General features: G+C 38.7%; 55 protein-coding genes (1 of these 55 running past the window's edge). 51 read left to right on the top strand and 4 right to left on the bottom strand.

Going from position 1 to position 57,671, the window contains the following annotated elements; translation table 11 throughout:
- The 3 genes from ilvA (at position 1) to R2R35_RS00015 (ending at position 3,923) form a co-directional block, all read left to right on the top strand.
- Positions 1-1,221, top strand: a complete 1,221-nt coding sequence (gene ilvA / locus R2R35_RS00005; RefSeq protein WP_317732457.1) for a threonine ammonia-lyase — start codon at positions 1-3, stop codon at positions 1,219-1,221.
- 1,059 nt (positions 1,222-2,280) lie between these two features.
- Positions 2,281-3,327, top strand: a complete 1,047-nt coding sequence (recA, locus tag R2R35_RS00010) for a recombinase RecA (protein ID WP_317732458.1) — start codon at positions 2,281-2,283, stop codon at positions 3,325-3,327.
- A 2-nt stretch (positions 3,328-3,329) separates the two neighbouring features.
- The gene (locus tag R2R35_RS00015) at positions 3,330-3,923 is read left to right on the top strand and encodes a regulatory protein RecX (protein ID WP_317732459.1); all 594 of its coding nucleotides are present in this window, start codon (positions 3,330-3,332) and stop codon (positions 3,921-3,923) included.
- 266 nt (positions 3,924-4,189) lie between these two features.
- Here R2R35_RS00015 and R2R35_RS00020 read toward each other — a convergent pair whose 3' ends face one another.
- A complete protein-coding gene (locus R2R35_RS00020) occupies positions 4,190-5,371 on the bottom strand; it encodes an ISL3 family transposase (protein ID WP_317730199.1) in 1,182 nt (393 codons plus the stop codon).
- 506 nt (positions 5,372-5,877) lie between these two features.
- On the opposite strand from R2R35_RS00020, the gene R2R35_RS00025 reads away from it, so the two are divergent.
- The 24 genes from R2R35_RS00025 to pgeF all read left to right on the top strand — a co-directional run bounded on the left by R2R35_RS00025 (position 5,878) and on the right by pgeF (position 27,453).
- Positions 5,878-6,846, top strand: a complete 969-nt coding sequence (locus tag R2R35_RS00025; protein WP_317732460.1) for a glycoside hydrolase family 113 — start codon at positions 5,878-5,880, stop codon at positions 6,844-6,846.
- 560 nt (positions 6,847-7,406) lie between these two features.
- Positions 7,407-8,750, top strand: coding sequence for an MFS transporter (locus R2R35_RS00030; protein WP_317732461.1), 1,344 nt, complete (start codon positions 7,407-7,409; stop codon positions 8,748-8,750).
- A gap of 16 nt (positions 8,751-8,766) precedes the next feature.
- Positions 8,767-9,756 carry a phosphotransferase family protein gene (locus R2R35_RS00035; RefSeq protein ID WP_317732462.1) on the top strand — a complete coding sequence of 330 codons (990 nt, stop codon included), beginning with the start codon at positions 8,767-8,769 and terminating at the stop codon, positions 9,754-9,756.
- 51 nt (positions 9,757-9,807) lie between these two features.
- Positions 9,808-11,526, top strand: a complete 1,719-nt coding sequence (locus tag R2R35_RS00040) for a sensor domain-containing diguanylate cyclase/phosphohydrolase (RefSeq protein ID WP_317732463.1) — start codon at positions 9,808-9,810, stop codon at positions 11,524-11,526.
- Positions 11,527-11,741: 215 nt separating this feature from the next.
- On the top strand, positions 11,742-13,172 hold the full coding sequence (locus tag R2R35_RS00045) for an acyl-CoA carboxylase subunit beta (protein ID WP_317732464.1): 1,431 nt from the start codon (positions 11,742-11,744) through the stop codon (positions 13,170-13,172).
- 143 nt (positions 13,173-13,315) lie between these two features.
- Complete coding sequence (locus R2R35_RS00050; RefSeq protein WP_317732465.1) at positions 13,316-13,705, top strand: OadG family protein; 390 nt, start codon at positions 13,316-13,318, stop codon at positions 13,703-13,705.
- Positions 13,706-13,739: 34 nt separating this feature from the next.
- Positions 13,740-14,165: a biotin/lipoyl-containing protein gene (locus tag R2R35_RS00055; RefSeq protein ID WP_317732466.1), complete on the top strand. Its 426-nt coding sequence runs from the start codon at positions 13,740-13,742 to the stop codon at positions 14,163-14,165.
- A 27-nt stretch (positions 14,166-14,192) separates the two neighbouring features.
- Entirely contained in the window at positions 14,193-15,623 is a 1,431-nt protein-coding gene (locus R2R35_RS00060; protein WP_317732467.1) for an oxaloacetate decarboxylase subunit alpha, read from the top strand.
- Positions 15,624-15,935: 312 nt separating this feature from the next.
- A complete protein-coding gene (locus R2R35_RS00065; RefSeq protein ID WP_317732468.1) occupies positions 15,936-16,649 on the top strand; it encodes a TrmH family RNA methyltransferase in 714 nt (237 codons plus the stop codon).
- 61 nt (positions 16,650-16,710) lie between these two features.
- Positions 16,711-17,310 (top strand): GNAT family N-acetyltransferase, encoded by a 600-nt coding sequence (locus R2R35_RS00070; RefSeq protein WP_317732469.1) that lies wholly within the window; start codon positions 16,711-16,713, stop codon positions 17,308-17,310.
- A gap of 53 nt (positions 17,311-17,363) precedes the next feature.
- The gene (locus tag R2R35_RS00075; protein ID WP_317732470.1) at positions 17,364-18,077 is read left to right on the top strand and encodes an alpha/beta hydrolase; all 714 of its coding nucleotides are present in this window, start codon (positions 17,364-17,366) and stop codon (positions 18,075-18,077) included.
- A 64-nt stretch (positions 18,078-18,141) separates the two neighbouring features.
- On the top strand, positions 18,142-18,513 hold the full coding sequence (ylxM, locus tag R2R35_RS00080) for a YlxM family DNA-binding protein (protein ID WP_317732471.1): 372 nt from the start codon (positions 18,142-18,144) through the stop codon (positions 18,511-18,513).
- A 67-nt stretch (positions 18,514-18,580) separates the two neighbouring features.
- On the top strand, positions 18,581-19,930 hold the full coding sequence (ffh, locus tag R2R35_RS00085) for a signal recognition particle protein (protein WP_317732472.1): 1,350 nt from the start codon (positions 18,581-18,583) through the stop codon (positions 19,928-19,930).
- 68 nt (positions 19,931-19,998) lie between these two features.
- Positions 19,999-20,244, top strand: coding sequence for a 30S ribosomal protein S16 (gene rpsP, locus R2R35_RS00090; protein ID WP_033166401.1), 246 nt, complete (start codon positions 19,999-20,001; stop codon positions 20,242-20,244).
- A 95-nt stretch (positions 20,245-20,339) separates the two neighbouring features.
- Positions 20,340-20,570: a KH domain-containing protein gene (locus tag R2R35_RS00095; protein WP_033166400.1), complete on the top strand. Its 231-nt coding sequence runs from the start codon at positions 20,340-20,342 to the stop codon at positions 20,568-20,570.
- A gap of 319 nt (positions 20,571-20,889) precedes the next feature.
- A complete protein-coding gene (gene rimM / locus R2R35_RS00100) occupies positions 20,890-21,396 on the top strand; it encodes a ribosome maturation factor RimM (RefSeq protein ID WP_317732473.1) in 507 nt (168 codons plus the stop codon).
- 67 nt (positions 21,397-21,463) lie between these two features.
- Positions 21,464-22,234: a tRNA (guanosine(37)-N1)-methyltransferase TrmD gene (gene trmD, locus R2R35_RS00105; protein ID WP_317732474.1), complete on the top strand. Its 771-nt coding sequence runs from the start codon at positions 21,464-21,466 to the stop codon at positions 22,232-22,234.
- Positions 22,235-22,707: 473 nt separating this feature from the next.
- Positions 22,708-23,055 (top strand): 50S ribosomal protein L19, encoded by a 348-nt coding sequence (gene rplS / locus R2R35_RS00110; RefSeq protein ID WP_033166397.1) that lies wholly within the window; start codon positions 22,708-22,710, stop codon positions 23,053-23,055.
- A 113-nt stretch (positions 23,056-23,168) separates the two neighbouring features.
- Positions 23,169-23,759 carry a signal peptidase I gene (lepB, locus tag R2R35_RS00115; protein ID WP_317732475.1) on the top strand — a complete coding sequence of 197 codons (591 nt, stop codon included), beginning with the start codon at positions 23,169-23,171 and terminating at the stop codon, positions 23,757-23,759.
- Positions 23,759-24,652: a ribosome biogenesis GTPase YlqF gene (ylqF, locus tag R2R35_RS00120; protein WP_317732476.1), complete on the top strand. Its 894-nt coding sequence runs from the start codon at positions 23,759-23,761 to the stop codon at positions 24,650-24,652. The genes lepB and ylqF overlap by 1 nt, the downstream gene beginning before the upstream one ends.
- Positions 24,653-24,977: 325 nt before the next feature.
- Positions 24,978-25,736: a ribonuclease HII gene (locus tag R2R35_RS00125; protein ID WP_317732477.1), complete on the top strand. Its 759-nt coding sequence runs from the start codon at positions 24,978-24,980 to the stop codon at positions 25,734-25,736.
- 37 nt (positions 25,737-25,773) lie between these two features.
- Positions 25,774-26,124 carry an EscU/YscU/HrcU family type III secretion system export apparatus switch protein gene (locus R2R35_RS00130; RefSeq protein WP_317732478.1) on the top strand — a complete coding sequence of 117 codons (351 nt, stop codon included), beginning with the start codon at positions 25,774-25,776 and terminating at the stop codon, positions 26,122-26,124.
- Positions 26,125-26,187: 63 nt separating this feature from the next.
- Positions 26,188-26,544, top strand: coding sequence for a YraN family protein (locus R2R35_RS00135; protein ID WP_317734859.1), 357 nt, complete (start codon positions 26,188-26,190; stop codon positions 26,542-26,544).
- An 84-nt stretch (positions 26,545-26,628) separates the two neighbouring features.
- Positions 26,629-27,453, top strand: a complete 825-nt coding sequence (pgeF, locus tag R2R35_RS00140; RefSeq protein ID WP_317732479.1) for a peptidoglycan editing factor PgeF — start codon at positions 26,629-26,631, stop codon at positions 27,451-27,453.
- 1 nt (position 27,454) lies between these two features.
- On the opposite strand, the gene R2R35_RS00145 is transcribed toward pgeF, so the two are convergent.
- Together R2R35_RS00145 and R2R35_RS00150 are read right to left on the bottom strand one after the other, a co-directional pair.
- Positions 27,455-28,633, bottom strand: coding sequence for a ribose-phosphate pyrophosphokinase (locus R2R35_RS00145; RefSeq protein WP_317732480.1), 1,179 nt, complete (start codon positions 28,631-28,633; stop codon positions 27,455-27,457).
- A 173-nt stretch (positions 28,634-28,806) separates the two neighbouring features.
- Positions 28,807-29,226, bottom strand: a complete 420-nt coding sequence (locus tag R2R35_RS00150; protein ID WP_317732481.1) for a GNAT family N-acetyltransferase — start codon at positions 29,224-29,226, stop codon at positions 28,807-28,809.
- 567 nt (positions 29,227-29,793) lie between these two features.
- Here R2R35_RS00150 and der point away from each other — a divergent pair.
- Genes der through R2R35_RS00165 form a run of 3 tightly spaced genes read left to right on the top strand, consistent with a single transcriptional unit; the run spans position 29,794 to position 32,774 of the window.
- Positions 29,794-31,119, top strand: a complete 1,326-nt coding sequence (gene der, locus R2R35_RS00155) for a ribosome biogenesis GTPase Der (RefSeq protein WP_317732482.1) — start codon at positions 29,794-29,796, stop codon at positions 31,117-31,119.
- A 1-nt stretch (position 31,120) separates the two neighbouring features.
- A complete protein-coding gene (gene plsY, locus R2R35_RS00160) occupies positions 31,121-31,747 on the top strand; it encodes a glycerol-3-phosphate 1-O-acyltransferase PlsY (protein ID WP_317732483.1) in 627 nt (208 codons plus the stop codon).
- 13 nt (positions 31,748-31,760) lie between these two features.
- Positions 31,761-32,774, top strand: a complete 1,014-nt coding sequence (locus R2R35_RS00165; protein WP_317732484.1) for an NAD(P)H-dependent glycerol-3-phosphate dehydrogenase — start codon at positions 31,761-31,763, stop codon at positions 32,772-32,774.
- 220 nt (positions 32,775-32,994) lie between these two features.
- Here the strand turns inward: R2R35_RS00165 and R2R35_RS00170 are convergent, their stop codons facing one another.
- The gene (locus R2R35_RS00170) at positions 32,995-33,879 is read right to left on the bottom strand and encodes a DegV family protein (RefSeq protein WP_317732485.1); all 885 of its coding nucleotides are present in this window, start codon (positions 33,877-33,879) and stop codon (positions 32,995-32,997) included.
- A 235-nt stretch (positions 33,880-34,114) separates the two neighbouring features.
- On the opposite strand from R2R35_RS00170, the gene spoIVA reads away from it, so the two are divergent.
- The 21 genes from spoIVA to miaA all read left to right on the top strand — a co-directional run.
- Positions 34,115-35,626 carry a stage IV sporulation protein A gene (gene spoIVA, locus R2R35_RS00175; protein WP_317732486.1) on the top strand — a complete coding sequence of 504 codons (1,512 nt, stop codon included), beginning with the start codon at positions 34,115-34,117 and terminating at the stop codon, positions 35,624-35,626.
- Between the two features lie 490 nt (positions 35,627-36,116).
- Positions 36,117-37,169, top strand: coding sequence for a C40 family peptidase (locus tag R2R35_RS00180; protein ID WP_317732487.1), 1,053 nt, complete (start codon positions 36,117-36,119; stop codon positions 37,167-37,169).
- Positions 37,170-37,292: 123 nt separating this feature from the next.
- Entirely contained in the window at positions 37,293-38,963 is a 1,671-nt protein-coding gene (locus R2R35_RS00185) for a MutS-related protein (protein ID WP_317732488.1), read from the top strand.
- Between the two features lie 291 nt (positions 38,964-39,254).
- Positions 39,255-39,419 (top strand): YezD family protein, encoded by a 165-nt coding sequence (locus R2R35_RS00190; protein WP_317732489.1) that lies wholly within the window; start codon positions 39,255-39,257, stop codon positions 39,417-39,419.
- Between the two features lie 174 nt (positions 39,420-39,593).
- Positions 39,594-40,034 (top strand): pyridoxamine 5'-phosphate oxidase family protein, encoded by a 441-nt coding sequence (locus R2R35_RS00195; RefSeq protein ID WP_317732490.1) that lies wholly within the window; start codon positions 39,594-39,596, stop codon positions 40,032-40,034.
- 141 nt (positions 40,035-40,175) lie between these two features.
- Positions 40,176-41,510 (top strand): nitrogenase component 1, encoded by a 1,335-nt coding sequence (locus R2R35_RS00200; protein ID WP_317732491.1) that lies wholly within the window; start codon positions 40,176-40,178, stop codon positions 41,508-41,510.
- 153 nt (positions 41,511-41,663) lie between these two features.
- Entirely contained in the window at positions 41,664-43,202 is a 1,539-nt protein-coding gene (locus tag R2R35_RS00205) for a nitrogenase component 1 (protein ID WP_317732492.1), read from the top strand.
- A 15-nt stretch (positions 43,203-43,217) separates the two neighbouring features.
- Complete coding sequence (gene cysK / locus R2R35_RS00210; RefSeq protein WP_317732493.1) at positions 43,218-44,186, top strand: cysteine synthase A; 969 nt, start codon at positions 43,218-43,220, stop codon at positions 44,184-44,186.
- Between the two features lie 24 nt (positions 44,187-44,210).
- Entirely contained in the window at positions 44,211-44,564 is a 354-nt protein-coding gene (locus R2R35_RS00215) for a NifB/NifX family molybdenum-iron cluster-binding protein (RefSeq protein WP_317732494.1), read from the top strand.
- A gap of 75 nt (positions 44,565-44,639) precedes the next feature.
- Complete coding sequence (locus tag R2R35_RS00220) at positions 44,640-45,668, top strand: ABC transporter permease (RefSeq protein WP_317732495.1); 1,029 nt, start codon at positions 44,640-44,642, stop codon at positions 45,666-45,668.
- Complete coding sequence (locus R2R35_RS00225) at positions 45,662-46,480, top strand: ABC transporter ATP-binding protein (RefSeq protein WP_317732496.1); 819 nt, start codon at positions 45,662-45,664, stop codon at positions 46,478-46,480. The genes R2R35_RS00220 and R2R35_RS00225 overlap by 7 nt, the downstream gene beginning before the upstream one ends.
- A gap of 234 nt (positions 46,481-46,714) precedes the next feature.
- Complete coding sequence (locus tag R2R35_RS00230) at positions 46,715-47,902, top strand: ABC transporter substrate-binding protein (RefSeq protein ID WP_317732497.1); 1,188 nt, start codon at positions 46,715-46,717, stop codon at positions 47,900-47,902.
- 136 nt (positions 47,903-48,038) lie between these two features.
- A complete protein-coding gene (locus R2R35_RS00235) occupies positions 48,039-48,446 on the top strand; it encodes a DUF4418 family protein (protein ID WP_317732498.1) in 408 nt (135 codons plus the stop codon).
- Positions 48,447-48,517: 71 nt separating this feature from the next.
- Positions 48,518-49,753, top strand: coding sequence for an ABC transporter permease (locus R2R35_RS00240; RefSeq protein ID WP_317732499.1), 1,236 nt, complete (start codon positions 48,518-48,520; stop codon positions 49,751-49,753).
- Positions 49,753-50,415 carry an ABC transporter ATP-binding protein gene (locus tag R2R35_RS00245; protein WP_317732500.1) on the top strand — a complete coding sequence of 221 codons (663 nt, stop codon included), beginning with the start codon at positions 49,753-49,755 and terminating at the stop codon, positions 50,413-50,415. Before R2R35_RS00240 ends, R2R35_RS00245 begins: the two co-directional genes overlap by 1 nt.
- Positions 50,416-50,576: 161 nt before the next feature.
- The gene (locus tag R2R35_RS00250) at positions 50,577-51,071 is read left to right on the top strand and encodes a GNAT family N-acetyltransferase (RefSeq protein WP_317732501.1); all 495 of its coding nucleotides are present in this window, start codon (positions 50,577-50,579) and stop codon (positions 51,069-51,071) included.
- A 109-nt stretch (positions 51,072-51,180) separates the two neighbouring features.
- Positions 51,181-51,810, top strand: a complete 630-nt coding sequence (locus tag R2R35_RS00255) for a hypothetical protein (RefSeq protein WP_317732502.1) — start codon at positions 51,181-51,183, stop codon at positions 51,808-51,810.
- Positions 51,807-52,283: a ribonuclease HI gene (rnhA, locus tag R2R35_RS00260; RefSeq protein WP_317732503.1), complete on the top strand. Its 477-nt coding sequence runs from the start codon at positions 51,807-51,809 to the stop codon at positions 52,281-52,283. Before R2R35_RS00255 ends, rnhA begins: the two co-directional genes overlap by 4 nt.
- Positions 52,284-52,316: 33 nt before the next feature.
- Positions 52,317-55,022: a DNA mismatch repair protein MutS gene (gene mutS, locus R2R35_RS00265; protein ID WP_317732504.1), complete on the top strand. Its 2,706-nt coding sequence runs from the start codon at positions 52,317-52,319 to the stop codon at positions 55,020-55,022.
- A 57-nt stretch (positions 55,023-55,079) separates the two neighbouring features.
- Positions 55,080-57,191 carry a DNA mismatch repair endonuclease MutL gene (gene mutL, locus R2R35_RS00270; RefSeq protein WP_317732505.1) on the top strand — a complete coding sequence of 704 codons (2,112 nt, stop codon included), beginning with the start codon at positions 55,080-55,082 and terminating at the stop codon, positions 57,189-57,191.
- Between the two features lie 27 nt (positions 57,192-57,218).
- Positions 57,219-57,671 carry the 5' end (the start) of a tRNA (adenosine(37)-N6)-dimethylallyltransferase MiaA gene (gene miaA / locus R2R35_RS00275; protein ID WP_317732506.1) on the top strand. 492 nt of this gene lie beyond the right edge of the window, so only the first 453 of its 945 coding nucleotides appear in the window; its start codon is at positions 57,219-57,221; its stop codon lies off the right edge, out of view.

Here is a 57,671-nt window from a genome sequence, read left to right on the forward strand (position 1 = left end):
ATGATGACATTGGATAAATTTGAAGAAGCTGCAGAAACCGTCAAAAGGGTCACATTAAGGACGAAATTAATATACAGTGATTATTTTTCGGATACTACGGGAAATAAAGTATTCTTAAAACCTGAAAATATGCAGTTTACCGGAGCCTATAAAGTTCGAGGAGCCTATTATAAGATCAGTACATTAAGCAAGGAAGACAGAGAAAAGGGACTTATTACGGCATCGGCCGGAAATCACGCCCAAGGTGTGGCATATGCTGCTAAAATGTACGGAGCGAAGGCAATCATTGTTATGCCTACAACAACTCCTCTTATCAAGGTCAATCGTACCAAGGGTTACGGAGCAGAAGTTATCCTTCATGGCAATGTGTATGACGATGCCTGTCAGTATGCATTAAAGCTGGCTGAAGAGAAGGAATATACTTTTATCCATCCTTTTGATGATGAAGTTGTGGCTACAGGACAGGGCACCATAGCAATGGAAATATTTCAGGAGATTCCTACTGTTGACATCATTCTTGTTCCAATCGGCGGCGGCGGTCTTGCAGCCGGTGTCTCTACTTTGGCAAAGCTGTTAAACCCTAATATTAAAGTAATTGGTGTGGAACCTATGGGAGCCAATTGTATGCAGGAATCCATTAAGGCAGGTCATGTTATTACTATTCCGCAGATAGAAACCATAGCTGACGGAACAGCGGTCAAAACCCCTGGTAGCAATATATTTCCGTATATTCAGAAAAATATCGATGAGATAATAGCAATTGATGATCGTGAACTCATAGTTAGTTTTCTGGATATGATCGAGAATCATAAGATGGTAGTGGAGAATTCTGGTTTGTTGACTGTGGCGGCTCTTAAACAATTGAATTGTACGGGCAAAAAAATCGTATCTATCTTAAGTGGTGGTAATATGGATGTTATAACGGTATCTTCTGTGGTTCAGCATGGACTTATACAAAGAGGCCGTATCTTTACAGTGTCTGTTTTATTGCCGGATCGTCCCGGTGCGCTTGTTAATGTTGCCAATGTCATAGCAGAAGCTCAGGGAAACATCATTCGTTTAGATCATAATCAGTTCGTATCCATAAATCGAAACAGTGCTGTTGAATTGACGATAACCATGGAAAGCTTCGGACACGAACACAAGGATGCAATCGTTCAGGCATTGACGGATAAGGGTTATAATCCTCAGATTGTACAGCCGAAGAATACATACAATTAAGAACAGATTGCATAAGTATCGCTTTGTACAGAATTAGTTATTTTTCAGAATCAGTTATTTTTCGGAATTCGCTTAGTCAAAGAAGGAGCAGCATACTTGCTGTTGCCGGGATTTATATATCCGGAGGATGCCAGGATATAATCAACATATTTTCCGGCTGTCAAATTCCCAATTATATATCAGTGTGTATGAAAATCTTTGAACGAATATAAATATTATGCTTGATATATGCCAGGTTCCCTTAACTTCATTCTTAAAAAGAGTGAACAACGGGGAACCATAAATTTTTCACAAACACTTTGGTAAGTACATGAAATTAAACAGAAAATCTTATGTGAAGTAATGTCTGGAGTATTTTTATAAGGATAAAACACAATATATAAAATGTTAAATACTATAAATTAAGCTGTTATGTAAGAATGTGTAAATGCGGGTTTACAATTTTATATATTTCTGTTATTCTATATAAAAGCTTGTGTCATTAAATTGACATAGGAGCTTTCTATCATATCTTCTTTGTTTATCTCAAATTCTGTTCTATCCGATTTAATAATCATATAACCTCCATCACAACAAAATGAAATGTTCCATATTCATTCTATTATCCTGCTGTACATTGATAATGTAGTTTAAAGGAAAGGGGGAGTTGTTGTAATAAAATAAGAGTAAAGAAATTAGACAAAAAAAGGATTCAAAATAAGACCCCAAAAAAGGATCCCCAAATAAGACTTATAAAAGGATACCAAAAGGGACCCAAAATGAGACCCAAAAAAGGATACCAAAAGGGACCCAAAATAAGACCCAAAAAAGGATCAAAAAGTAAGAATCCAAAAATAAGAACCCAAAAATAAGAACTAAAAACCAAAATAAAAACCAAATTAAGAACAAAAAAGAACCAGAATATGAGAACCAGAATATGAGAACCAAAATACGAAAACCAAAAATAAAAAGAAAGAACAAAGAAATAAGAACAAAGAAATAAGAATTTAAGATTGACAAACTTAAAAAGATAAGCTATTATTAAAACAAGAACATAAGTTCGCATAAAGGAGAAAAAAGATGTCAAAAGAAGATAAGAGCAGAGCGCTGGAATCCGCATTGGCGCAGATTGAGAAACAGTACGGAAAAGGCTCCGTTATGAAACTTGGTGATACGGCTGCCCATATGAACATAGAAACTATACCCACCGGATCTATCAGCTTGGACGTTGCCTTGGGCTTGGGCGGTATACCCAAGGGGAGAATCGTTGAAATATATGGACCGGAATCCAGTGGTAAGACTACGGTTGCTCTTCACATGGTTGCAGAAGTGCAAAAAATTGGTGGAATTGCCGGATTTATCGATGCGGAGCATGCTTTGGACCCTGTCTATGCGAAAAGAATCGGAGTAGATATCGATAATCTCTACATATCCCAGCCTGACAATGGGGAACAAGCCTTAGAAATTACAGAAACAATGGTTCGTTCCGGTGCAGTGGATATAATTATTGTCGATTCCGTGGCTGCGTTGGTACCAAGAGCAGAAATTGATGGAGATATGGGTGATTCTCATGTAGGCTTACAAGCCAGGTTAATGTCCCAGGCGCTTCGTAAATTAACAGCTGCTATCAGCAAATCCAATTGTATTGTAATTTTTATCAACCAGCTTCGTGAAAAGGTTGGTGTAATGTTTGGAAATCCTGAGACAACTACTGGTGGACGTGCTCTTAAGTTCTATTCTTCCATTCGTTTGGATGTTCGTAAAATTGAAGCATTGAAGCAGGGTGGAGATATTGTCGGAAGCAGAACACGTATAAAGGTAGTTAAGAACAAGGTTGCGCCTCCTTTTAAAGAAGCGGAGTTTGATATTATGTTCGGACAGGGTATTTCCAGAGAAGGTGATGTTTTAGACCTGGCTTCCAATGAGAATATTGTCATTAAGAGTGGTGCGTGGTATGCCTATAATGAGGCTAAGATTGGACAGGGGCGTGAAAATGCCAAACAATTTTTAAAAGAAAATCCTACGATATTTGCTGAGATTGAATTAAAAGTTAGAGACAAATATAATTTGTCCATTGTATCAGCAACAAATAAGAAGGAAACAGCCGCTAAGGAAGCAGATGAATAAAAATGATTATAACCAGACTGGAAAACACAGGTAAAAATAAAGTAAAAGTATATCTGGACGATAGGTATCGTTTTACTCTATATGACAGAGAGATCAAGAAATATGGTCTGATAGAAGAAGGTAATATGGCAGAGACACTTCTGAATGAGTTATACAACAATGCCATAAAGCGAGCCAAGCAAAAAGCGATGGCACTGCTTAAGCATATGGACCGGACAGAAGCGGAACTAAAAAGAAAGCTGGAAATGGCCGGATTCAGCGGAGATATTATACAAGAAGCCATTTGTTACGTTATCAGTTATCACTATATTGATGATTTACGTTATGCTTCCAGTTATGTGAGGATGAAAAAGAGCAGTAAAAGTAAACGACAGATAATAGGTGAACTGCAGCAAAAAGGGATAGCGGGAACGGATATACAAGAAGCGCTTTCCAGTGAGTATGATAGCGAAGAGGAAGCAATTCAACGCGAGATTACAAAAAAGTTTGCTGATATTAAGAGTCTGTCCAGAGAAGAGAGGCAGAAGATAGCTGCTAAACTTTATCGAAAAGGTTATGGAATGGACTTAATCAGGCATTACATGAGTCTGGAATAACTTTAATTATCTGGAATGAGCTTGATTATAGGAAGCAAACCTAAGCCTATGTAAGTTAATCTTTAAAGCTGAATGATTGAATATAATATAAAAAACGAGCAAGTGGTTTTATCCACTTGCTCGTTTTTTAGGCTCTTTGTCAATAGTTGGGGTGGGATTCGTATGAATCCCGCTCCTTTCTTACGTTTAGAGCTGTTTCGATAGTTCATTCTACTGTATGCTGTTTTGGGCATGCAAAATAAGCCTCCATATCCCGACCATTTTTCCTATGATGTACAATGAAGTATCCGAGTACGGAACCGGTTAAAGTTTCGGATTCCATAAGAACTTCGTTTTAATACTTTAATCTTATTGTTAAATCCTTCTGTGACACCGTTTGTAATGCCATATTTGAAGGCATTTAAGATTTCTTTTCTCCAAGACTGGAACGTTTTTGCACATTTCTCGAATTCTTTAATACCGCATCCTCTTGCATTAGATATCCAATCATCGAATTCCTGCTGTTGCTTACGATAGGACTCCAGCTGGCTGATGTCATAAAACCATTCTTTCATCATGTGCGCCAACCGTAGGTCATCACTATACTGGAGCATCAGATCACAGGCTTGTTTGTTCTCGTCTTTCAGCTTTCTATAGCGGGTCAAAATCAGCTTCCGGCTTCGTTTATAGTATTTTCGAAGAGAAGTCGGCATGGATTTTTGGAGCCGTTTACGAACATTTTCGATAGCCCATGTGACCTGACGAATGAAATGATACTTGTCCACTATAATCTTTGCATTTGGAAAGAAGGTCCTGGCCAGCTCCACATAGGGAAGCCACATGTCACAGACAAAGAACTTTACTTTCAGCCTTTCCTTTCTTGTAATGTTTCTCCAGTAATCAGCCAGATGGCTCTGAGTGCGGTCTGGAAGAATATCCAGAATCCGGTGTTTTTTAGGATCAACGAGGATACACTGATATTTCCCAGTAGAGGCATTGCCTTTAAATTCATCAATAGAAACAGCCTCAGGAAGTTTATCTGGGGGTGCATAATGGATGGTATCCAAAAGTCTGCAGATTGTAGGGACGGAAACCCCGGTAAGGATTGAAACCTGCTTGAGAGAAAAAGTCTGCCGAAGGAGAGATATAACATAAAAAGCCAGTCTCCTTGTTCTGCGGTGATAGGTAGGAAGAAAAGAATAGTGTTCCAAAAATCGTTTTCCGCAGGAGGTACATAAATAACGTCGTTTTCTTAGAACCAGAATGACGGTTTTACCTTGGAAAGGAGTGTCATTAATTTCCTGGATTCGATAGTCATGAACTCTTTTTGTTTTACAGCCACAACAAGGACAGGTCTGCTCAGAAGGTTTAGTTTCAATGAAAACCTTTAAAAAAGAATCTGCCTGAATCACTTTTTTTACAAAAACATCTTTCAAGTCTAAGAATGCCTTGCTATAATTAGGGTACATCTATAAGAGGTCACCTCCGTTAACATTAAACTTTGGTCGGGATAATGCGTTTGGGAGGCTTCTTATAGATGTATTTTATTACAACTAAAAGAATGTTGGAAGTGTGCTTTTCAAGCACGCCCCAACATTCAGTATAGAACCGTTTTTTATTAATGCTAATGTTTCTGGTTAGAAAATGTTTAATTATTTCATGTATTAAGTTTAATATATGCATTAAATATGTATCTCAAATGCACTATATGAAAGCAAAATGAAATAGTAATTGGTGCATAAAAAAGTTTGAATAATGCATATTCAATGATTTGAGATAAAATAATATGTTTTAACCATACAATTTAGCAGATGTTTTGAAAAATTAAGAAGTATGATTTAACTTTATCAAATTACAGGTATAATATTGCATTGTCTGATGAGATATGTTATGATGCGATTAAAGCATTATAAGTGCATTAATAAAAAATATAAAATGCACCAATTTGCATCAAATTAAACACAAAGGAGATAATATGGACATAAAAGGATTTACCTATGGATGGGATGGCAGAAAAGGAGATTATCTCACAAAAGAGGCAGAAAAGTCACAGGATTTATTATTCGATATTGGAGTTAACTGGATGTGCCTGGCATTTCATGTTCACCAGAAAACTTTTTCTTCTACTGAGATATATTTTGATTATCGAAATACCCTATCTGATAAGGAAATTATCCATACCATAAACCGAGCACATGAAAGAGGTGTTAAAGTCTGTTTGAAACCAGTTATTAACAGTGAAGACGGAGTATGGAGAGCATTGATTAATTTCCCGGATGGTGATATGTGGGGCAAGGATCATTACTGGGATACCTGGTTTGAATACTATACTGCTTTTTTGTGTCATTATGCTGAGATAGCAGCAGACACCGGTTGTGAAATGTTTTGCGTCGGCTGTGAAATGAGTGGAACGGAACGAAAAGAAAAACATTGGAGAAATGCGATAGCAGAAGTTAAAAAGATTTATAAAGGTCCACTGGTTTATAATGCAAACCATGGTAGAGAAAAAGAAGTTAGCTGGTTTGACAGTCTTGATTATATTGGTACCAGTGCATATTATAAAGTTGGGAAGAAACCTGGAGATACCAAAGAAAATATGAAGCAGGAATGGCTGAAAGTAGCTGAACGTTTAAAAGAAGTGAGTGCGTCCTTACAGAAACCTGTTATATTTATGGAGATTGGTATACGAAGTGCCAGCGGATGTGCTATGATGCCTTGGGATTTTACCCATACAGAGTTCGAAAGAAGCGAAGAAGAGCAGGCAGCTTTCTATGACTCCTGTCTGGAGGTATTCTCAAAGGAGGAGTGGTTCAGCGGTGTATTCTGGTGGGATTGGAGTACTGCTATTTATGATACCCAGGAAGAAGCTGATAAAGATATAGGATTTAATATTCATTTGAAAAAGGCGGAGTTTTCCTTAAAAGAGTGGTATCAGAAACTGTAATAAGTCAGCTGATAATAATAAATTGTTTCGTGCAATAGCAGAAGGTATTCCCTCCGTGAGTATAATACAGCTATTTTATAATAAGAATTATTAATATAGGCTTTTAAAATAATAAATACAATTGAAGGAGCAGCAGATTTCTATTTCGCAAAGCTGAGTTTTATCGACATTGGTGTATGAGATTATTATTGTTTATTACTTGGAAGATTCCATCTTCAGTAGTAGCGTTTAAACTTTGCCGTGACATTCAGCCAAGTGCCCTAATAGAAGTGTGGCTGCTTTTTCTGTGTATTGGTTTTATGATAGAAGTTTTTCTAGAGTTTAGTGGAAAGGTCTTTCTGTCCAGTGCAATTCAGCTGAATCAGTGCATGCAAGTATTTAACTTAGCTCTGGAAAAAATGAAAGAATAATCAAAGAAATACTTGTAAAATGTATAAATTATGCTACTATATATGAAAGAAAACGAAATTTATAAGGTCATTATATCCAGAGAAATATCCGTCAGGGCAAGAGATTGTTTATTCTATACAAAATACATGCAAAAGTCCAAGGAGGAATATATGAAAAAATGCCTGCAGAATTTTACTACAGCTTCCTTTCAACGAAATATTTCCTCTTTCTTCCGGCCTGAAAATAATGCCTTACTGATGTTTGCCGTAGAGGGAATGCTTTTTGCTATTGCTACGAATATTATGAACAATAATAATAACCTTTTTGCCTTGCGTCTGGGGGCTTCGGATGCTGAAATCAGTCTTGTTGCTTCTATACCGCAATTTGTTGGGGTGATTGTCTTAATACCTCTTGGTATTCTCACGGATCGTATGAAAAATAAGAGAATGATGGTGTCATTATCTCTTATGGCGCTGGCTTTGTTCTATCTATTCATTGGTTTTGTACCTTTTCTTGGCAGTTTTGCATTTCCCGTATTTATACTGTTTCTATGTCTTTCCGTGGGGCCATTAACTGGTTATAATGCCTCCTGGCAAGCTTATTTTTCCGATGTTGTACCTTTTGAAAACAGAAACCGGATACTTACAGTCAGAACCGGAGGAATGTTCTTCTTTAACATAGCTCTTCCCCTTATTACAGGTGCTTTGCTGGCTTCGGCTTCTGGTACGGATAGTAAGATAAGGATGCACCAAAGCTTTTACTGGTTTATAGCTGCTATCCTTATAATACAGGTAATAACAGTAAGGAAGATAAAAGGAGGGTATACTGGGAAGAAAGAGTCCATGTCTTATGCAGACCTTCGAATTGCTTTTAAGGAATTGCTGCATCATAAGCCCTTTGTGAAATTTCTGGGAGGAGCATTATTCTTTTATCTATTCTGGCAAGCTGATTGGACCTTGTATTTTCTTGGACAGGTAAATTATCTTAAGATGAATGAAGCCTGGTTAAGTTACGCTGCGATTGGTGCAGCATTGGCTCAGTTTTTGACTATTGGATTCTGGAGCAGGCTGAATGAAAGAAAGGGACCGAGATTTGGTGTGATCTTCGGGAATCTGGGGCTTGCCTTATGTCCTTTGTGTATGATTATCTCAACCAGCCTTCCTATTGAAATTGGGCCAGTAGTTTTTCTTATATTGAATACTATTGCAAATCTGGCATTTGCCACAGTCCCTTTGAATATGCCTCAATACCTGTTGTCGGTGATACCGGAAAATAATAAGACTCTAAGCATTTCTATTTATACTGTATTTATCACCTTAAGCAATGCTATTATGCCGTTAGCGGGTGTTAAATTCTATCAGTTTATAGGCAATAACCTGTCCGCATTCCGAAGGGTCTTTGCTATATTACTGATTTTACGAATACTGTCTTCGCTTCAATGGTATTTAAGCTATAAAAGTTATAAACGAGAAACGGGTAATCGGGAAACAGATAATATAAAACCGCCCGTATAGGAAGTGATTTTTACAAATGAAAGGAGAAGGATTTAATTCCTGTATAATTATGAATAGTATAACAAAAAGCAATATTACGGAAGAAACATTAAAAAAAATGGTAAACCTGGCATTTCCCCAGGCAGAACTTCTGGATTGGAAGGAATTAACAGAGGGGTATTTTAATGCTGCTTATTTAATTACTTTAAGTGATGAAAGAGAGGTTATTTTAAAGATAGCCCCGCCGGAGGGTGTTCTTGTCATGTCGAGTGAAGTAGATATCATGAGAGCAGAAGTGGGCTGTATGGAACTGCTTTCTGAGTATCCCGATATACCCATGCCAAAAGTGCTGTTTCATGATTTTTCTCACTCAATTTGTCCAAGTGATTATTTCTTTATGACTAAGCTTGCTGGAAAGAGCTTTAGCAGCATTCAGCAAGCAATGACAGAAGAGGAAAAGGATTCCGTAGAGCGGCAAACTGGAAAATACAACGCTGCTGTCAATGAGATAACTGGTAATGGTTTCGGCTATTATAACAGTATTGTAACGGATTCTGACTGGTTTGATGTATTTAAAGGATTTCTGGAGAAAATCTTTCTGGATGCAGAGAAAATCAGTCTGGATATTGGCATGGATTTTGAAAGCATAAACAAGATGTTATTGAAACATAAAAAAAGTTTTAATGAGGTAACCACACCAAGATTAGTTCATTGGGATCTTTGGGCAGGAAATGTTTTCGTTGAGAAAGATAAAATAACCGGATTTATTGATTTTGAACGCTGTATATGGGGAGATGAGTTATTGGAAGTTGGTTTCCGTTCTCATTATCAGAAACCGGCTTTTCTTGAAGGTTATGGGAAAAAAGGATTCACAGAAACAGAAAAAATACGTATTTTATGGTACGATTTCTATCTGTTTGCAATAGCCTCACTGGAAAGTGATTTCAGAAAATATCCGGATAGAGGAATGCTCTTTTGGGCAAAAGAGAAGCTGGATAAAACCCTGACGGCATTAAGAGCAGTATAAATATACAGGAAGCCGAGTAATAGGACAAAGTAACTGGAGGTGAATTATTTTATGGGGAAACATATAATTTTTACAGCTTCTTTCTTGATTTCCTTGGCAGTGAATCTACTCTGTTTAAATGTGGGAATTTATAATATCCCGCAGCATTTATACTATATCCCCATTTTACTTGGTGTATTCTGGTATAAAAGAACAGGTATCTTACTGACCGTATTTACCTCTTGTACCTATATCGTGTCCGTTCTTCCGTATGATCGGGATGGAGAAATGATTTTGGCGGCGGTTGTTCGCTCCGCAATTTTCCTTGGTGTCTCATTAATGGTCTACATCTTAAATACAAGAAATCTGAAAAATGAAAAGAATCTGTATCGAAATATGGAAAGGCTGCATACTATTTTACATTCAATACGTGATGGGGTTATTGTTACAAATGTTTGTGGAAATATCGAAATAATTAATCCGAAAGCGGAGGAAATATGTATCATAGCAGATATAAGTGCATTAAATAAACCCATCACGGAAGTACTTAATGTATATGATGAAATGAATGAAAAAATAATATTTCAAACACCTGATTGCCGGAATAATTCCTGTTCAGTTCCTTTTTCTCAAAGTGGTTATATCATAACAAGCAACGGAAGTAAAAAAGAAGTTGAAGTACATATAATGCCGGTTCTTCAGGCCGATGGGATGCAGACAGGTAACACAATTATTATACGAGACATAACGGAAAAGAAAAAGGTTGAAAATCAAATCCGGTTTCTTACCTATCATGATAAAATGACCGGTCTTTATAACCGAAGATATTTTGAACAGGCAGTATTTCAAATGGATGAGCCGTCAAATTACCCTATTACGATTATGATAGGTGATGTGAATGGATTAAAACTTACCAACGATGCCTTTGGACATCTTGCCGGTGACAGGCTCTTAGTTGCCGCAGCATCCTCTCTTAGCCGGGTTCTGAAAGAGAAGGATATTCTTGCGAGGTGGGGCGGTGATGAATTCATAATGTTGCTGCCTAATACAGATATAGAAGAAGCAAACAGCATTATCCATGATATTAATCGCTATAATAAAAAAACTTTTGTAGACAGCATTAATTTATCGATCTCTTTGGGATACGCAGTTAAATATAACAATGAATATGATATGAGTGCTGTCATGAAGCAGGCTGATGATATGATGTATAAGGAAAAACTGTCTATCAGCAGAAGCGTTAAAAACAGGACGGTAAATATCATTCTACAGTCATTGTATGTAAAAAATCCGTTGGAAAGAGAACATTCTATGGGAGTCAGCCAATTAGCGGACAAGCTTGGGGTTATTCTTGGTCTTGGTAATAGTGAGATTATAGATTTACGAGTCTTGGGGCAGATACATGATGTAGGCAAGATAACCATAGATGATGCTATACTAAATAAACCGGATAAATTAACAGAAGATGAATACGAGATTATTACAAGGCATTCGGAAAAAGGGTATCAAATAATAAAAGCTTCGCCCGAACTTATGTATCTGTCAGAAGAAGTTCTCTCACATCATGAAAGATATGATGGAACGGGTTACCCTAGAGGTCTAAAGAGAGAAGAAATTCCTAAACTGGCACGAATTTTGGCAGTTGCTGATGCCATTGAATCCATGCTGTCAGATAAGCCTTATCGAAAAGCTCTTACACTGGAACAGATTATCCATGAGTTAAGAGTGAACTCCGGGACTCAATTTGACCCCGAAGTTGTTGAAGCTTCTTATAAGATACTAACTATATAATTACTTTTTTACTTTGACAGGTGTAAAGAAGCCAGGATATATGGCATTTTTATACCTGTCAGTCTTTTATAAGATTGGATTCGATGTATAAAATTACTAATATATACGTGAAATTATTTTAATAATCCTTGAAATTACCAGAAATTTATCCTATAATATAATAGGCAGAAAATTTGAATTTATTTTTATAAATGGAAGTAAATGGAGGGCAGAAGATGAACACGGCTAAACAATTGTCAGCAAGGGAACGAATTACCGCTCTTCTTGATGATAACAGTTTTGTAGAAATTGGTGCTTTGGTCACGAAAAGAAATACGGATTTTAATCTCAGTCAAAAGGAAATTTCTTCCGATGGTGTAATTACCGGGTATGGGGTAATTGACGGAAATCCAGTATATGTATACAGCCAGGACAGCACTGCTGGAAGCGGTACCATTGGTGAAATGCATGCAAAAAAAATCACAGCAATATATGATTTAGCACTTAAGGTGGGGGCACCGGTTATCGGAATAATCGACAGTGCCGGCTTAAGACTTCAGGAAGCCACTGATGCATTGAATGGTTTAGGAGAGATCTACCAGAAACAGACAATGGCGTCAGGTGTAATACCTCAAATAACCGCTATTTTAGGTCCATGCGGTGGAGGGCTTGCTGTATTAAGCGCCTTAAGTGATTTTTCGTTTATGACAGAAAATAATGCGCAGCTTTTTGTGAATTCACCCAACGCTCTGAAACAGAACTTTACAGCGAAATGTGATACAACAACAGCAAAATTTCAAGCGCAGGCAGGAAACATTGACTTTGTTGTAAGTAATGAAGAGGATTTGTTGGAAAGCATCAGAAATCTGGTGGTGTTACTGCCGGCCAATAATGAAGATGATGCATCCTATGATGAATGTCTGGATGACTTAAATCGATTGATTCCGGAAGCTGTATTTGATAACAAAGATACAGCCCACATACTGACGGAGATTTCCGATGATAATTATTTTGTAGAAATTAAGAAGGCCCATGCCAAAGAGATGGTAACTGGATTTATAAGATTAAACGGTGTAACCATAGGAGCTGTTGCAAATCGCAGGGTTTGGACAGAGGAGTCAGGTGCTCTTTCGGCGGAGCATGATGGAACGTTAACAGCAGAAGGATGTTTAAAAGCAGAGAGATTTATTCGTTTCTGTGACTCTTTCGGCATTCCCTTACTTTCACTGACTGATGTTGAAGGGTATAAAGCTGAGCTTAATCAGGAAACCATTATTGCCACCGCCGCTGCAAAATTAACATATGCCTTTGCTTCGGCTACAGTTGCCAAAGTGAATCTTATTATAGGGAAAGCTTTCGGTAGTGCATATGTTACCATGAACTCCAGACATATTGGAGCGGATATGGTATTTGTTCTGGAAAGTGCTTCTATTGGTATGATGGATGAGAACCAGGCGGTAGGCATTATTTATGAGGGCGAAGAGACTGATTTGAAAGCGAAAGCAAAGGAATATAAGGAACTTCAGTCCGATGCTGTTTCAGCGGCAAGACGTGGTTATGTGGATGGCATAATAGATGCAGGAGCTTCACGTAAGCATTTAATATATGCCTTTGAAATGCTCTTTACAAAGAGTGTACATGCTTCCAAAAAACATGGAACGGTTTAATGGATCGGGCAAGTTGCATTCAAAAATTTTTCAACAATGGATTCAGGGAAATCAAATTATAGGTTTGATATCCTTATAAGATATAAATATGAAAGCAATAACTAGGTACGGAAGTGATTTGGACCGTGCAGATAGGAGCAGACATGAGTTTATCAGGATTCTATGGGAACAGTCTTATACTCGCAGTGGTTAATAGCTTTGGGGTTAAGAATCAGATTCCCGGTGAATATTTAGATACGGTTGTAATACTCGGTTTAGTCTTTACAGGCTTAATTCTGGTTGTTGGTATTCTTGGTATCATAAGACTTTTCATCGCTTTAACAAAAGCTATGTATAAGAACAGTGATAACAGCGGGACAAACAGAGCGGCTGACTCAACCTCAGGTGCAGCAGCCATAAATAAGAGCAATCCCTTGCAGATTAATCCTGCAGATGATCCTCAGCTGGTAGCGGTTATAACAGCCGCATTAATGGCTTCCTTGGAAGAGGTACCTGCTGACGGACTTGTAATCCGTTCAATACGTAGAAGATAATATCCAGAGCTTATTAAAAGGAGGAAATAAATAAATGAAAACTTATACAGTTACAGTTAATGGTATTGCATATGATGTTACAGTAGAAGAGACAACAGGCCGTCCGGCAAGAGCAGCGGCACCAGTTTATGCGGCACCCGCACCTGCTCCGGCAGCAGCACCCGCTCCGGCAGCTCAGACAACAGCCCCAGCAGCAGAACCTGAGCAGGAGGTTGCCCCAGCAGCAGTTACCGGTGGCTCCAATGGTAAGATACCTGTTACTTCGCCTATGCCAGGAAAAATTTTAGCTGTTAAAGCGTCTATTGGACAATCGGTTAAGAGAGGTGATGTATTATTGATTCTGGAAGCTATGAAAATGGAAAATGAAATTGTTGCACCGGAAGCCGGAACTGTAGCAAGTATCAATATTGGCGTTGGTGAAACGGTAGAATCCGGAACCTTACTGGCAACTTTAAACTAATAGAACTTGTGTAAAGGAGGCATACCGATGAACGAATTGCATAACGATTCGGGACAGATGAAAAGGCCTGTTAAAATAACCGAAACCATCCTGCGTGATGCTCATCAGTCACTTATTGCAACAAGAATGACTACTGATCAGATGCTGCCCATTATTGAAAAGATGGACAAAGTAGGATACCATGCGGTAGAATGCTGGGGAGGCGCTACCTTTGATGCGTCTTTACGTTTCCTAAAGGAAGATCCCTGGGTTAGACTTAGAAAATTAAGAGAAGGTTTTAAAAATACAAAACTTCAAATGTTGCTTCGCGGACAGAATTTATTGGGCTACCGCCATTATGCGGATGATGTAGTAGAATATTTTATTCAGAAATCCATTGCAAACGGAATCGACAATATACGTATCTTTGATGCGTTTAATGATATCAGAAACCTTGAAACAGCAGTGAAAGCAACGAAAAAAGAAAAAGGCCATGCTCAGATTGCGATTGCATTTACACTGGGTGAAGCTTATACTACCGGGTATTATACGGAACTGGCTAAGAAGATTGAAGAGATGGGTGCGGATTCTTTATGTGTAAAGGATATGGCAGGACTTCTTGTACCTTATGAAGCTTCCGAATTAATCGGTGCTTTAAAGAAGGCCATAAAAATACCTATTGATATTCATACTCACTATACCAGCGGTGTGGCTGCAATGACCTATATGAAAGCAGTAGAAGCCGGTGCAGATATTATAGACACAGCAATGTCTCCTTTTGCTATGGGAACCAGCCAGCCGGCGACAGAAGTATTAGTTGAGACCTTCAAGGGAACCCCTTATGATACCGGTCTTGACCAGCAGCTCTTAGCTGAAATTGCGGATTATTTCCGTCCGCTGAGGGATAGTGCCATGGAGGAAGGAATCTTAAATCCCAAAGTTATGGGTGTGGAGATAAAAACCCTACTCTATCAGGTACCGGGAGGAATGTTATCCAATCTGATGTCCCAGTTAAAGGAACAGAAAGCAGAAGATAAATACTATGAGGTACTGGAAGAGATACCAAGAGTCAGAAAAGATCTTGGTGAACCGCCTTTGGTAACCCCTTCCAGCCAGATAGTTGGTACACAGGCTGTATTAAATGTTATAGCAGGTGAACGTTATAAAATGGTAACCAAAGAAACCAAAGCTATCCTAGCTGGTGAATACGGAAAAACCGTAAGACCTTTCAATGAAGAAGTCAGAAAAAAGGTTATAGGGGATGCAAAACCCATAGAATGCCGTCCGGCAGATCTTCTCAAACCAGAATTGCCGGCGATGGAAGAATCGGTGAAAGATTGGAAACAGCAGGAGGAAGATGTCTTATCCTATGCACTGTTCCCTCAGGTGGCAATGGAATTCTTTAAATATCGTAAAGCTCAGGAAACAGGAGTTGATCCGCTTTTTGCTGATTATCAGAATAAGGCATATCCGGTATAATTTGTATAAGGTTGTACCAGCCGTTATGACAAGTATTAATTAAATAAATTCTTCAATCCCGCAGATAGACTGCTGTACAATTTTCTTTAAATTGCAGCAGTCTGTTTTGATAAAGAGATTTATTTCATTTCTTTCCGTTTAAAAAGCTAAATTTACTAGAATTGGACAGGTTTATGTGAAGAAATTGTATGAACCTTCTTTTATTAAGTAATAGTTTATGAAAGCTTTCGGATTTAAGTTGACGTTTTTCCTATTTGGATATAATATTGTGAGTGAGAATTTTAGTGACTGAATATAAGAAGGAAGTGATGTATGGAAGCGATAAAACCATATAAAAAAGGTGCTGCTTATTCCTACGCTCTCGGTGCTTTTCCTACCTATGAGCTGATAGCAGGAAAAAAAGAAAACATTACAGGTGTATATGTCCATTCTCAGTATACCGATGCGGAGAGGATTAGGAATACCTGTAAAGAGAATAATATACCGGTGCTAAAAGATGATAAGCTTTTTTCAAAGGTTAGTGACAAAGAAAATTGTTACGTAATAGGTGTATTTGATAAGTATGAGGATACCCTGAACAGTGAGGCTTCCCATATAGTGCTTGTCAACCCAAGTAATATGGGAAATCTGGGTACTATCTTAAGAACAGCCTTAGGACTTGGTATAAAGGATATGGCGATTATAACTCCCTGTGCGGATATATTTAATCCAAAGGTTATCCGGGCTTCTATGGGTGCCTTATTCAAAATGAGAGTACAGTTGTTTTCCTCTTTTGAAGAGTATCGAAAGCTTAATAAAAAACAAGAAGTGTTTACCTTTATGCTAAATGGTGAAAATACACTGGAGATACAGAATTGTCCGAAAGTGGAATTGTTTGCACTGGTTTTTGGTAATGAAGCCACAGGGCTGGATGATTCCTATTTAACAGCAGGGACAAGCGTTTGCATTCCGCAATCGCCGGAGGTGGACTCCTTAAACATAACCATAGCAGTAGGAATCGGTACATTTCTATTTACTCATGTATAAGAACCAGAAAGTATATTTATGAATAAAATTGCAAATTAACAGAGCAGAAAGGTCGAACATTATGAGCAAGACAGAAATACGCATGGCTACCCTGGATGATGCCGAAGAAATATACGCTATTTATGAACCTTATATCCTGAATACGGTTGTTTCCTTTGAATATACGACAGTTCCCTTAGAAAATTTTAAAGAAAGAATACGAAAAATAACCAGCACTTACCCGTGGTTAGTATATACGGTGGATGGAGAGATAGCAGGCTATGCCTACTGTTCCCTTTACAGAGAAAGAGCCGCTTATAACTGGGACTGTGAATGCTCTGTATATATTAAGGATACATATCATAAAAAGGGTATTGGAACGGCTCTTTATAATGCGCTTTTTCAACTTGCAAAAGCACAGGGGCTTTATACGATCTATTCTGTAATTTGTGTCCCGAATACGGGAAGTGTGGCGCTTCATAAAAAGTTCGGCTTTAAAGAAATCGGTATCTATGAAAAAACAGCATATAAATTTGGTGCCTGGAGAGACTTACTGGTAATGGAGAAACATTTAAGAGAAACACAAGGGGAACCGGGAGCTGTAATAAAGTCAAGTGAACTGCCCAAGGAAGAGGTTGACAGAATATTACAAAATATCAGTGTTGATGTTATTGCTATATAATGCATATTAATGAAAGTAAAAATGAAGTATCAACATAAAATAGAAGGAAGCTCATGAAGAAAAAAAAGATTATCATTCGAATTTTAATTATTCTTGCTGCTATCTTGTTCATACTGGCAGGTGCTTTTTTAATCTATGTTCTGAAATACTATAAAGCGGATGCTACAGCACAGGATGTTTACAGTACTTATTCTGAAAGCATTGAAGTTGGTAAAGATTATACGGTCTTTTACCCTGAGCCAAACAAGAATAAGAACACAGGATTGATTTTCTATCCCGGTGGGAAAGTGGAAGAAACGGCATATGCGCCGATTATGAACAAACTTTCTAGTGAAGGTATTACCTGTGTATTGATAAAAATGCCTTTTCGTCTGGCAGTATTTGATGTGAATGCAGCAGATGGAATAATGGAGAAATTTCCAGAGATCACCAGCTGGTATATGGGTGGACATTCCCTGGGGGGTGCAATGGCAAGCAGTTATGCTGTAGAACATTCGAAAGAGGTAACAGGTCTCATATTGTTAGCAGCATATCCTGTCAGCAAGTCTGATATTCCGGCTGTTATAATTTATGGAAGTGAAGATAAGGTTCTTAACAGAGATAAACTGAAAGGACTAACCGGGTTAGTTGAAATTCAGGGCGGAAATCATGCTCAATTTGGAAATTATGGTTTTCAAAAAGGGGATGGAACAGCTTCTATCAGCAGCGAAGAGCAGCAGATGGAGACTGTAAAAGCAATTGTTGAATTTATATCGAAAAAACCTTGACAAACCCTTTAGAATCATATATACTACCACCTGTAAAGAAAAAAACTTTACAGGTGGTGTTTTTATGGAAAGCGCTGAAATGAACCAAAAACTTCAGGAAAAGGTATATTTATCTCTCTTGTTTGACTTTTATGGAGAACTTTTAAAGGACCATAACAAACAGATATTTGAAGATTATATACTCAATGATCTTTCATTAGGAGAGATTGCCGCTTTGCAGGGAATTAGCAGACAAGGCGTATACGATATTGTTAAGAGAGGTTCGAAGCAATTAAACGATTGTGAGAAGAAGCTGGGTCTGGCCCGTAAATTTGAGTCCACCAGGCAGATAGCAGAAGAGATTCACCAGCTTGCGTGCCAGTTAAAGACTGGGTACAAAGACGAAGATTTGGATAGTATTATAAGCCTGTCACAGAAGATGGTTCATGAATTATAAATAATGCATATAGATTAACAGACAGATTTAGAGTAAGAGATAGATAATAATGGGCAGGAGGTATCCGATGGCATTTGACAGCCTTTCTGAAAAACTGCAAAATGTATTTAAGAACTTAAGAGGCAAAGGCCGCCTGACAGAAGCGGATGTAGCCACAGCACTGAAGGAAGTTAAGATGGCTCTTTTAGAGGCAGATGTTAACTTTAAGGTAGTGAAGAATTTTATTAAGAGTGTACAGGAACGGGCCGTTGGACAGGATGTTATGACAAGCCTTACCCCTGGACAGATGGTTATAAAGATTGTTAATGAAGAAATGGTAAATCTCATGGGTTCAGAGACTACTGAAATAGCTTTTAAGCCCGGAAATGAAATGACCATAATCCTTATGTGCGGCTTACAGGGTGCCGGTAAAACAACTACTACAGCAAAACTTGCCGGTAAATTCAAAGCAAAGGGCAAGCGTCCTTTACTGGTTGCCTGCGATATATACCGTCCGGCTGCTATTGAACAGTTGCAGATCAACGGTGATAAGCAGGGAGTGCCTGTATTCTCCATGGGAAATAAGCACAAACCACTTAATATTGCCAAAGCTGCTATTGAACATGCCAAAGAAAACAGCATGAATGTGGTTATACTAGACACCGCAGGACGTCTTCATATAGATGAAGACATGATGAATGAGTTAATTGAAATCAAAGAGAACATACAGGTACACCAGACCATCCTGGTTGTAGATTCCATGACAGGACAGGATGCTGTAAATGTTGCAGAGCATTTCCAGAATAAGATTGGAATTGATGGTGTTATTTTAACAAAGCTTGATGGTGATACCAGAGGTGGTGCCGCTCTTTCCATCCGGGCAGTAACCGGTCGTCCTATCCTGTATGCTGGTATGGGTGAGAAATTATCAGATTTAGAGCAGTTTTATCCTGATCGAATGGCTTCCCGTATACTTGGTATGGGTGATATTCTGACTCTTATTGACAAGGCGCAGGCAGATTTTGATGAAGAAAAGGCTAAGCAGCTTGAGAAGAAGATTAAGAAAGCTGAGTTCGATTTTAACGATTATCTGGAACAAATGCAGCAGATTAAAAAAATGGGCGGCATCGGAGATATTCTTAAAATGATGCCTGGTATGGGTGGCAGCCAGATGAAAGATTTGGATTTTGATGAAAATGCCTTAAGTGGGGTGGAAGCAATTATCTATTCCATGACAAAAGCAGAAAGAGCCAATCCGGATATCTTGAATCCTTCCAGAAAGAAAAGAATAGCAATGGGAGCCGGCGTTGATATCAGCGAAGTAAACAGGTTAGTGAAAGGCTTTGAACAGTCCAAAAAGATGATGAAACAAATGTCAGGAATGATGGGCTCTAAGGGCATGAAAAAAGGCAAATTCAAAATGCCTTTCGGATTCTAGATTGTCAGGTTATAAATTTATAACTTTTCAATATATATTTATTTAAAATTTCAAGGAGGTGAAATTACATGGCAGTAAAGATCAGATTAAGAAGAATGGGACAGAAAAAGGCTCCTTTCTATAGAATCGTTGTTTCAGATTCCAGATCACCCAGAGATGGAAGATTTATCGAGGAAATCGGCACTTATGATCCTACAAAAGAACCCAACGCTTTCAAAGTAAACGAAGAGGCAGCTAAGAAGTGGTTACAGAATGGTGCTCAGCCTACTGAAACAGTTGGTGATTTATTTAGAAAAGCAGGAATTACAAAATAATTTTCTGTTTAACATTTTTTGGGGATGATGGCATATTGCCGTAGATTCCGATTTATGGTATAATAGTTGTCACATTCCATTGGAGGTGTAGGGTAATGAAAGAATTAGTTAAAGTAATTGCTACATCACTCGTTGATCACCCTGAAGAAGTTGTTGTAACAGAAAAGGAAACCGACCAGTCCATTATTGTGGAGTTAAAGGTTGCACCTGAGGACATGGGGAAGGTCATCGGCAAGCAAGGCCGAATAGCAAAATCCATTCGTACCGTTGTAAAAGCAGCAGCTGCAAAGGATGATAAAAAGGTAGTTGTTGAAATTCTTCAATAATATTATTTATGCCTTAAAGGACCCTGTCTGGATTAGGTGGTAGAAAGAAAAACTCTGGAAAATAAATTTTTCCGGAGAATTCTTTCCTTATCCCTTACTTGCAAGGGTTCTTATTTTATACAGAAATGTATTAATAAGGAGAAATGTATTATTAATATAGAAATGAATTATTAATATAGTGAATTATTAAAAGAGAAATGTAGTATTAAAGAAAAATGAAATGTTCTTATAAAGAAGCCTGCATGTCCGGGATAACAGCAGGATTTTAGTATAGAATATACATAAATAACATTTGCAGTATGATTGATAAGGAGTATCAATGGAAGATTATTTAAGAGTTGGGGTAATATCCTCTACCCATGGAATCAAAGGTGAAGTTAAAGTATTTCCTACCACGGATGATATGCAGCGATTTAAGCAATTAAAACAGGTATTTTTAGATACGAAAAAAGAATATATGGAACTTGAAATTACAGGAGTCAAATTTTTCAAACAGTGGGCTATCCTGAAATTTAAGGGATTTGATAATATAAATGATATAGAAAAATACAAAGGCTGTGATTTGCTGGTTACAAGGGAAAATGCAGTGAAATTAGAGGAGGATGAATTTTTTATCTGTGATATTCTGGATTCGGTCGTTATTACCGATGAAGGGGAAGAATTGGGTATTTTAACAGATGTACTGTCAACCGGTGCAAATGATGTCTATGTTGTTACCACCAAAGAAAAGAAAGAAATTCTTCTGCCCTCTATTAAAGAATGTATTTTAGATGTCAATGTTGAAAATAAAAAGATAGTCGTACATTTAATGCCTGGATTACTATAGTTTCATGTTGTGTTGGAAAAGACTATAGGATGGCAGGAGGAAATATTGTAACAGAAAGGTTTATGGCATGAATTTTTATGTATTGACCCTTTTTCCGGAGATGATAAGGCAGGGATTGTCTGCCAGTATAATTGGACGGGCTGTGGAAAAAGGTATTCTTAAGTTAAATACGGTTGATATCAGAGATTTCTCAGAAAATAAACATAACAGAGTGGATGATTATCCTTATGGAGGCGGCGCTGGAATGGTTATGGCAGCCGGACCGGTAGTAAGGGCTTATCGTTCAGTGAAAGAACAGATAACTGCATCAGCGGAAAATGAAGAGGTCTGCGGAAATGAAAAGGCTCCCAGAGTTGTATATCTTACGCCTCAGGGAAAGGTTTTTAACCAGTCTATGGCAGAAGATTTTGCAAAAGAAGAGAACCTGATCTTTCTTTGCGGTCATTATGAGGGAATCGATGAACGTGCTCTGGAAATGATCGTAACAGATAATGTTTCCATCGGAGATTATGTATTAACCGGAGGAGAGCTTCCTTCCATGGTTATGATTGATGCAATCAGCAGACTGGTACCGGGAGTTTTAAATAACGAGATTTCTGCTGAGTTTGAGACTTTTCAGGATAACCTGTTAGAGTACCCCCAATATACCAGGCCGGAAGAGTTTGAAGGCAGAAAAGTACCTGAAGTGTTGCTATCCGGACATCATGGCAAGGTTGAGGAGTGGAGAAGACAGCAATCCCTCCTTCGAACAATTAAGAATCGGCCGGATTTAATGGAAAAGGCTATTTTGTCGGAGAAGGATAGAACCTATCTTAAAAAAATAATCAATAAGGCTTAAAATATATAATAAAAACATAAAATAGACATAAGTGTCTATTGACTACCAAGGTAGTCGAGTGTATTATCATAATAGACGCACAGGCAGTAGAGGGGAGTACATTCAAACATATAAGTTGTACTTTGCCTGTGTGTCTGTTTTTTATTCCTGGACAAGTTTACTTGGACTAGTATCATAAAATTATAATAACATATGGCTTTACTACTAGTTAGGAGCAAAGGATACACTTGACCGATTTGCACCGAGCACCCGATGGGTGGCATGAAGTCGGGAACCCTTAAACAGCTGCATTAACTAAATGAGAAAACTTCATTTAAATAAAGAGAATTTACTTGCATTTTCTGGTGTGGCATGTTATAGTAAGTTGTTGTGAGATGGGATGGTCCTCTGATACAACGCCCATTAACAGGATTGTACAAGCTGTTTAACCGAGGCAAGGTATTAAGAACATCGAATTTAAGGAGGTCACATAAATGAATAACATTATTAAAGAAATCGAAGCTGCTCAGCTTAAAAGCGAAATCGCAGACTTCAACGTAGGCGATACTGTTAAAGTATATGCAAAAGTTAAAGAAGGTAATCGTGAAAGAACACAGGTTTTCGAAGGTACTGTTTTAAAGAGACAGAACGGTGGAGCTAGAGAGACATTTACTGTAAGAAAAGCTTCTAACGGTATCGGCGTTGAGAAGACTTGGCCCCTGCATTCCCCTAGTGTTGAGAAGATTGAAGTTATCAGACACGGTAAGGTTAGAAGAGCTAAGTTAAATTATTTACGTGGCAGAGTAGGTAAGAAAGCTAAAGTTAAAGAAATCGTAAAATAATTGCACGTAACCAAAAATGGGAAGGGACAACTACTTATAGTATTGTCCCTTTTATTATCCTGTTTCATGAAGCTGCCTATTGTTAAACATAGGATATTAAAAGAGAGGTTCTTATGAAATATGATTTTGAAAAAGAGGACAAGGGCCCAATAATAAAAAAAGTAGTAATGTCTCTGCTCATATGGCTCATTGAGATAGCCGCAGTTGTAACATTGGCTTATTATATTACCCACTATGCGTTGGAAAAGACTTTGATGTCTGGTCAGTCCATGGAAAGTACCCTGAAAGATCAGGATAATATATTAATCAATAAATTTGCATATGTATTTAGTGATCCAAAAAGATTTGATGTAATAGTTTTTAAACAGTCGGATAAAGAACATAGCTACTTAAATATAAAAAGAGTCATTGGTCTTCCCGGTGAAACTGTCCGTATCATCGACGGAAAAGTATATATAGACGGTACAATACTTAAGGAATCTGTTGAAACAGAGGTTATTACCAATGCTGGCTTGGCGGAGGAAGAAATCAAGCTGGAGGAGAATGAATTCTTTGTCCTTGGAGACAATCGAAACAACAGTGAAGACAGCCGTTTTGCCAATATAGGCAATATTGTAACGGGTGATATTATAGGAAAAGCCTGGATTAGAGAAAATGGCTTTGCCTTTATAAATAAATTAAATACCGTAAAGGAGGAGGAATAATGCATTTTCAATGGTATCCCGGTCACATGTCGAAAGCAAAACGTGTGATGCAGGAAGATATGAAGTTAATCGACGTAGTCATCGAACTGGTGGATGCACGTATTCCGCTGAGCAGTAAAAATCCAGATATTAATCAGATAGCCGGTAATAAATCAAGGGTTATTCTGTTAAATAAATATGATTTGTCAGACGATGTTCAGAACCAGAAATGGAAGGAATATTTTGAAAGCCAGGGATATATAGCAGCACTTGTTAATTCCAAAAAAGGAGACGGCATCAGAAAAGTGAACGATGCCGTTATAACAGCCTGCAAAGCTAAAATAGAACGAGACAGAAAAAGAGGAATCCTTAACAGACCATTACGTGCCATGGTTGTTGGTATACCTAATGTGGGAAAATCTACCTTTATTAACAGCATCTCAGGTAAAGCTTCTGCGAAAACCGGAAACAAACCTGGTGTAACAAAGGGAAAACAATGGATTAAATTAAATAAATCCATTGAACTTTTAGATACTCCCGGTATTCTATGGCCAAAATTTGAGGATCAGAGAGTTGGTCTGCACCTTGCTTTAATCGGATCAATTAGAGATGATATTTTAAACAGCTATTCCATGAGCCTTAATCTCATATCTTTTCTGACTATGTATTACAAGGGAGCCTTAGCCGAACGCTATGGTATAATTGAAAGCGAAGATGCAGTAGAAAATCTTGCGGCTATTGCAAAGAAAAGAGGTTGTTTATTAAAAGGAGGAGATCTGGATCTTGAAAAAGCTTCCGGTTTTCTGGTGGATGATTTTCGTAATGCAAAGCTTGGAAAGGTAACTCTTGAATTCCCGCCGGAAATCGAAAGTGAAGTTTTAGTGGAAGAGACAGATAATTCCATAAGTGAATAAAATAATAAAGAATCTTTTGGATTACGCAGATATCTGATATAATAGCTATATCACTTAATTGCCGATTACAAGAGATTGAAACAAAGAGAAAGAGGTTCAATCTTTCTCTTTTGTTTTATCAATCTAGGGAGGCAACATCTGAAAATGTAATACCTGGCCTTAATCAGCCTTATAGAATAAGGCTAGTTGAGACTTAATGCAGGGGGTTATAAACCCTTCTAAAGTTTAGCCATTTCATTTTCTGGAATTGGAATTAAGGTGTAACACGAGTATGAAAATAAAGTTTTACATAAGAAAGTAACGAAAGGAATAAGGATATTTATTTATGGGAATGAGTATACAGGCTGTCAAAGAGGAGTTTCTACTGGCCAAAGAAGATGAAATCGCCGATATGATAGTTAAATATCAAGAGGATACAAGAACAGGTGTAAAAAGCCTTCTGGATAAGCATAGAAAAAGACTTGCTGCATTGGCAGAAGAAAAAAACAGAATATACGAAATGAATTCATATGAGAGAAAATATGAAGAATATACTTATATCTGTGGTATTGATGAAGTGGGAAGAGGTCCGCTGGCAGGACCGGTTATGGCGGCAGCGGTCATTCTTCCCAGGAACTGCGATATTCTTTATATAAATGATTCCAAGCAATTGACTGAGAAAATGAGAGAGAAGCTTTATGATGAAATCATGGAGAAAGCTATCGCAGTCGGAGTGGGTTCTGTTCCACCAGCTAAAATTGATGAAATCAATATCCTGCAGGCGACCTATGAAGCAATGCGTCAGGCTATCGGTAATCTGAAAGTAACACCGGATATTCTTTTAAATGATGCTGTTACCATACCACAGGTACCAATGAAACAGGTGCCTATTATTAAAGGGGATGCAAAGAGTGTTTCCATAGCGGCGGCTAGTATAATAGCCAAGGTTGCAAGAGATCGTATTATGACAGCTTATGATCAGATATTCCCTGCTTATGGTTTGGCCTCTAACAAAGGATATGGCTCAGGGGAACATATTGAAGCGCTGAAAAAATTTGGTCCAACACCTTTACATAGAATGAGTTTTATTAAGAATTTTATCTGACACCCTTAAGATATACATAATGGGAGGAGTAATTTTTATGGATGCTAAGAAGCCTGACAGACTTATTAAATCTGATAGTGGAAACCAGCAGGATGCAAAAGAGAACAAAGATTCCGATTTTATGAATAAAACAGCAATAGCGCTGGGCTACAATGAAGAAGATGCTGCTCCAAGGATTATTGCAACCGGTAAGGGATTTCTGGCAGACAAGATTTTAAAAGGCGCGAAACAAAATCAAATACCGGTACATGAGGACAGCAGGCTGGCAGCTAGTTTATCTAAGTTAGATCTGGGTGATTATATCCCGCCGGAATTATATGAAGTGGTCTCTGAAATTATGATATTTGTAGATGATATGGATCGTATAAAATCTAAAGTAAGGAAATAGCATTTGTGCATGTTTGGAAACGGACAGAGGTGTTTTTAAATATGCCTGGAAAGAAGGGGTATCATATATAACAAAAGAACTGTCGGAAATGAGAAAGAACAAATAGCTGCCGAGTATCTGAAAGCGGCAGGATATGTCATTTTGGCTTCCAATTTTTTCAGTAGACAGGGAGAGATCGATTTGATTGCCTTGGATAAAGAGGTGCTTGTTTTTATCGAAGTAAAGTTTCGCAAAGATCTAATAAGCGGGTCACCTTTTGAGGCTGTAAATTTAAGAAAAACCAGGAATATAACGAAAGCTGCAAGATACTATATGTATAAGCATCAGATTTCCGAAGATACTCCCTGCCGATTTGATGTAGTAGGGATAGTAGGAGAGGAGATAACACTGATTCAGAATGCTTTTGATGCTGTCATGTAAGGTTGTCGTTACTATTGAATGAATATAGATGTGTGCCAGGACACACAGATGGGAGGAAGAGTATTGTTAGAAAAGAGTAATACAATGAAATTACACACAGATGTACAAACACCTTTTCTGACGTTTCAGGCATTGTCAGAGATACCTTTTATCAAGCATGGATTTACCACAAGGCTTGGAGGAGTCAGTGAAGGCTGCTTTGAATCCTTAAACCTTTCCTACTCAGTGGGAGATACGAAGGAAAAAGTAGATGAAAATTATCGAAGAATCTGTGAAAGTCTAAACATAAACCTTGAAGATGTGGTTGCCACCCATCAGGTACATAAAACAAATGTCAGGTTGGTTTCGGAAGCTGACAGAGGTAAAGGTTTGTTTCGTCCAAGAGATTATGAGGAGGTTGATGGCCTTATAACAAAGGTGCCTGGAATCCCGCTTGCAACCTTTTATGCTGATTGTGTTCCCTTATATTTTATAGATAAGAGAAACAAAGCCATAGGACTTAGCCACTCCGGCTGGAGGGGAACTGTTGGGCGTATGGGACAGAAAACCCTGGAAGCCATGAAGCGTGAATTTGATACGGACCTTTCTGACGTAACGGCTCTTATTGGTCCCTCCATTTGTAAGGATTGTTATGAAATCAGTGCAGAAGTGGCTGAGGAATTTATAAGGGAATTTGAACCGGAGCTGAAGGGAAATTTCGATAGAATTCTTAAAAAAAATCCAGCCGGTAAATACCAGCTGGATTTATGGGAAGTAAACCGTATTGTTCTAACCTCTGCAGGAATTCCAGCTGATAATGTTCATATCAGTAATCTGTGTACCTGCTGTAATTCAGAACTTTTATTTTCACATAGGGCATCAAAAGGAAAGAGGGGAACATTAGCTGCTTTTTTAATGATAGATAAGTAAATCAATGTTTTTTTCGATAGTTCTCCCTGTAATCGTTTAAACGCTGTCTTATCAGTGCACTGGAGTTCATGATACCGTCAACAGAGCAGTCATGGTTGAGGGTATCGATGATCAGGGAGAGATACTTGCTGATATCTACATTGGTATAATAGGGCTTATCTAGTACTTCTTTAGAAGTATGAATGAGATTGGAGGTATAAACTCTGTTTATAATACCTTTTTCATAAGCTTTATCAAAGTTATCAATACCGCTGGTAAAAAGGCCAAAGGTCGCGGCTATATAAATTCTTTCTGCTTTTCTTGCCTTTAATTCAGCTGCAACTTCTAATACGCTTTCACCGGAAGCAATCATGTCATCAACAATAAAAACAGATTTTCCTGCGACATCACCGCCTAAGAATTCATGAGCAATAATGGGATTCTTGCCGTTACTGACGATGGAATAATCTCTTCTTTTATAGAACATACCCATATCCACACCTAAGATATTGGAGTAGAATACGGCTCTTGACATACCACCTACATCAGGACTTATTACCATCAGGTCTTCTTTTTCTATGGATATTCCATTTTCTGTTTTAAGGAAAGCCTGAAGGAACTGATAAGAGGTATAGAAATTATCAAAGCCTTCTAAAGGAATCGCATTTTGTACCCTGGCCTCGTGGGCATCAAAGGTGATGATATTCTGTACACCCATTTCTACCAGTTCCTGAAGGGCTGTGGCACAGTCTAAGGATTCCAGATTGCTTCTTCGGTCCTGGCGGCCTTCATACAGGAAGGGAAGTATCACATTGATTCTTCTGGCTTTTCCGTTGCAGGCATCAATTAGGCGTTTTAAATCCTGAAAATGATCGTCTGGTGACATTCCGTTTTCTTCACCATAGAGATTATACGTAAGACTATGGTTGCTGATATCAGCTAATATAAAAAGATCCTTTCCATGGATAGTTTCTTTTATGACACCCTTGGCTTCACCGGAACTAAAACGAGGTACTTGGGCATTAACCAGATAGCTGTCCTTATAGTAGCCGGGAAAAGAGAGATTGTAATTGTTTTTTTCCTCTTTGTTTTTACGAGAAGTTGAGATATGCTTATCGATTTTCTCAGCCAAAGGCTTAAAACCTTCCAGGGATATTATCTTTAAAGGGGCGATAGGGCTCTTCATGGTATTCTCAGGCATTGCTTATCCTCCTAAATTATGTCTGATACAGGATTATTACGTTTACAATGTTTCGTAGATTGGATGTAAATTATTACTATATAAAGCAAGCCTTGTTAAGGCTTGTAAAACTTCAACCTATATAGTTATAGCATGGTAAAAATGGTAAGTCAACCGTTTTGGGAGGCTGAATTTTATACATTCATAAATAAAGTCATACCCGATCCATAGATATCATTGGGTCTGTTAATAAAACCGAATTTTTCATAAAATTCTTCTTTTCCCTTAGCGGCAACCAGAACAACCATGACCATATCTCCCTGAGAGAGGGTGTTTTTAATATAATCCAGCATATCATCAAGAATTATTCTGCCTAACCCATGTCCCTGATAATTCTCGTTTACAATAACATCTGCCAGATAGGCAACATATCCGCCGTCACTGATTAATCTTGCCATACCAACAGTTTGTCCGTTATACACCGCGGCAGTCAGATAATAGGTATTGTTGAGACCTCTTTGTGCCTGTGCTTCGGGAAGCGGTTTCCAATTTACGCTCTCTCTTAAATCATTATATTCTTTTACTGTAAGGTTGTGTTTTAACTGGATGTCCATTTATTAATCACGCTGCGTATTAAGAAATTATATTTTGTAAATATTTTGCCGAATTTCTTGAGTTTTGCAGTCTGACTCCTTTCTTTATGCATTTATCTTATTATGTACCTGTACTTTTGAGAATGTCAATATACTTAATAATGAAAAATTATTTGATAAATATTCCTCTTACTGATATACTATTTAGGAGTAAATGAAAGAGAATAATTATGCCTTGCCTCTATGGTAAGGGATTCTCTTTCCTGGTATCTTGAAAGAACCTGTTGAAAAGGCTTTACAAACTGGGATTTGTATTGTAAAATCAGACGGAAAATCTTTATATATAAGTTTTCATCCATTTGCCTATTCCCGGTAAAAGTGACTTGAATATAAGGAATTTATTATCTGTGGAAGTTCATAAATTATGAGAACTTATAAAGATACCAGATAAATGACTAAGCTTATATAGGAATTGAGCCAATAATACCTTCATAAGACACAGTACCGTATACCCAAGTAACTGTAAAAAGACAGAAGAGCAGTTTGGTTCAAGGATTATGACAAATAAAAGAGAGGAATTTTTATAAAATGAGTAAACCGATTGTTGCAATTGTCGGAAGACCTAATGTAGGTAAATCGACGTTGTTTAATGCACTTGCTGGTGAAAGAATAGCTATCGTACAGGATTTTCCCGGAGTTACAAGGGATAGGATCTATGCGGATGTCACCTGGCTTGACAAACAGTTCACTATGATTGACACAGGCGGAATTGAGCCGCAGAGCAATGATGTACTGCTATCCTATATGAGGCAGCAGGCTGAGATTGCAATTCAGACAGCCGATGTCATTATGTTCCTGGTGGATGTAAGGCAGGGGCTTGTAGATGATGACTTTAAAGTAGCAGATATGCTGAGACGTTCTACCAAACCGGTCATTCTGGTAGTTAATAAGGTAGACAATTTTGATAAATTAATGCCTGATGTATATGAATTCTATAACCTTGGTATAGGAGATCCCCATCCGGTATCCGCATCTTCCAAGCTTGGACTTGGAGATATGCTGGATGAAGTCATCAGCCATTTTAATCCGGCGGATTTAAGGGAAGTTGAGGATGAACGCCCCCGTATTGCTATTGTTGGGAAACCTAATGTAGGTAAATCTTCTATTATTAATAAGCTGATTGGTGAGAACCGTGTAATCGTATCAGATATTGCCGGAACCACACGCGATGCTATTGATACTCCGGTTAAATACCATGGAAAAGAATTTATATTTATCGACACAGCAGGACTTAGAAGAAAGAGCAAAATCAAAGAAGAATTAGAACGCTTTAGTATTGTAAGAACAGTATCTGCAGTAGAACGTGCAGATGTGGTTGTTCTGGTTATTGATGCAAAAGAAGGTGTAACAGAGCAGGATGCGAAAATTGCAGGAATCGCACACGAACGCGGCAAAGGAATCATTATTGCTGTTAACAAGTGGGATGCAATCGAGAAAGATGATAAGACCATCTATAAGCATACCAATGAGATAAAAGGTGTTCTTTCCTATATGCCCTATGCGGAAATGATATTCGTATCAGCACTTACCGGACAGCGTCTGAACAAACTTTTTGATCTGATAGAGCAGGTTATACAGAATCAGAACTTAAGAATTGCAACTGGTGTCCTGAATGAAATTATGACAGAAGCAGTTGCTCTTCAGCAGCCGCCTTCAGATAAGGGCAAACGCCTTAAGCTGTATTATATAACACAGGTATCCGTGAAACCGCCTACTTTTGTTATCTTTGTTAATGATAAAGAATTGATGCATTTTTCCTATACCAGATATATTGAGAATAAGATAAGGGAAGCCTTTGGTTTTTCCGGAACATCACTTAAATTTTTCATCAGGGAGCGAAAGGAAAAAGAATAACATGCTGCAAAGAATTATTATATGCTTGATTGTAGGATATTTGTGCGGCTGCTTTTCTACCAGCTATTTTATTGGAAAAGCAAACAATATTGACATCAGAAAATATGGAAGCGGTAATGCCGGAACAACAAATGCTTTAAGGACCTTAGGAATGAAGGCAGGTGCCTTGACCCTTTTAGGAGATGCCTTAAAGGCGATCATCCCGATCCTTATTGTCAGCTTTCTGGTATTTCAGAATAGAGCAGATGTAAGCTTATTAGCACTGTACACTGGCCTTGGAGTTGTATTAGGCCATAATTTCCCTTTCTGGCTGAATTTCAAAGGCGGTAAGGGAATTGCAGCGACCGGCGGAGTTATGCTGGCTTTCGACTGGCGTTTAGGTTTGGTGGCATTTATCGTATTTTCAGTATCTGTAGCTGTTACAAGATATGTCTCCGTTGGTTCCTTATTAATTTCTCTCCTGTTTCCCGTTGCAGTCCTTGTATTTTATCCGGGAAATATACATATGCTTGTGATCAGCTTTTTGTTTACGATATTAGCATTTGTAAAACACAGAGCAAACATCCAGAGGCTTATGAAAGGAACTGAAAATAAATTAGGACAAAAGATAAAAATAGAAGATAAGTAAGGGAGAAGTATCAATGGCAAAGATTAGCATATTAGGTGCGGGTGCATGGGGTACTGCAATTGCAATATTGCTGGGTAATAATGGACATGATGTGGTATTATGGTCTGCACTTAGCAATGAGGTTGAACAGCTTACAAATGACAGGGAATTAAAAGATAAGCTTCCTGGTATAAAATTACCGGAGAATGTCCAAATTAGTGGCGATTTAAAAGCATCCTGTGAAGGAAAAGAATTAATCGTATTCGCAGTTGCCTCTCCTTTCGTCAGAGCAACCGCAAACAATGCAAAGAACTATATTGTGAAAGATCAGATTATCGTTAATGTTGGAAAAGGTATTGAAGAGAACACCCTTGAGACTTTGACAGATATCATTAAAGAAGAGATTCCACAGGCTGATGTGGCGGTGCTTTCTGGTCCCAGCCATGCGGAAGAGGTAAGCAGAACTATCCCGACTACCTGTGTAGTGGGCGCTGATTCTAAAGATACTGCTCATTTTATTCAGGATGTATTTATGAGTGAACGTTTCCGTGTCTATACGAGCCCTGATGTCATAGGAATTGAACTGGGTGGTTCAATAAAGAATGTTATTGCACTTGCAGCAGGAATTGCTGACGGACTTGGCTTTGGGGACAATACAAAAGCTGCTTTAATGACAAGAGGAATAGCGGAAATCAGCCGTTTAGGTATTGCCATGGGCGGAAAGATGGAAACCTTTGCCGGGCTATCCGGAGTAGGTGATTTAATCGTTACCTGCACCAGCAAGCACAGCAGAAACCGTAATGCAGGTTATCTGATTGGTCAGGGCTATACCATGGAAGAAGCAATGAAGGAAGTAAAACAGATAGTAGAAGGTGTGTATTCTGCCAAAGCTGCACTGGCCCTGGCTAAGAAGTTTAATGTGGAGATGCCTATTGTCGAGCAGGTTAACCTTGTGCTGTTTGAGAATAAACCGGCTATTGAAGCCGTTTCCGATCTTTTATTACGTGATAAGAGAAGAGAATACTCTGAGCTGGAATGGAAGAAATAACACGGTAGATATAATAAAATGGTATGGCAGGAATCACAGCAGATAATATCTGGGGTTCCGGTCGTACCATTTCTTATAGTTTGCACTATTATTTTGAAGTAGTTTGCAGTTTTCTGTGCTGCCATTTTGAGAATATCAGCTAAGTCCCAAATTACGTTTTTTTGATTCGCGCATGTATCCACAAAAAAGGGTATAGTATTTAAACCAGCCCAGACACGCCTTAGTTGATATCATATTTCTTGATTAATCCCAAACCTATAGGGTGAGGACCAGTATGGGTTCCTATGGTAACTCCGATTCTGGCAACCGGTAATGGAATTTCTCTTCCCAGGGCTTTTTCCAGGTCTCTTTTAAATTCTTCTGCCTCTTCCATATCAATTCCAGTTCCTACTACTATTTCATAATCTTCGGGATTTTCTTTGACCTTCAAAAAATGTTCTTTCGCAAGTTCCAATAATTTAACCTTGGCTTTCTTTCTGCTCCTTGTAATACCGGCAGGATAGATTTCGCCTTCTTTTAAGATAATAAGTGGCTTAATACCCAGAGTGTCTCCGGCTAAGGTAAGCAGTTTCCCTATTCTGCCGCCCTTCTTTAGGTAATCCATAGAGCCTATGGTAAAGAGGATTCTTCCAGTGCTTTTAATCCGCTCCAGATGCTCTATTGCAGCCTCATAGCTGATACCATCCTTTAACATCCGTACAGCTTCTCTTACATAGATACCTTGCAGTACGGTATTTATATTTGAATCAATAACAGTTATCCGGGCATCGGGGCAGGTCTCTGTTAATATCTCTTTTGCAGTTATTGCTGATTGATAGGAACCACTGAATTTGGTAGTTATGCAGATACAGATAACTGGAATATTTTCTGCTGCGTATTTTTTGAACACCTTTAAATAATCATCTATAGAAGGAAGTGAGCTTTTAGGATAGACATGATCGGTAATCATTCGATGATAGAATTCTTCATGTTCTACTTCAATACCCTCTTTATAATAATTTTCTCCGTCAAAAGATACGTAGAAAGGTATAATTTCAAGGTTGTTTTCTTTTGCATAATCCATAGGTAAATCGCAGGAACTATCACTTATAATTTGATATAGCATTTCATTCTACTTCCAATCATATGTATTTTTTTATTATGTAGTTTTTAAAACCACCATGATATTTTACCATAATATATCGAAAATAAAAGGGAAATATTCTTAAAAAAATCTAAAATATTTTCTGCGTAGAAAAGTGCTGATTTTTTTGGAAAAATTAATCATAGAATTATATAACACAAATCATTAAATGGAATACACCTGCATATGTTTAAGTATAACCGAAAGGAGGATGTGTATGTTGGAGCAATATTCGTCACCGGAGTATACATCAAGCCAGATATATGATGTTTATAATGATATTAAGGCTAGGACAGGCGGTGACATATACATAGGTGTGGTGGGGCCGGTAAGAACGGGGAAATCGACTTTTATTAAAAGGTTTATGGATCTTCTGGTAATACCAAGTATCATTGATGTGCATAACAGAGAAAGAGCAATTGATGAATTGCCCCAGAGTGCTGCCGGGAAGACCATAATGACCACCGAACCTAAATTCATTCCCAAAGAAGCAGCCCAGATTCAACTGGGAGATGATACGAAAGTTAACATCCGATTAATTGATTGTGTAGGTTTTATGGTAGATGGTGCTGCCGGACATATTGAAAATGAACAGGAACGTCTGGTTAAGACCCCTTGGTATGATTATGAGATACCTTTTACCCAGGCGGCTGAAATCGGCACCCAAAAGGTTATTAACGACCATTCCACTATTGGAATTGTAGTAACCACAGACGGCAGTTTTGGTGATCTTGCAAGGGATAATTACATCTCAGCAGAAGAAAAGACAATCGGAGAATTAAAGAAATTAAAGAAACCATTTATCGTACTGCTTAATACCAACAGACCTTATTCGGAGACCAGTCAGAATCTGGCAGATGATATTGCCCAGAAGTATAATGTGACCTGTATGGCTGTTAACTGTGAGCAGCTAAGAAAAGAAGATATTAACCATATCATGACAAATATCCTCTCGGTATTCCCGGTATCGGAAATAAATTTCCATACTCCAAAGTGGGCAGAGATGTTACCCGATGACCACTGGCTGAAACAGGATTTAATTGAGGCTGTTAAGCAATTACTGAAACGCCTGACCTTGATCAGAGATGTAAGAAGCGAGAATATGCTTACGGACAGTAAGTTTGTAAACCGGTTCAAAATCGACAAGGTTGAGATGGAAAATGGTGCTGTAAAGGTATTTGTTGAGTTTGATGATGTTTATTATTACAATATCTTAAGCGATCTTATCGGAGTTCCCATCGGTGATGAATATCAGCTTATCAGCACGATCAGAGAATTGGCAAATGTTAAGAAAGAGTATACGAAAGTATCTGGTGCATGTGAAGAGGTACGCCAGAAAGGATACGGAGTCGTAAATCCTGTGAAAGAAGAAATTCTTATTGAAGAGCCTGAAATCATGAAGCATGGTAATAAATACGGTGTGAAGATAAAGGCTACAGCACCATCTATTCACATGATCAAGGCAAACATAGAGACGGAAATTGCACCTATTGTAGGCAGTGAAGAACAGGCGAACGATTTAATCAATTATATACGGAAGAATTCCTCAGAGAATCCGGAGGGAATCTGGGAGACAAATATATACGGAAAATCCATTCAGCAGCTGGTGGAAGAAGGAATTAATTCTAAAATCAGCAAGATGACAGATGACAGTCAGATTAAGCTCCAGGAGACCATGCAGAAGATCATTAATGAAAGTAATGGCGGTATCATCTGTATTATTATCTGATAGCGGGTTTGATCATCGTTGTCCAGAAAGTGATATTTGCAGCGAAGTTATTTATGAATTAATTGCTATATAGCAGGGACGTAAGTGCATCTCAAATGTTAGTATTAGTCAGCTAACATTTGCAGGTGCATTTTTTTGATAAATAGCCAGGTTCTGTCTGAAAACTCATTCAGAGTACCGCTCTGAAGGCTCCAACACTATGAGGATTCACAGTTTCAAGTGCTCAATTTTTATATTTCATGGTTCGTCATAATTCTACAAATAGAGAACGAACTTTCTGTCAATACCGGTTGTTTTACGAATATTAATCTCCAATACGGAAATACTTACAAATAAATTATATATTTATAACAAAAGTAAGGCAAAGTGTTGACAAAAGTTTGAACTATTGCTATAATAACTCAGTAATAAATTTAATATATTTGTAACAACTAGAGTTGAACGGCAAATACATATTAAATGATGAGGGATAGCAAACAGGAGGAACCAAATGAACCATCGCACTACCAAATTCATAAAGATTTCATGCGTTTGTATCGCCGGTACTTTTTTATTTGCCTTAAATTCCAAGTATACGAGTGCGGAAACTGTCTATGGTGAACAACCATTAGCAGGTATTTCGGTAACCTTGGATAATTATTATAATTCCGGCAATATGGCAGCATCCTCTGAAATTACCATTGCTACATGGGAATCAAGTGTTGCTGCATACGACTATAGCAATTTGGGAATAGCGGATGTAGAGAATCATCTTAATATCCGTAAAGCTGCTGGAGAAGATCAGAAAATTATTGCTAAATTACCTAAAAATGCAGGCTGTACTATAATCAATGAAGATAAAGACGGATGGGTTAAGATCAAATCCGGCAAAGTTACTGGATATGTTAAGAAGGAGTTTTTAATTACAGGAGATAAAGCAGCTGCCCTTGCGAAAAAAGTAGGAAGTCTGGTAGCAACAGTAAACACACCAACCTTAAATGTAAGATCGGAAGCCAGCTTGTTAGCCGGTGTAGTAACCAGCGTTCCCATTGATGAGGAATTAGAAGTTACTTCTGTAACAACTGACTGGGTAAAAGTAAAGATTGATGCAGATGAAGGTTATGTTGCAAGACAGTATATTGATTTATCCTATCAGTTGGAGAAGGCAGTATCAGTAGATGAATTGGCAGCAGGTGTTTCAGGTATAAGAGCACAGATGGTAGCTTATGCGAAGCAGTTCTTAGGTAACCCTTATGTATGGGGCGGCACAAGCCTTACAAACGGTACGGATTGTTCAGGATTTACTATGGGAATTTATGCAAAATATGGCTACTATTTGCCCAGAGTTTCCAGAAGCCAGGCATATTCAGGGACCAGCGTAAATTCATCCAATATAAAGCCAGGTGATTTGGTATTTTACGGCAGCGGAAGTTACATTAACCATGTTGCTATGTATATAGGAAACGGGCAGGTTATTCATGCAAGTAATCCAAGAACTGGTATCAAGATTTCGAATATGTATTATCGCTCACCAATTAGAATGGTAAGAATTATTAATGATTAAAATATGCAATAAAGCATAATATAAGGGCTGCCTACTGCAGCCCTTTTTTTAAGATTATTGACTGGGAAAAATAACAAGAAAAGTTAATTATTAGCAAGAAAATAAAGAAAAGTGGAGGTTAGGATGGAGATTATGCTTATGATTCTCCTTATAACATTGGTATTTGTTATAAAGGGTGTTCATGATAAGAGAAAATGGTATAAAAATATTAAACTGGAACTTGTAAACGAGTGGGGGAAGATACCCAAAGAAGAATATACCTCAGAAAAGTTCAGGTCACTGGCGGCTTATTACAATGTAATAAAGAAACCAGAGGATGTTGATCACATAACCTGGAATGATATTAGTATGGATGAGATATTTATGCTCATGAATCATACGGAAAGTGCAATCGGAGAAGAGTATTTATTTGCCATGCTGCATCAGCTGCAATTCGATAACAGTAAACTTATAGAGCGGGAGAAGTTAATGGATTTCTTTGAAAAAAATCAACAGACCCGTGTGGCGATGCAGTTTTCTTTATGGAAAATGGGTAAGATCAGCAACATATCTGTATACGAATATATCAATCGCCTTGAGGCAGTGGAGTCTTCTGGTAAATGGCCACATATATTTATGGTTTCCGGATTTTTGATATCGTTAGGACTTATCGCTGTTAATCCGATGATTGGAGGGACCTTAGCCGTAATCTTATTTTTACACAATGTATACCAGTATTACCACACGAAAGGTAAAATCGAGGTATACTTTACAATTTGTGCATATATCATCCGTCTACTGGATGGAATAAATGATATAGCAGAGTTTAGTAATCCCGAACTGAAGGAATACACGGCAAAACTTAAAAGCTCAAAAGCAGCTTTTAAGAGGTTTCGTAACGGTTCTTTTTTAGTAGGGCTTAAAAGTGCCAATGGTAATTTAAGTGATATCATACTTGATTACCTTAAGATTATATTTCACATGGATCTTATAAAATTTTATTCAATGATTGATTGTTTTAAAGCGAATAGAAAAGCATTAAATGAAATATATGAAACAGTGGGACTCTTAGACAGCTGTATTGCAGCAGCTTCTTTCCGGAAGATGATGCCTTTTTATTCCATACCCATACTGGAGCAGAAAAAGAAGCCTTTTATCGAAGCAGAGGATGTTTATCATCCTATGATTGAAAAACCGGTCCTTAATTCCATTCATACAAATGGTTCTGTATTAATAACCGGTTCCAATGCTTCCGGCAAATCCACCTTCATAAAAACCCTGGCAATTAACGCTATCTTAGCGCAGACAATTAATACCTCCTTAAGCACTACCTATAAAGCAAGCTTTTTCCTGACCATGTCTTCCATGGCTTTACAGGATAACCTGCTGGGAAATGAGAGTTATTACATTGTTGAGATTAAGTCTTTAAAACGGATTCTGGATAAGACCAATGACAAAATACCAGTATTATGCTTCGTAGATGAAGTATTAAGAGGAACCAATACCCTTGAACGTATTGCTGCATCTTCGCAGATACTGTATCATTTAAGTAAGACCAATACCATCTGTTTTGCAGCAACCCACGATATTGAGCTGACTCATATATTAGAGAGCCGCTTTGCCAATTATCATTTTAAAGAGCAAATCGCAGATAGAAATGTTCTTTTTGATTATAAGTTGATCAGAGGAAGAGCAGTTTCTAAAAATGCAATTAAACTTCTGGAAGTTATGGGATATCCGGAAGAAGTGACGGAAAAGGCATCAAGCAGCGCTGCGTATTTTCTGAAAGAAGGCAAATGGACAGGTATTTCATAAGCAGAGGAATATTTATACCGCTTCGTAAGTCAACGCTTAGAGATATAATTTAATTTCCAATAGATCAGCTCCAGTAGTTTTTTGGTAGATAACAGGAAGGAATAAGCTATCTTTTTGATATCTTTCTACGCCGGAAATCACTGGAGTTTTTTCTGTGTTTCCAATGTAAACGAACACAAAAATAAATTCAAAAAACTATTGACAAAGTTAGCCAGAAAAGTTATACTTACAAAAACAATACATATAATTCATATATGATAAGTATGAATACTCAATCTGAGAGGTGAAACAGTGGATAGTGGAAAGAAACCTGCTAAGAGAAATTGCGTAGGAGAAAACGACATTCAAAGAATAGTAGAATTTATAGAATCCATACAATTCGGATCAATAACAGTTGTAATTCAGGATGGGAAAATTGTACAGATTGAGAAAAATGAGAAAGTAAGAATAAAATAAAGGTTAAGTTGACCGGATAACCGGAGGCTTAGGAAAACAGGTATATGTTTTCTTAGGCCCATTTTTAATTTTAGACAGCATAACCTGTTCTGAAATTTTTCCATATCTTTATAAAATGAAAGGAGGTCAGGGGCAATTAATATTGATTACCGAACAAAAAGGAAGGAGAAAAGAATGTCCGCATCAGAGGAGAAGATAAAGGAGTATCTAAAAGCAAACCAAAGAATTGTACTGGCAACCGTTGATAAAGAGGGGAGCCCTGATGTTCGTATACTGGGAGGTTACGGAGTATCTGGTTACACCATATATTTTTCAACTGCTAAATCCAGTAATAAGAATACACAAATTGATGGTAATAACAACATAGCGGTTCTGTTTCAGCATGACAATCAGTTTATCTCGAAATATTTCAATGTAACAATTTATGGAGATGCATGGCTGTTAAACAGCAACAAAGAATTTGAGAAAGGCAGAGAAGTGATTCTGAACAAAAATCCTAATATTAAAATAACAGAGGAAACTCACAATATTTATAAAATAATTCCCAAAAAGCTAAAGGTATTAGACTTTGGCGAATCGGATGTTCAGGATAGGATTACCACGATACAGCTATAATTCAATTGTTTGTAAAGATTACAATTTCATGCAGGTTGACTGGAAAACCAGAGACCATGTATCAGTATACTACTGTTCATGTGTCTCTTTTTTATTCAAAAATAACCGGAAGTTGAACAGAATGGAAAGGAAGGATGTATTTTGGCAGATTTTATTGAACGCGCTAAATTTTCATGTGCTCTGGGAGGGGCATTAACTACTATCGCAGGTCTTAACAGGGTAATACCTATTGTCCATGCAGCAGGAGGATGTGCAGCGGCACTGTCAGGAACGTATAATCTGGCATCAGGTTATAGGGGAACCGGATATTGCGGCGGGACTATGATACCTACTACCAATATTTCTGAGAATAATATTGTCTTTGGCGGAGAAGACCGGTTGGAAGAACAAATAGAGAGCTCACTGGAAATTCTCGATGCAGATCTTTTTATCGTAGTAACGGGATGTCAGGTAGAAATCATAGGGGATGATGCAGTTAATGTAGCAAAACGTTTTAAGGAGAGGAATGTAATAGGGGCAAGCACACCAGGATTTTTAGGCAACACCTTCAAAGGTTATGATGCTGTTGTTAAGACCCTGATTAAGGATATTATTGAACCCTCTGTAAGTAAAGAAGCGGCAACTGTTAATCTGTTGGGAACAGTTCCTGGCCATGATGTATTTTACCGTGGAAACCTGGATGAAATCAAACGACTCTTAGGCCTCCTTGGAATAAAGGCAAATACCTTCTTCGGAACTGGGGATACCATTGCAGATATCAGATCTTATGGCAAAGCGAGCCTTAATATATTATTTACCGGTCAGGCAGGTGAAGAGTCTGCAGAGTTGTTTGAAGAGCTCCATGGAACCCCTTATATAAAAGCAGATTTACCTGTTGGTCCTTCCGGCACGGAAACTTTTCTATATCAGATAGGTGAGGCACTGGGAGTGGAAAAGGAACATATAGAAGCTGTAATTGAAACGGAAAAGAAGTATTATTATTCCTTTTTAGAGAGAATTGTTGATATATATTCTGATATTGATTTCCAACGTTATGTCGTTATAGCAGCAGACAGCTATTATGCTTATCCTTTAAGCAGATTTCTAGCCAATGATTTGGGGTGGATTCCTTTTATAACCTCCATTCATGATATAACGGAAGAAGAGGTACAGAAAGAATATGAGAAAAAGTTTGATAATCTGACTTCTGAAACCAGGCCGAAAGTAGTCTTTGAACGAAATGCCGGTGAATTGATAAAGGAAGTGCGTAACAGCTGGCCCTATAACCACAATCAGAAATATTATGATGCTTTTGGTCCAGCCTTTGTAGTAGGAAGTGGAATTGAAAGAGGATTAGCTGAAAAACTTGGTGCCGGCTTCTTATCTGTGGCATTTCCCGTCAGTAACAGAGTTGTATTAAGTAAAGGATACACTGGTTTTAAAGGCGGCTTGACGCTGGTTGAAGATTTAATCAGTGAACTGGTAGCTGCCAGATAATCAACGAGTGTTGCAGATTGAAAATAGAGCAAGTATCTATAAGAGGTGATATATTCTGACTATTTTAGAAGGTTTCGTTATGCCTTCGTATGAAACTGATAAACAAGTTATCTTCAAATTATGGAAATGGAATATAAGAAAGGAAGAATATCGATGGGAAATTATGCGGACAGCTTAACCTATAATTATCTTGGAGCGGATGCTCCACCGACCAGAGAAGAACGAATTGGTGCCTGTCATGCTTTTTGTGGTTCCTGCGGACAATTATCCGGAGGTATAAAATCTGGCTGTGCACAGCTGCAAAACAGAAAATTCTCTCAGAGCGGAGGGTGCCAATTAATCCTTGCCGTGGGTATCGTCAGCAGCTTTACAAATGTAGTTATGATAGTTCATTCTCCGCTGGGATGCTGCTCTGGCTTTGTTGGCAGCGGCGGACTTAGAAAAACCATGAGGGCTTCTAAGGGTAAACCAAGTGAAGATTTCATATGGCTCCATACCAATATGGATGAGCTGGATGTTGTCCAGGGTGGTATCGATAAATTAAGAAAAGCGGTGCTTTATGCAGAAAGTGAATATCATCCCGATGCAATCGTTATAGCCAACGGATGTGTTCCGGGAATTATCGGCGACAATATCGATTCTCTTGTAACGGAACTAAAGGACCGTACTGCAGCTAAAATTGTTCCTGTTCATTGTGAGGGCTTTAAGAGTAAGTATGTAGCTTCTGGTTATGACTCCGCTTATCATGGGGTACTAAAACATCTGATCGATCCTCCTGCCAAGGAAAACAGCGCAATCCCAGGAGCAGATGATATAAGAGATATCAAGGACAAATACCGTATCAGCCGAACCGTCAACATCTTTAATGTTGGCTCCAATTCCAATGGGGATGAGGTTGAACTGTCAAGATTATTAAGTGCAATCGGGCTGATTCCAAAGGTTCTGCCCCTTCATGCAACGATAGATGATCTTGCGCATATTGGTGAAGCTGCCTTGAATGTAAGTATCTGTGCAACCCATGACGACTATCTTTTAGGGCATTTAAAGGAACGTTTTGGAACAGATTATTTAATCGATACCCTGCCTATAGGTATACGAAATACCAATCAATGGCTGAGAAAGATTGCTGAATATTTTCATTTGGAAGAAGAAGCAGAGAAATTGATTGCTTTTGAAACTGCAGAATTAAAGAAAGCCCTGGAACCATTAAAGGCATCTCTTACCGGCAAGAAGATCTTTGTTGGCGGAGGTGAGACCCGTATCCTTACAACAGCTGAATTCTTCCGTTCTCTGGGTATGGAGCTGGTGGGTGTGAAAGCTCATAATGTGGACCGTTTTGTAGAAGATATCCTGGAGGATATGGAAGATCTCGAACTGTTAGTAGAGGTGGGAGCAGGACAGCCGGCAGAAGAGTTGAATTTATTGAAGAAATTAAAACCAGATTTGTACGTAGGGCATCTAAATGCAAATGGATGGGTGAGCAAGCTTGGCATCCCGAACTTCCCGCTCTTTGGTCAGACACTTAATTATATGGGGTATTCAGGTGCTTTCGAATTAGCCAGAAAAGCAGCAAAGATTCTTAAAAACACCAATTTTGTAAAGAATGTCTCTGCCAATGTGTCCTTGCCCCTGGCAGAAAGCTGGTATGCAAAAGATCCACGAGAAAATATAAAGGAAGCAGTAAATTATTAAACAGGGGGAAGTAGAATGAGCAGAATTGTAGAAAATCTGACAGATCTGATAGGAGATACACCAATATTAAAACCGCTGGCATTTTCAAAACTGGCGAAAATAGCAGATGCCAATCTGCTATTGAAACTGGAATATTTTAATCCCTTAGGCAGCGTAAAGGACCGTATTGCTTATTCCATGATTGCCGATGCAGAGGAAAAAGGTCTGCTTCATAAAGATTCTGTGCTGATTGAACCCTCCAGCGGTAATACCGGTGTAGGCCTGGCCTTTGTTGCAGCAGCAAAGGGCTATAAACTCATAATTACTATGCCTGATACTATGAGTATTGAACGCCGGACACTTTTAACGGCACTGGGTGCCAATCTGGTACTGACACCGGGAAGTCTCGGTATGAAGGGAGCCATAAGAAAAGCAGAGGAACTTCATATACAGACACCTGGTAGTATCATATTGCAGCAGTTTGATAATCCTTCGAATCCTAAAATACATAAGCTTACAACAGGACCGGAAATATGGGAGGCAACCGGTGGTAAAATTGATATTCTGGTAGCAGGTGTCGGTACCGGTGGAACCGTAACCGGAACAGGTGCTTACCTGAAAGAAAAGAATCCGGATATAAAAATCATTGCAGTAGAACCGGATGCATCACCGGTCCTCTCCGGTGGTAATCCAAATCCCCATAAAATACAGGGTATTGGTGCAGGGTTCGTACCCTCTGTTCTGGATACAAAGATTATCGATGAAATCTACCGGGTAAAAAATGAGGAGGCTATCGATACTGCGAGGGCACTTGCAAAAGAAGAGGGGCTTTTGGTTGGTATATCCTCGGGAGCCGCAGCCTTTGCCGCAGCTTTTGTTGCAAAAAGACCGGAAAATGCAGGGAAGACAGTTCTTGCTATTCTGCCGGATACCGGTGAAAGATATCTTTCCACGGAACTGTTTCATACGGTACCTGAGGAGAAAAGCCGTATTTGGTATAAATAAGAATAGAAAGTTGAAGTGGACTTTATGAAATATCGAATTGCAATCGGGACGAAGGATGGAAGCAATATAACAGAGCATTTTGGAGGATGCAGCCGTTTTCAGATTCTTGAGATCAATCAGGAGGATGATAGTATTAATTTTATGGAGGACCGAGTTACCGGTCATCAGGAATCCTGCGGAGTTCATCAGGAGGTAGTTATCAGAGAGAAGATAGAGGCCTTAAAGGATTGTCAGCTGGTACTGGTTAAGCAAATCGGGGTTCAATCGGAAAAGCTGCTGATACATTACGGAATCGTACCTCTGCAGAATGAAGGTGCAATCAATCAGGCTCTTAAAAAAATTATCAGCTTCTATAAAAAACATCAGTTTTATAGGTAAAAGAGGAGGGGCTTCACCTATAATCAGATACAATAATACTTAAAGATATGCAGAATCATATTATTGGAGGAAATTATGTCAGACGAGTTACAGGAAGTAAATGTAATAACTCCGGACTTAGAACTATCAGAAAAGAATTATGCCGAGAATAAAATACAATTTGATTATCGAACAGTGATACCAGGCGTTGGTCTGCTGATTGCACTGATTACAGAAGTAGCTGTACCAAATCATAAAGAAGCAAAATACAGCGATTTAACAAATCTAAGAAGCGTACTTTTGGTTGCTCTGGTCATATCATTGGCCTTTTTGCTGCTCTCGTTGTTTTTTGCCAGACTCCGTGAAAAATATTCTTCTCAGGGATGGTTTATCGGTGGGATCGGGATTTTTGTAACAATCTTAAATCTGGTAACGGTTAAGACACATTTACTGCCTCAATTATACTTTCCAAGCTTAAGCAGAGTTTTTAATGTGTATATAGAGGATAGGGAATTTTTATTAACCTGTATTACAAGTTCCTTCTCCTTATTGGTAGAGGGTTTGCTGGTGGGAACCATATTAGGTGTGATTACAGGAATATTGGTAGGTTGGAGCAAGGGGTGGAATTATTGGATTTACCCTATCATCCGTATTTTGGGACCGATTCCGTCCTCCACCTGGATTCCCCTTGCACTTATAGTATTCCCTGGTCCAAGGTGGGCAGCTGTATTTCTTATTGCGTTCGGTGTATGGTTTCAAATAACCATATTAACTAGTTCCGGTATACAAGCTACTAAAAAATCCTATTTTGAAGTATCATCAACTTTAGGAGCCAGTAATTTTCAGAATTTGATCCATATTGCTATTCCGGATGCCCTGCCCTCAATCTTTTTAGGTTTCTTTAATGCAACCTGCAGTTCCTTTGTTGCATTAATGGCAGCTGAAATGATGGGAGTCAAATCAGGTCTTGGCTGGTATATCAACTGGCAGAAGGAAATGATTGCTTATCCAAATGTATATGCCGGTCTGATTCTGATAGCAGGTTTTTGCTATCTGTTTATCACTCTTCAGTTTAAGGTAAGGGATAAATTGCTGAAATGGCAGAAGGGAGTAATTAAATGGTAACAGAAAGCAGTGCTGAAAAACAAACCGGAAACATTAAGGCAGTAAATATATCCAAAGAGTTTATAAACACTGATGGAGATAGAACCGTTGCTCTTAAAAATTTGGATACGGAAATAAAACCAGGAGAATTCGTGTGTCTTATTGGACCATCCGGCTGTGGAAAATCAACCTTTCTAAGATTGGTGGCCGGGCTTAATCCGCCGACGGAAGGAGAAATCTATCTGGACGGTAAGCCTATTAACGGACCCGGTTATGAACGAGGACTGGTATTTCAGGATCCAACGCTTTTTCCCTGGCTTACTATCTATGATAATGTGGCATATGGTTTGAAGATAAGAGGTGTTTACAAGGAACAGAAAGAGGAGGTGTCAGAATTTATCCGTCTGGTGGGGCTTAAAGGCTTTGAGAAGTCCTATCCCCATCAATTGTCGGGAGGAATGGCACAACGTGCCAGCCTTGCAAGAGCATTGGTGAACCATCCAAAGGTATTGTTGTTAGATGAGCCCTTAGGAGCTCTGGATGCCTTTACCAGAATGAATATGCAGGATGAAATCCTTCGGATTTGGAAAGAGCGTGGCACTACCATGCTGATGGTAACCCATGATGTAGACGAAGCCATTTATTTAAGTGACCGTGTTTTTGTTATGACACCCAGACCTGCAAAAGTAGAGGAGATAATCAATGTGGAGATCGGCAGGAATGAAACCTATGGAAGACAGAGAAACAGCGCGGATTTCTTGAATTTCCGTTCCAGAATTCTGCAGATACTTGATTTTACAGGGAAAGTACAGACACCGGAGTTCTATTTATAGATAAATACATACCGGATATATACGAACTTCCGTTAAGGAGATTCATCAGAAATGTATTTCAGGCAAACTGTTCTGGATTCTGATGAAGTGTTCTGCCAAATGTCTAAGTTGAGCTGTAAAAAAGTTATAGCTGATAGGATTTTGATAGAATCCACCATAAAATTTAGCAATGAAAATGAAGATGTGAAGAAAAGTATCAACTAGGGAAAACTAATTGTATGACGGAGGAATTTTATGAAAAAGAATGAAAAGGCAAGGATACTTGTAAGTCTTTTATTGGTTACTGTTTTGGTGCTTACCGGGTGCTCCGGAGGAACGAAGAATAAAGAAACTGAGAGTACAGTGGTAACTACTACCGAGACCGCTACAGAAACCCCTACTCCAACAGCAGCTACGGAAAGTACTTCAGAAACACCCACAACAGAAGCAGTTAGTACAGCAGCTGGTGAAGAATTAGAAGATGGAGTTATAAAAATTCTTTATGGCGCAGGACTTTGCGGAATTCCCATCCACATTGCCAAACAGCTTCAGTTCTTTGAAGCGGAAGGTCTAAAAGAAGGAGTTGACTACACCTATGTGACATCCAGTACCAGCGGTGTGGAAATGCTTTCTACCAAACAGGCAGATGTTTCCTTTGGTCTGGTAGCAGCCATGTTAGCTCCTCTTGACAATGGACTGGAGGCAAAAACGGTACTTGGTGTGCATACAGGCTGTATACAGCTTCTTGCAGGAAATGATTCCGGCATTACAAGCCTGGAAGAGTTAAAGGGAAAAAGAATCGGTGTTGAAAATCTTGCAACCTCACCTCACATTGTTGCCCAAAGAGCCCTGGCAAGTGTAGGCATTGGCTCTACCGGCAGTAATATGGAAGTGGAATTCGTAGTATTTCCCAAGGCTGACCTTCCGGTTGCGCTGAAAGAAGGGAAAGTAGATGCGATTGCAATCGGTGATCCGCAGGCTTCCATTTTAGTAAGTGATGGTGACGGTGTGTCAATCTTTAACTCTGCTACCTCTGAGCTCTTAAAGGATGAGTATTGCTGTTCTTTATGGGCAAGAAATGAAACAATAGAAAAACTTCCTAAGAAACTTGCCAAAGTAGTAACTGCAATACAAAAAGCCTCCCTCTGGATTGATCAGAACAAAGATCTTGCTGCTGAAATTCAGCTGGATAACGAATGGTTGGTAGGAGATCTGGCGGTTGATCAGAAAACCCTTGCCGATTACAAGTACCTGCCATCTGTCAGCGGAGTGGAAGCGGCCCTTAGCAGAAATATTTTGGATATGAAAGAGCTTGGTTTGATTCGTAAGGATACGGATGCAGATACTTTGGCTAAGAACAGTTTTATCAGACTGGAAGGTGTGGAAGATGTAATTTCTGGTACCATAGAAGCCCCCATTGATCCTGCCTCACAGCTGAAGTAATACACAGTCCTAGGGCTTTGCAGTTAAAAAAATAAAAAAATTGAAACGATGAAATAAGTGAATAGAAAAGCCTTTCACTTCTTATTATTTGTGGCAGTATCCCAGGCAAGCCTGGGATATGTAATGAGGAAAAATTATGAAAAATCGTATTATTACAGCTATCATACTGGGGATATCGGGATTGCTGTTTATAACAGGTCCCCGTTTTATCTTTAAAGTCTGCTCATCCGAAGAGATGGTTATGAATTGCCACTGGACGGTACAGGCAGAAATAGGAATAGGTATTCTGTTAATAGTATCGGGAGTGCTTTATCTGTATGCTGCCGCCTTCAATACAAGACTATTCTTATTATTGCAATCAGCAGCTATTTATATAATAGGTATTATAATACCGGCAGTACTGATCGGGGGGTGCAAGAATAAGGATATGGCTTGCCAAAGCCTTACTTTCCCGGCACTTTATTTAACAGCAGCATTAAGTCTTATTTATGTCACTGGATCAATCCTATATCTGCTTGGAGAAATCAGGAAAAGTCGCGGATAAGCTAAACCGTGTAGCAGGTGAAATGAGCTTGAAATAGAAAATTAATTACGAGATTGCAAAGGGTATATAATATGAAGAGAAAATCAAAGGGTAATATCCGCGGAAACCTCCGCTATAGCCATATCCTCCTACAAAACTTAAAAAGGAAAATCAACAGAACCATATTGTTGTCTTCCATCTTTTTTATCATGATATTTACCATCTTCTTATCTGCCAATATACTCTATAGCATGAAAGAAGGACTTAACAGCACCGTGAACCGTATCGGTGCTGATATCCTTCTGGTACCGGAGGATTACATAAGTTCTGTAAAAGATGCACTTTTTCTGGGGCAGCCAAGTACGATTTATTTCGATAGATCTCTGGAACAAAAGGCCGCAAAGGCGGAAGGCGTAGAAAAGGTGAGTTCCCAGCTGTTTCTTGCTACCATTTATAACAGTCCATGCTGTGATGAGGCAATACAGATGATTGCTTACAATCCGGCTACCGACTTTTTGGTGCAGCCCTGGATATCCAAACAGTTAGACCGTAACCTTCCCGATGGTGAAATCGTTGTTGGTAGTAAGCTATCCTACAAAAAGGGAGATACTGCAACTTTTTTCGGCCGTGATTTCAAAGTGGCCGGAAAATTAAAAGAAACCGGTATGGGTTATGATAACAGTGTATTCTTAAATTTCAATACTGCCCAGGTACTTCTTAAGGAATCCATTGTTAAAAATTATCTTGCAGTTGGAAATAGAGAAAATGTAATTTCGCTGATAACAATAAAGATAAACAAAGATGCCGAAGCTGATAAGGTTGCTGCCGGATTACAAAAAATATACAAAGAGGATGGTGTCAGCGTTCAGACCTCCGGAAAGCTCGTGGAAGGAATTGCAGGGACTTTAAACAGCTTTACCACCTATTTTGTTGTATTTGGCCTCCTTTTAATATCCTTTACGGTTCTTTCACTGATTGGTATTTTTTCCCTTTCTATGAATGAGAGAAAAAGAGAATATGGTATCATTCAGAGCTTGGGCGGAAGTAAAGGTAAAATACTCCGGATAATTATCGGTGAGGCTGCGGCAGTTGGAACCATTGGAAGTGTAGCTGCAAGTATAATTGCTTCTCTGATAGTAAGTCTGTTTCATAATTTCATTTCTCAGAAGCTAAAGCTCCCATACCTAAGTCCCGGTATTACTGGATTATTGGGATTAACTCTGTTAGCTATTCTGCTATCTGTACTGACCGGAGTAATTGCAGCCGGCATCAGTGCGATTTCTCTATACAGAATGGAAACCTATACACTGATAAGGGAGAATGAATAATGCTGGAATTAAAGAATATCACAAAACAGTATAAGCATTCTGCTGCCGGAGAAGCAGCAGTAAATAATGTATCATTAAAAATTTATGAAGGAGAATTTCTGACGATACTCGGTCCTTCCGGCAGTGGGAAGAGTACCTTGCTTTCTATCATTGCCGGACTATTAAAACCCTCCCATGGAATGGTTCATTATAATTCCACGGATATCGTAAATAATAGGAAAAACAGTACAGACGCAAGGATTAGTTACCTTATGCAGGGGCAGAGTCTGTTAGCTAATTTTACAGTTGAAGATAATCTTTATTATCCGGTATATTTGTCCGGTAAGAAGGGAAATTATCGAGACAGGGCAGAAGAGGTCTTAAAACTTGTAGGACTTATGGAAGTGATGAATTTCTATCCTGCCAGATTATCGGGAGGAGAAAACAGGCGGGCTGCAATTGCAAGAGCCTTAATGCTAAAACCTCAAATTCTTATCGCTGACGAGCCAACCAGTAGTCTGGACAGAGAAAATGCCGTCAAAGTAATGGAGCTTTTTAAAGCAATAAATAATGAGGGTACAACAATAGTGATCAGTACTCACGATGAGAGCTTTTTATCCTTGAGTGATAGTGTATACAGAATGAACAAAGGAATACTAAAGCCTGTAATCAAGATTGCCTGAGAAGAAATGAATAGAAGAATAAAGGGAAAAATAGGAAAAGATACAGGAGTAGACAGCTCCCGGTATCTTTTTTTTCATAAGGGTGACAATTTAGCAAAAAAAATGTTATAATATCATTTATTGGACATTTATTTTTGTTCAAAACAAAGATAGGGGTTTATATGGAAATAAGAGATATTAAACTAAAAGATACAGATGAGTTTATCTCCATGCAGTTGAGACTGGATGAGGAAACGGAGTATATGATGTATGAGCCGGGAGAGAGGAAGCCTCAAAGAGAAAGAACCGAAGCCTTTATCAGGGAAACACTGGATAATGATGACTTCCTGATGGTTATAGAAGACCAGGACAAGCTTTGGGGATATATCTCTGCATTAAAAGGCAGGTGCAACAGAATACGTCACACAGCTTATATTGTAACGGGGATATGCACCGACTATCGAAACCAGGGTATCGGAACGATATTTTTTCTTGCACTTGATAAATGGGCTGAACAGAATAAGCTAAGCCGCCTGGAGCTGACCGTCATGTGCCATAATGAGACTGCAGTGAGGTTATACGAAAAAAGAGGTTTCCAAAAGGAAGGAATTAAGAAAAATTCAATGCTTGTTAATGGGAGCTATGTAGATGAATATTATATGGCTAAATTACTATAAGGTACATAGAGAAGGTATAGAAAGAGTGCTTGCTGAAATATCCGAGCTGAGAAGGCTGAAACCGGTATGAAACAAATTATAACAGCTTAAAAGAGGAAGGAAATTAAACATGCTAAAAATAGAGCATATTCATGTCATGAATCTGGAGAATGCAATAAGAGGAGCTAGAAATCCCATGAACAGCTGGGAGAAGAGTGACAGTTATTATAATGAAAAAGGCGAATACATACTGGGAAGCAATGATTTTTCCCTTGCAGTCAGATTGTGCAGAGCAGGAACCGATCATAGAAAATATCTGCGTCAGGTGTTTGTATCCATGGATATCTCAGCACCGCTTTACTGGTGGAAGGAATTCGATACCTATAAAATTGGTACAACAGCCAACTCTACCAGTACCATGCACAAAATTCACAGTAAGCCTTTTGAAATCTCTGATTTCAGTACGGATCATCTGGCAGAAGAAGCAAAGCTTGTATTCTGCCATCTTATGGAGGAACTGGAGGCACTTCGTCTGAAATTTCTTGAGACCAATGATAAGAATTATTGGTATAGTATTATACAACTGCTTCCTTCCGGTTATAATCAGATGAGAACCGTTACCTTAAATTATGAGAATCTTATTAATATATATAACGCCAGAAAGAACCATAAGCTGATGGAATGGCATGTTTTCTGTGACTATGTCAGAGAACTTCCCTACAGTGAGGATTTGATAACCTGGGAAAAGAGGGCAGAATGAAAGTAACAATATATACAGACGGTGCAGCCAGAGGCAATCCGGACGGTCCGGGCGGCTATGGAACCATAATCAGTTATATCGATCCGGCAGGGACAGAGCACATCCGTGAATACTCCGGCGGTTTTAAGAAAACTACCAATAACCGTATGGAACTTATGGCAGCAATTGTTGGTCTGGAGGCATTGAATAAATCCTGCGAGGTTACTTTATATTCGGATTCCCAGTATCTGGTGAAGGCCTTTAACGAGCATTGGCTGGAGGGCTGGATAAAAAAAGGCTGGAAAAGAGGAAAAAATGAACCGGTTAAAAATGTAGACCTTTGGAAGCGAATGCTAAAGGCTATGGAGCCCCATAAGGTTACTTTTATTTGGGTAAAGGGCCATGACGGTCACCCTCAGAATGAGAGATGTGATGTACTTGCCACCAGTGCTGCAGATGGAAATGATCTTGCAGATGATACCATAGAATTATAAATATATTAATTGTTTTAGGAAGGAACAAAGGATATGGCTGAATTGACTCCAATGATGCAGCAATATGTTGAGATAAAGGGACAATATAAGGATTGTATTCTTTTTTACCGTTTGGGAGACTTTTATGAGATGTTCTTTGAGGATGCTGTTACCTGTGCCAAAGAACTTGAAATAACTCTGACCGGTAAAAATGTCGGACAAGAAGAAAGAGCGCCAATGTGTGGTATCCCTTATCATGCAGTGGAAAATTATCTGTCAAGATTAATTGCAAAAGGCTACAAGGTTGCCATCTGTGAACAGGTTGAGGACCCGAAAGCCTCAAAAGGGATTGTAAAAAGGGAGGTAATCAGGATTGTTACACCTGGAACCAATCTAAATGCGCAGTCATTAGAAGAAGGTAAGAATAACTTCCTAATGGGCATTGTACATACAGTAAATGCTTACGGTATTGCAACAGTAGATATTACTACCGGAGATTTCTTTGTAACAGAAGTAGATTCCGAGCGTAAACTCATAGATGAAATCAATAAATATGCACCTTCTGAGATAATCTGCAACAGTACCTTTATGGTTAGTGGGTTTGATATTGCAGACTTAAGAAACCGCTTGAATATTTCTGTGTCGGACTTAGAACCCTGGTATTTTGAAGAAGAGGCCTGCGTGAAAGCCATTAAAGATCAGTTTAAGGTTGCTAATCTGGGCGGTCTTGGGCTAGGTGACTATTCTATTGGAATAACTGCCGCAGGTGCAGTTATGTTATACCTGCATGAGACTCAGAAGAATTCTCTTTCCCACCTTACGCATATCATTCCCTATGTAACCAGTCGCTATATGATTCTTGACAGTTCCACCAGAAGAAACCTGGAGTTAGTAGAAACCTTACGAGAAAAGCAGAAACGAGGTTCCTTGCTGTGGGTACTGGATAAAACAAAGACAGCTATGGGAGCAAGGCTTTTAAGAAGCTATATTGAACAGCCCCTTATAGAGAAAGAGAGTATAACAGACAGACTGGACACCTTAGAGGAATTGAATGAGTCTGCTATAACCAGAGAAGAAATCAGGGAATATCTGAATGCAGTTTATGATCTGGAAAGACTTATCAGTCGTATCAGTTATAAAAGTGCGGGACCAAGAGACTTAATCGCATTTAAGAATTCCTTGGCTATGATTCCCCCTATTAAGATGCTCCTTGAGACTTCTGCCTGCAGTCTGTTGAAAGAAATCTTTCTTGAATTGGATCCTTTAGAGGATCTGTTTAAACTGATTGATGAAGGCATTGAAGAAGAACCGCCTATTGCTGTCAAGGAAGGCGGAATTATCAAAGACGGTTATCATGAGGATGTGGATAAGCTTCGTAAGGCGAAATCAGAAGGAAAGAACTGGCTTGCGGATCTAGAGACCAGAGAACGGGATAAAACCGGTATTAAGAACCTTAAAATAAAATTTAATCGGGTATTCGGGTATTACCTGGAAGTAACCAATTCCTACCAGAACCTGGTGCCGGAGAACTGGATCAGAAAACAGACTCTGGCAAATGCAGAACGCTACACTACACCGGAGTTAAAGGAACTGGAAGATGTTATCCTTGGAGCAGAAGATAAATTATATTCACTGGAATATGAGTTATTCAGTGACATCCGGGATACGATTTCCAGGGAAGTCCAGAGAATTCAGCGTACGGCAAAGGGCCTTGCCAAAATCGATGTCTTTACCTCCCTGGCTAATGTATCGGAACGAAACCGTTTTATACGTCCGGTTATTAACGAAGAAGGCATCATTGACATAAAGGATGGAAGACATCCGGTGGTAGAGCAGATGATATCCGGAAATATGTTTGTAGCCAATGATACTTATCTTAATAACAAAGATAAGCGTATCTCCATTATTACGGGTCCTAACATGGCAGGTAAATCTACTTATATGAGACAGACCGCATTGATTGTACTTATGGCGCAGATTGGCTGTTACATTCCTGCGGCTTATGGGAATATCGGTATTGTTGACAGAATTTTTACCAGGGTTGGAGCTTCTGATGACCTGGCTTCCGGTCAGAGTACCTTTATGGTGGAGATGACAGAAGTAGCTAATATTCTTCGAAATGCCACGAAGAACAGTCTTTTGATCCTGGATGAAATCGGAAGAGGTACCAGTACCTTTGACGGGCTTGGGATTGCCTGGGCGGTTGTCGAACACATTGCCAATCCAAAACTCTTAGGCGCAAAGACCCTATTTGCTACCCATTATCACGAACTTACGGAGTTAGAAGGTAAGATAGATAGTGTAAACAATTACTGCATAGCCGTGAAAGAACAGGGAGAAGATATTATCTTTTTGAGAAAAATCATTTCCGGCGGAGCGGACAAGAGCTATGGTATTCAGGTTGCAAAGCTGGCAGGAGTTCCCGACAATGTATTAAAAAGGGCACGGGATATTGTTGATGAACTTAGTCTCAATGATATTACCGATAAAGCAAAAGCAATGAAGGCAGTTAATATCAGTGAAGAGACTGAGAGAGATGAGCTGCAGGAAATTGCAGTCAGTGACGAACATACTTATGGTAACCATAAGAATAAAGGTTTCAGAAAAGGAAGAGACCTGGAGAATCAAATTTCCTTATTTGATTACAAGCTAACACCTGATTTTACGGAGGAGATAAAAGAGTTGAACTTAAATACAATGACTCCGATGGATGCTCTGAATTATCTTTATAAACTTCAGGAAAAGGTGAAATCCTCCTGACAACCTTTCTGCGATGTTCGCAGAGATAACAGACAAGAGAAGGGTAGGTGAGAATATATGCCTAAAATAACAGTTCTGGATGAAGCTACCATAAACCAGATAGCTGCCGGAGAAGTGATAGAGAGACCCTCTGCGGTGGTGAAAGAGTTAGTGGAGAATTCCATCGATGCAGGTTCTACGGTAATAACCGTTGAAATCAAAGAAGGCGGTATCAGCTTCCTGCGAATAACGGATAATGGCTCCGGTATAGAAGAAGGAGATATGCCTTACGTATTTCTCCGTCATTCCACCAGCAAGATCAGAACCGCTGATGACCTTTTGCGTATAACAAGCCTTGGTTTCCGAGGAGAGGCTTTGTCCAGTATAGCAGCAGTAGCACAGGTAGAACTGGTAACAAAGACCTCTGAAAGCTTTACCGGTATTAGATATCTTATTGATGGCGGAGTCGAAAAAGGCTTGGAACATATCGGCTGTCCGGAAGGCACCACCTTTATTATCAGGAACCTGTTTTTTAATACACCGGCCAGAAAAAAGTTCTTAAAATCTGCCGTAACTGAGGCAGGATATATTCAGGACTTTATGGAGAGAATTGCTATTTCTCATCCTCAGATCTCTTTTAAATTCATTGTCAATGGACAGGTAAAACTTCATACCTCTGGAAACAATAATCAAAAAGATGTAATATACCATATCTTTGGACGGGATATCACCTCTCACCTGATTTCGGTAAAAGGGGAAGAGGGTGATCTTACCCTTACCGGGTTTATTGCAAAACCTGCAATATCAAGAGGTAACAGAAATTACGAAAACTACTTTATTAATGGCAGATTCGTAAAAAATCCAATTATCTATAAAGCCATCGAGGAAGCTTTTAAGCCTTACATAATGCTCCACCGTTATCCGTTTACCGCATTGATGCTGACAATCGACACCGAGCTGATTGATGTAAATGTACATCCTGCAAAATTAGAGGTACGTTTTAAAAACGGAGAAGAACTCTACCGGTTTATTTATAACACCATAAGGAATACTTTAGAGGGAAGGGACTTAATAACAGAAGTTCACCTTACGAAAGAGGATAAATCCAGAAAAATAGAGCAGAAACTGCCGGAACCCTTTGAGGTAAAAAGACGGCAGGAAGAGGGACTTACCTACAAAATGCCACACCAGCCCTCTTTTTCCTATGATAATACTAAAAATAATAGCCCGGTTAATTCAGTTCTGAAAGAGGCAGTAAAGGCAACTGAAATCGGTCAGCTAAAAGCCTATGTGGATACAGCCCCGACCATATTATTGGAAAATAAAGCACGACTACAGGAAGCCGGTGCAGGGTTATCGGAAAAAAGCCTGGTTTATAGGGAAGAAGCAGCTGGTATTCCTCAAAAGGAGAAGAATGATTTAAGCAATACCCTAACAGAAGAAAACGTTGCTGCCAACCAACCGGCACAAGCCGCAGAAACAATTATACAAGCAGCAGTGCCTCAAAATACTGACAGCGAAAATACAGAAGATATTAACATAGATAGCAATTTACAGAAAACAGAAAATGATGGAGTCTACGAGCAGCTGGCTTTCTTATCGGAAAAGGCGGTTACGGAGCATAAGATTATCGGACAGTTGTTCAATACCTATTGGATTATTGAATACGGAGATAAAATGTTCCTGATAGACCAGCATGCAGCCCATGAAAAGGTTCTGTATGAGCGTATCATAAAGAAATTAAAAGAAAAGGAACACTTTTCACAGCAGTTAATGCCGCCGATTATTTTATCACTTACGATCAGAGAAAGAGATGCACTGCTTCATAATATGAAGTACCTTGAAGAAGCAGGTTTTGAATTTGAGGAGTTTGGGGGTAAGGAATATGCAGTGCGTGCGGTACCGGGGGATTTATATAATCTGGTGCATTATGATATATTAATTGAAATTATTGATGGACTTACCGAAGAAAGCTATAACAGCACGCCGGAAATCATACTGGATAAGATTGCCTCCATGTCCTGTAAGGCAGCAGTTAAGGGAAGCCATAAACTATCCGTAGAAGAAGCCAGAGCATTGATTGAACAACTTCTGACTCTTGAGAATCCATATAATTGTCCTCACGGAAGACCAGTTATCATCTCCATGAGTAAATATGAAGTGGAAAGGAAATTCAAGCGGATTGTATAAAGAACAAAAACAGGAGAAACCGAAAATATGAAAAAGCCTTTGATTATCCTGACAGGACCAACGGCAGTGGGAAAGACAGAGCTATCCATAAAGCTTGCAAAAGCTGTAGCGGGTGAAATTATCAGTGCCGACTCCATGCAGGTATATAAACACATGGATATAGGCACTGCGAAGATAAAACCGTCAGATATGCAAGGCGTTACCCATTATCTTGTTGATGAATTGGAACCGGAAGAAGACTTTAATGTAGTTAAATTCAAAGAGTATGCCCTAAAGTATATGGAGGACATTTATAAAAGAGGTAAACTGCCCATTCTTGTAGGGGGGACCGGTTTCTATATACAGGCGGTGCTAAACAGAATTGATTTTAAAGAAGCAAAAGAGGACAATGCCTACCGGGATGGTCTTCTGAAGCAGGCAGCAGAAAAGGGGGCAGATTATCTTCATGAACAACTTAAGAAAGTCGATCCCGAAGCTGCA

Source organism: Anaerocolumna sp. AGMB13020, from assembly GCF_033100115.1.
In the GTDB taxonomy this organism is placed as follows: Bacteria; Bacillota; Clostridia; order Lachnospirales; family Lachnospiraceae; genus Anaerocolumna.

Coding starts and splice junctions, on each gene's coding strand:
- R2R35_RS00035 (WP_317732462.1), top strand. CDS start 8,767: ATGAAAGGAGAAGGATTTAATTCCTGTATAATTATGAATAGTATAACA.
- cysK (WP_317732493.1), top strand. CDS start 43,218: ATGAGCAGAATTGTAGAAAATCTGACAGATCTGATAGGAGATACACCA.
- rimM (WP_317732473.1), top strand. CDS start 20,890: ATGGAAGATTATTTAAGAGTTGGGGTAATATCCTCTACCCATGGAATC.
- R2R35_RS00255 (WP_317732502.1), top strand. CDS start 51,181: ATGCTAAAAATAGAGCATATTCATGTCATGAATCTGGAGAATGCAATA.
- R2R35_RS00170 (WP_317732485.1), bottom strand. CDS start 33,879: ATGCTATATCAAATTATAAGTGATAGTTCCTGCGATTTACCTATGGAT.
- R2R35_RS00095 (WP_033166400.1), top strand. CDS start 20,340: ATGAAAGAATTAGTTAAAGTAATTGCTACATCACTCGTTGATCACCCT.
- R2R35_RS00125 (WP_317732477.1), top strand. CDS start 24,978: ATGGGAATGAGTATACAGGCTGTCAAAGAGGAGTTTCTACTGGCCAAA.
- mutS (WP_317732504.1), top strand. CDS start 52,317: ATGGCTGAATTGACTCCAATGATGCAGCAATATGTTGAGATAAAGGGA.
- ylxM (WP_317732471.1), top strand. CDS start 18,142: ATGGAAAGCGCTGAAATGAACCAAAAACTTCAGGAAAAGGTATATTTA.
- mutL (WP_317732505.1), top strand. CDS start 55,080: ATGCCTAAAATAACAGTTCTGGATGAAGCTACCATAAACCAGATAGCT.
- R2R35_RS00205 (WP_317732492.1), top strand. CDS start 41,664: ATGGGAAATTATGCGGACAGCTTAACCTATAATTATCTTGGAGCGGAT.
- trmD (WP_317732474.1), top strand. CDS start 21,464: ATGAATTTTTATGTATTGACCCTTTTTCCGGAGATGATAAGGCAGGGA.
- R2R35_RS00025 (WP_317732460.1), top strand. CDS start 5,878: ATGGACATAAAAGGATTTACCTATGGATGGGATGGCAGAAAAGGAGAT.
- rnhA (WP_317732503.1), top strand. CDS start 51,807: ATGAAAGTAACAATATATACAGACGGTGCAGCCAGAGGCAATCCGGAC.
- lepB (WP_317732475.1), top strand. CDS start 23,169: ATGAAATATGATTTTGAAAAAGAGGACAAGGGCCCAATAATAAAAAAA.
- rpsP (WP_033166401.1), top strand. CDS start 19,999: ATGGCAGTAAAGATCAGATTAAGAAGAATGGGACAGAAAAAGGCTCCT.
- R2R35_RS00245 (WP_317732500.1), top strand. CDS start 49,753: ATGCTGGAATTAAAGAATATCACAAAACAGTATAAGCATTCTGCTGCC.
- R2R35_RS00185 (WP_317732488.1), top strand. CDS start 37,293: ATGGAGATTATGCTTATGATTCTCCTTATAACATTGGTATTTGTTATA.
- R2R35_RS00220 (WP_317732495.1), top strand. CDS start 44,640: ATGTCAGACGAGTTACAGGAAGTAAATGTAATAACTCCGGACTTAGAA.
- ffh (WP_317732472.1), top strand. CDS start 18,581: ATGGCATTTGACAGCCTTTCTGAAAAACTGCAAAATGTATTTAAGAAC.
- R2R35_RS00240 (WP_317732499.1), top strand. CDS start 48,518: ATGAAGAGAAAATCAAAGGGTAATATCCGCGGAAACCTCCGCTATAGC.
- spoIVA (WP_317732486.1), top strand. CDS start 34,115: ATGTTGGAGCAATATTCGTCACCGGAGTATACATCAAGCCAGATATAT.
- R2R35_RS00040 (WP_317732463.1), top strand. CDS start 9,808: ATGGGGAAACATATAATTTTTACAGCTTCTTTCTTGATTTCCTTGGCA.
- R2R35_RS00050 (WP_317732465.1), top strand. CDS start 13,316: ATGAGTTTATCAGGATTCTATGGGAACAGTCTTATACTCGCAGTGGTT.
- R2R35_RS00230 (WP_317732497.1), top strand. CDS start 46,715: ATGAAAAAGAATGAAAAGGCAAGGATACTTGTAAGTCTTTTATTGGTT.
- R2R35_RS00150 (WP_317732481.1), bottom strand. CDS start 29,226: ATGGACATCCAGTTAAAACACAACCTTACAGTAAAAGAATATAATGAT.
- R2R35_RS00195 (WP_317732490.1), top strand. CDS start 39,594: ATGTCCGCATCAGAGGAGAAGATAAAGGAGTATCTAAAAGCAAACCAA.
- R2R35_RS00015 (WP_317732459.1), top strand. CDS start 3,330: ATGATTATAACCAGACTGGAAAACACAGGTAAAAATAAAGTAAAAGTA.
- R2R35_RS00215 (WP_317732494.1), top strand. CDS start 44,211: ATGAAATATCGAATTGCAATCGGGACGAAGGATGGAAGCAATATAACA.
- R2R35_RS00250 (WP_317732501.1), top strand. CDS start 50,577: ATGGAAATAAGAGATATTAAACTAAAAGATACAGATGAGTTTATCTCC.
- R2R35_RS00060 (WP_317732467.1), top strand. CDS start 14,193: ATGAACGAATTGCATAACGATTCGGGACAGATGAAAAGGCCTGTTAAA.
- R2R35_RS00165 (WP_317732484.1), top strand. CDS start 31,761: ATGGCAAAGATTAGCATATTAGGTGCGGGTGCATGGGGTACTGCAATT.
- R2R35_RS00180 (WP_317732487.1), top strand. CDS start 36,117: ATGAACCATCGCACTACCAAATTCATAAAGATTTCATGCGTTTGTATC.
- R2R35_RS00030 (WP_317732461.1), top strand. CDS start 7,407: ATGAAAAAATGCCTGCAGAATTTTACTACAGCTTCCTTTCAACGAAAT.
- rplS (WP_033166397.1), top strand. CDS start 22,708: ATGAATAACATTATTAAAGAAATCGAAGCTGCTCAGCTTAAAAGCGAA.
- der (WP_317732482.1), top strand. CDS start 29,794: ATGAGTAAACCGATTGTTGCAATTGTCGGAAGACCTAATGTAGGTAAA.
- R2R35_RS00065 (WP_317732468.1), top strand. CDS start 15,936: ATGGAAGCGATAAAACCATATAAAAAAGGTGCTGCTTATTCCTACGCT.
- recA (WP_317732458.1), top strand. CDS start 2,281: ATGTCAAAAGAAGATAAGAGCAGAGCGCTGGAATCCGCATTGGCGCAG.
- R2R35_RS00070 (WP_317732469.1), top strand. CDS start 16,711: ATGAGCAAGACAGAAATACGCATGGCTACCCTGGATGATGCCGAAGAA.
- pgeF (WP_317732479.1), top strand. CDS start 26,629: ATGAAATTACACACAGATGTACAAACACCTTTTCTGACGTTTCAGGCA.
- R2R35_RS00055 (WP_317732466.1), top strand. CDS start 13,740: ATGAAAACTTATACAGTTACAGTTAATGGTATTGCATATGATGTTACA.
- R2R35_RS00130 (WP_317732478.1), top strand. CDS start 25,774: ATGGATGCTAAGAAGCCTGACAGACTTATTAAATCTGATAGTGGAAAC.
- ylqF (WP_317732476.1), top strand. CDS start 23,759: ATGCATTTTCAATGGTATCCCGGTCACATGTCGAAAGCAAAACGTGTG.
- ilvA (WP_317732457.1), top strand. CDS start 1: ATGATGACATTGGATAAATTTGAAGAAGCTGCAGAAACCGTCAAAAGG.
- R2R35_RS00045 (WP_317732464.1), top strand. CDS start 11,742: ATGAACACGGCTAAACAATTGTCAGCAAGGGAACGAATTACCGCTCTT.
- R2R35_RS00020 (WP_317730199.1), bottom strand. CDS start 5,371: ATGTACCCTAATTATAGCAAGGCATTCTTAGACTTGAAAGATGTTTTT.
- R2R35_RS00075 (WP_317732470.1), top strand. CDS start 17,364: ATGAAGAAAAAAAAGATTATCATTCGAATTTTAATTATTCTTGCTGCT.
- R2R35_RS00145 (WP_317732480.1), bottom strand. CDS start 28,633: ATGCCTGAGAATACCATGAAGAGCCCTATCGCCCCTTTAAAGATAATA.
- R2R35_RS00235 (WP_317732498.1), top strand. CDS start 48,039: ATGAAAAATCGTATTATTACAGCTATCATACTGGGGATATCGGGATTG.
- R2R35_RS00225 (WP_317732496.1), top strand. CDS start 45,662: ATGGTAACAGAAAGCAGTGCTGAAAAACAAACCGGAAACATTAAGGCA.
- plsY (WP_317732483.1), top strand. CDS start 31,121: ATGCTGCAAAGAATTATTATATGCTTGATTGTAGGATATTTGTGCGGC.